Annotated in this window: 53 protein-coding genes (2 of these 53 only partly in view); 25 read left to right on the forward strand and 28 right to left on the reverse strand. The window is 71.7% G+C overall.

The genetic code is table 11. The features are described 5' to 3' along the window. Window positions 1-1,243, forward strand: the 3' portion of a protein-coding gene (locus ACIPSA_RS15655) for a subtype B tannase (RefSeq protein WP_402635404.1). Its footprint begins 278 nt before the window's first position; the window shows 1,243 of its 1,521 coding nt (coding positions 279-1,521); its start codon lies beyond the left edge, outside the window; it ends in the stop codon at window positions 1,241-1,243. Here ACIPSA_RS15655 and ACIPSA_RS15660 read toward each other — a convergent pair. Genes ACIPSA_RS15660 through ACIPSA_RS15670 form a run of 3 tightly spaced genes read right to left on the reverse strand, consistent with a single transcriptional unit; the run spans window position 1,206 to window position 4,543 of the window. Then, on the reverse strand, window positions 1,206-2,609 hold the full coding sequence (locus tag ACIPSA_RS15660; RefSeq protein ID WP_402634248.1) for a PTS transporter subunit EIIC: 1,404 nt from the start codon (window positions 2,607-2,609) through the stop codon (window positions 1,206-1,208). The genes ACIPSA_RS15655 and ACIPSA_RS15660 overlap by 38 nt on opposite strands. 16 nt (window positions 2,610-2,625) lie before the next feature. Further along, the gene (gene murQ / locus ACIPSA_RS15665; protein ID WP_402634251.1) at window positions 2,626-3,561 is read right to left on the reverse strand and encodes an N-acetylmuramic acid 6-phosphate etherase; all 936 of its coding nucleotides are present in this window, start codon (window positions 3,559-3,561) and stop codon (window positions 2,626-2,628) included. Between the two features lie 49 nt (window positions 3,562-3,610). Continuing rightward, a complete protein-coding gene (locus ACIPSA_RS15670) occupies window positions 3,611-4,543 on the reverse strand; it encodes a MurR/RpiR family transcriptional regulator (RefSeq protein ID WP_402634254.1) in 933 nt (310 codons plus the stop codon). Window positions 4,544-4,598: 55 nt separating this feature from the next. On the opposite strand from ACIPSA_RS15670, the gene ACIPSA_RS15675 reads away from it, so the two are divergent. Beyond that, window positions 4,599-4,982, forward strand: coding sequence for a hypothetical protein (locus ACIPSA_RS15675; protein ID WP_402634257.1), 384 nt, complete (start codon window positions 4,599-4,601; stop codon window positions 4,980-4,982). Then, the gene (locus tag ACIPSA_RS15680; RefSeq protein ID WP_402634260.1) at window positions 4,979-5,281 is read left to right on the forward strand and encodes a DUF4031 domain-containing protein; all 303 of its coding nucleotides are present in this window, start codon (window positions 4,979-4,981) and stop codon (window positions 5,279-5,281) included. The genes ACIPSA_RS15675 and ACIPSA_RS15680 overlap by 4 nt, the downstream gene beginning before the upstream one ends. A gap of 6 nt (window positions 5,282-5,287) precedes the next feature. Here ACIPSA_RS15680 and ACIPSA_RS15685 read toward each other — a convergent pair whose 3' ends face one another. Together ACIPSA_RS15685 and ACIPSA_RS15690 are read right to left on the reverse strand one after the other, a co-directional pair. Then, the gene (locus ACIPSA_RS15685) at window positions 5,288-6,358 is read right to left on the reverse strand and encodes a GNAT family N-acetyltransferase (protein ID WP_402634263.1); all 1,071 of its coding nucleotides are present in this window, start codon (window positions 6,356-6,358) and stop codon (window positions 5,288-5,290) included. A gap of 10 nt (window positions 6,359-6,368) precedes the next feature. Beyond that, entirely contained in the window at window positions 6,369-7,031 is a 663-nt protein-coding gene (locus tag ACIPSA_RS15690) for a hypothetical protein (protein WP_402634266.1), read from the reverse strand. A 49-nt stretch (window positions 7,032-7,080) separates the two neighbouring features. Here ACIPSA_RS15690 and ACIPSA_RS15695 point away from each other — a divergent pair, with 49 nt between their 5' ends. The 3 genes from ACIPSA_RS15695 (at window position 7,081) to ACIPSA_RS15705 (ending at window position 8,619) form a co-directional block, all read left to right on the forward strand. Next, complete coding sequence (locus ACIPSA_RS15695; RefSeq protein ID WP_402634269.1) at window positions 7,081-7,491, forward strand: maleylpyruvate isomerase N-terminal domain-containing protein; 411 nt, start codon at window positions 7,081-7,083, stop codon at window positions 7,489-7,491. After that, window positions 7,457-7,780 (forward strand): hypothetical protein, encoded by a 324-nt coding sequence (locus tag ACIPSA_RS15700; RefSeq protein WP_402634272.1) that lies wholly within the window; start codon window positions 7,457-7,459, stop codon window positions 7,778-7,780. Before ACIPSA_RS15695 ends, ACIPSA_RS15700 begins: the two co-directional genes overlap by 35 nt. 134 nt (window positions 7,781-7,914) lie before the next feature. Further along, window positions 7,915-8,619 carry a copper homeostasis protein CutC gene (locus tag ACIPSA_RS15705; RefSeq protein ID WP_402634275.1) on the forward strand — a complete coding sequence of 235 codons (705 nt, stop codon included), beginning with the start codon at window positions 7,915-7,917 and terminating at the stop codon, window positions 8,617-8,619. A 155-nt stretch (window positions 8,620-8,774) separates the two neighbouring features. Here ACIPSA_RS15705 and ACIPSA_RS15710 read toward each other — a convergent pair whose 3' ends face one another. Continuing rightward, the gene (locus tag ACIPSA_RS15710; protein ID WP_402634277.1) at window positions 8,775-10,862 is read right to left on the reverse strand and encodes a HelD family protein; all 2,088 of its coding nucleotides are present in this window, start codon (window positions 10,860-10,862) and stop codon (window positions 8,775-8,777) included. 228 nt (window positions 10,863-11,090) lie between these two features. Here ACIPSA_RS15710 and ACIPSA_RS15715 point away from each other — a divergent pair, with 228 nt between their 5' ends. Beyond that, window positions 11,091-11,270, forward strand: a complete 180-nt coding sequence (locus ACIPSA_RS15715) for a hypothetical protein (RefSeq protein WP_402634280.1) — start codon at window positions 11,091-11,093, stop codon at window positions 11,268-11,270. 18 nt (window positions 11,271-11,288) lie between these two features. After that, window positions 11,289-12,488 carry a glycosyltransferase 87 family protein gene (locus ACIPSA_RS15720; RefSeq protein WP_402634283.1) on the forward strand — a complete coding sequence of 400 codons (1,200 nt, stop codon included), beginning with the start codon at window positions 11,289-11,291 and terminating at the stop codon, window positions 12,486-12,488. A gap of 48 nt (window positions 12,489-12,536) precedes the next feature. Here the strand turns inward: ACIPSA_RS15720 and ACIPSA_RS15725 are convergent, their stop codons facing one another. Further along, entirely contained in the window at window positions 12,537-14,180 is a 1,644-nt protein-coding gene (locus tag ACIPSA_RS15725; RefSeq protein WP_402634286.1) for a DNA repair helicase XPB, read from the reverse strand. Between the two features lie 84 nt (window positions 14,181-14,264). Then, on the reverse strand, window positions 14,265-16,820 hold the full coding sequence (locus ACIPSA_RS15730) for a helicase-associated domain-containing protein (RefSeq protein ID WP_402634289.1): 2,556 nt from the start codon (window positions 16,818-16,820) through the stop codon (window positions 14,265-14,267). A 155-nt stretch (window positions 16,821-16,975) separates the two neighbouring features. On the opposite strand from ACIPSA_RS15730, the gene ACIPSA_RS15735 reads away from it, so the two are divergent. Together ACIPSA_RS15735 and ACIPSA_RS15740 are read left to right on the forward strand one after the other, a co-directional pair. Further along, window positions 16,976-17,992, forward strand: coding sequence for a hypothetical protein (locus tag ACIPSA_RS15735; RefSeq protein WP_402634292.1), 1,017 nt, complete (start codon window positions 16,976-16,978; stop codon window positions 17,990-17,992). A gap of 143 nt (window positions 17,993-18,135) precedes the next feature. Continuing rightward, window positions 18,136-18,771, forward strand: a complete 636-nt coding sequence (locus ACIPSA_RS15740; protein ID WP_402634295.1) for an HAD family hydrolase — start codon at window positions 18,136-18,138, stop codon at window positions 18,769-18,771. On the opposite strand, the gene ACIPSA_RS15745 is transcribed toward ACIPSA_RS15740, so the two are convergent. Further along, window positions 18,747-18,998, reverse strand: a complete 252-nt coding sequence (locus ACIPSA_RS15745; RefSeq protein WP_402634298.1) for a hypothetical protein — start codon at window positions 18,996-18,998, stop codon at window positions 18,747-18,749. The two genes, ACIPSA_RS15740 and ACIPSA_RS15745, sit on opposite strands and share 25 nt — an antisense overlap. Window positions 18,999-19,162: 164 nt before the next feature. Here ACIPSA_RS15745 and ACIPSA_RS15750 point away from each other — a divergent pair, with 164 nt between their 5' ends. Beyond that, window positions 19,163-19,546 carry a cold-shock protein gene (locus ACIPSA_RS15750; RefSeq protein WP_402634301.1) on the forward strand — a complete coding sequence of 128 codons (384 nt, stop codon included), beginning with the start codon at window positions 19,163-19,165 and terminating at the stop codon, window positions 19,544-19,546. 4 nt (window positions 19,547-19,550) lie between these two features. Here ACIPSA_RS15750 and ACIPSA_RS15755 read toward each other — a convergent pair whose 3' ends face one another. From ACIPSA_RS15755 to ACIPSA_RS15770, 4 genes are all read right to left on the reverse strand, one after another. Beyond that, window positions 19,551-20,432, reverse strand: coding sequence for a 1,4-dihydroxy-6-naphthoate synthase (locus ACIPSA_RS15755; protein ID WP_402634304.1), 882 nt, complete (start codon window positions 20,430-20,432; stop codon window positions 19,551-19,553). Further along, window positions 20,395-21,138 carry a futalosine hydrolase gene (locus ACIPSA_RS15760; RefSeq protein WP_402634307.1) on the reverse strand — a complete coding sequence of 248 codons (744 nt, stop codon included), beginning with the start codon at window positions 21,136-21,138 and terminating at the stop codon, window positions 20,395-20,397. Before ACIPSA_RS15760 ends, ACIPSA_RS15755 begins: the two co-directional genes overlap by 38 nt. 11 nt (window positions 21,139-21,149) lie before the next feature. Next, a complete protein-coding gene (locus ACIPSA_RS15765) occupies window positions 21,150-21,626 on the reverse strand; it encodes a DUF2771 domain-containing protein (protein ID WP_402634310.1) in 477 nt (158 codons plus the stop codon). A 71-nt stretch (window positions 21,627-21,697) separates the two neighbouring features. Further along, the gene (locus ACIPSA_RS15770) at window positions 21,698-23,122 is read right to left on the reverse strand and encodes an MFS transporter (protein ID WP_402634313.1); all 1,425 of its coding nucleotides are present in this window, start codon (window positions 23,120-23,122) and stop codon (window positions 21,698-21,700) included. Window positions 23,123-23,478: 356 nt separating this feature from the next. On the opposite strand from ACIPSA_RS15770, the gene ACIPSA_RS15775 reads away from it, so the two are divergent. The 4 genes from ACIPSA_RS15775 (at window position 23,479) to ACIPSA_RS15790 (ending at window position 30,064) form a co-directional block, all read left to right on the forward strand. Then, window positions 23,479-24,405: a DUF3027 domain-containing protein gene (locus ACIPSA_RS15775; protein ID WP_402634316.1), complete on the forward strand. Its 927-nt coding sequence runs from the start codon at window positions 23,479-23,481 to the stop codon at window positions 24,403-24,405. Between the two features lie 484 nt (window positions 24,406-24,889). Next, the gene (locus tag ACIPSA_RS15780) at window positions 24,890-28,033 is read left to right on the forward strand and encodes a sacsin N-terminal ATP-binding-like domain-containing protein (RefSeq protein ID WP_402634319.1); all 3,144 of its coding nucleotides are present in this window, start codon (window positions 24,890-24,892) and stop codon (window positions 28,031-28,033) included. Window positions 28,034-28,222: 189 nt separating this feature from the next. Continuing rightward, on the forward strand, window positions 28,223-29,086 hold the full coding sequence (locus tag ACIPSA_RS15785) for a hypothetical protein (RefSeq protein WP_402634322.1): 864 nt from the start codon (window positions 28,223-28,225) through the stop codon (window positions 29,084-29,086). A 195-nt stretch (window positions 29,087-29,281) separates the two neighbouring features. Continuing rightward, a complete protein-coding gene (locus ACIPSA_RS15790) occupies window positions 29,282-30,064 on the forward strand; it encodes a hypothetical protein (RefSeq protein ID WP_402634325.1) in 783 nt (260 codons plus the stop codon). A gap of 48 nt (window positions 30,065-30,112) precedes the next feature. On the opposite strand, the gene ACIPSA_RS15795 is transcribed toward ACIPSA_RS15790, so the two are convergent. Both ACIPSA_RS15795 and ACIPSA_RS15800 read right to left on the reverse strand, forming a co-directional pair. Beyond that, entirely contained in the window at window positions 30,113-32,512 is a 2,400-nt protein-coding gene (locus ACIPSA_RS15795; protein WP_402634328.1) for an HAD-IC family P-type ATPase, read from the reverse strand. 121 nt (window positions 32,513-32,633) lie between these two features. Further along, a complete protein-coding gene (locus ACIPSA_RS15800; protein WP_402634332.1) occupies window positions 32,634-32,900 on the reverse strand; it encodes a DUF2530 domain-containing protein in 267 nt (88 codons plus the stop codon). A gap of 180 nt (window positions 32,901-33,080) precedes the next feature. On the opposite strand from ACIPSA_RS15800, the gene ACIPSA_RS15805 reads away from it, so the two are divergent. Continuing rightward, window positions 33,081-34,532, forward strand: coding sequence for an NCS2 family permease (locus tag ACIPSA_RS15805; RefSeq protein WP_402634334.1), 1,452 nt, complete (start codon window positions 33,081-33,083; stop codon window positions 34,530-34,532). On the opposite strand, the gene ACIPSA_RS15810 is transcribed toward ACIPSA_RS15805, so the two are convergent. Beyond that, window positions 34,502-35,143, reverse strand: a complete 642-nt coding sequence (locus tag ACIPSA_RS15810; RefSeq protein ID WP_402634336.1) for an RRXRR domain-containing protein — start codon at window positions 35,141-35,143, stop codon at window positions 34,502-34,504. The genes ACIPSA_RS15805 and ACIPSA_RS15810 overlap by 31 nt on opposite strands. A 502-nt stretch (window positions 35,144-35,645) precedes the next feature. Next, window positions 35,646-35,840, reverse strand: a complete 195-nt coding sequence (locus ACIPSA_RS15815; RefSeq protein WP_402634339.1) for a ribbon-helix-helix protein, CopG family — start codon at window positions 35,838-35,840, stop codon at window positions 35,646-35,648. Between the two features lie 166 nt (window positions 35,841-36,006). On the opposite strand from ACIPSA_RS15815, the gene ACIPSA_RS15820 reads away from it, so the two are divergent. Both ACIPSA_RS15820 and ACIPSA_RS15825 read left to right on the forward strand, forming a co-directional pair. Further along, window positions 36,007-36,444 carry a MarR family winged helix-turn-helix transcriptional regulator gene (locus ACIPSA_RS15820; RefSeq protein WP_402634342.1) on the forward strand — a complete coding sequence of 146 codons (438 nt, stop codon included), beginning with the start codon at window positions 36,007-36,009 and terminating at the stop codon, window positions 36,442-36,444. A 27-nt stretch (window positions 36,445-36,471) separates the two neighbouring features. Beyond that, the gene (locus tag ACIPSA_RS15825) at window positions 36,472-37,821 is read left to right on the forward strand and encodes an MFS transporter (protein ID WP_402634344.1); all 1,350 of its coding nucleotides are present in this window, start codon (window positions 36,472-36,474) and stop codon (window positions 37,819-37,821) included. Between the two features lie 34 nt (window positions 37,822-37,855). On the opposite strand, the gene ACIPSA_RS15830 is transcribed toward ACIPSA_RS15825, so the two are convergent. After that, entirely contained in the window at window positions 37,856-38,392 is a 537-nt protein-coding gene (locus tag ACIPSA_RS15830; protein WP_402634347.1) for a GNAT family N-acetyltransferase, read from the reverse strand. A 94-nt stretch (window positions 38,393-38,486) separates the two neighbouring features. Here ACIPSA_RS15830 and thpR point away from each other — a divergent pair, with 94 nt between their 5' ends. Then, complete coding sequence (gene thpR, locus ACIPSA_RS15835; protein WP_402634350.1) at window positions 38,487-39,059, forward strand: RNA 2',3'-cyclic phosphodiesterase; 573 nt, start codon at window positions 38,487-38,489, stop codon at window positions 39,057-39,059. A 133-nt stretch (window positions 39,060-39,192) separates the two neighbouring features. Here thpR and ACIPSA_RS15840 read toward each other — a convergent pair whose 3' ends face one another. Beyond that, on the reverse strand, window positions 39,193-40,185 hold the full coding sequence (locus ACIPSA_RS15840) for an aldo/keto reductase (RefSeq protein WP_402634353.1): 993 nt from the start codon (window positions 40,183-40,185) through the stop codon (window positions 39,193-39,195). 175 nt (window positions 40,186-40,360) lie between these two features. Here ACIPSA_RS15840 and ACIPSA_RS15845 point away from each other — a divergent pair, with 175 nt between their 5' ends. Beyond that, entirely contained in the window at window positions 40,361-40,975 is a 615-nt protein-coding gene (locus ACIPSA_RS15845) for a hypothetical protein (RefSeq protein WP_402634356.1), read from the forward strand. A gap of 41 nt (window positions 40,976-41,016) precedes the next feature. Here the strand turns inward: ACIPSA_RS15845 and ACIPSA_RS15850 are convergent, their stop codons facing one another. Then, window positions 41,017-41,694: a GDSL-type esterase/lipase family protein gene (locus tag ACIPSA_RS15850; protein ID WP_402634359.1), complete on the reverse strand. Its 678-nt coding sequence runs from the start codon at window positions 41,692-41,694 to the stop codon at window positions 41,017-41,019. Window positions 41,695-41,804: 110 nt separating this feature from the next. Between ACIPSA_RS15850 and ACIPSA_RS15855 the strand changes: the two genes are divergently transcribed. Beyond that, window positions 41,805-42,788 (forward strand): WD40 repeat domain-containing protein, encoded by a 984-nt coding sequence (locus ACIPSA_RS15855; protein ID WP_402634362.1) that lies wholly within the window; start codon window positions 41,805-41,807, stop codon window positions 42,786-42,788. Window positions 42,789-42,792: 4 nt separating this feature from the next. Here the strand turns inward: ACIPSA_RS15855 and ACIPSA_RS15860 are convergent, their stop codons facing one another. The 8 genes from ACIPSA_RS15860 to ACIPSA_RS15895 form a co-directional block, all read right to left on the reverse strand. Then, complete coding sequence (locus ACIPSA_RS15860) at window positions 42,793-43,515, reverse strand: hypothetical protein (protein WP_402634365.1); 723 nt, start codon at window positions 43,513-43,515, stop codon at window positions 42,793-42,795. Window positions 43,516-43,745: 230 nt separating this feature from the next. Beyond that, the gene (gene serC / locus ACIPSA_RS15865; RefSeq protein WP_402634367.1) at window positions 43,746-44,864 is read right to left on the reverse strand and encodes a phosphoserine transaminase; all 1,119 of its coding nucleotides are present in this window, start codon (window positions 44,862-44,864) and stop codon (window positions 43,746-43,748) included. A gap of 140 nt (window positions 44,865-45,004) precedes the next feature. Beyond that, window positions 45,005-46,228, reverse strand: coding sequence for a cytochrome P450 (locus ACIPSA_RS15870; RefSeq protein WP_402634370.1), 1,224 nt, complete (start codon window positions 46,226-46,228; stop codon window positions 45,005-45,007). Then, the gene (locus ACIPSA_RS15875; protein ID WP_402634373.1) at window positions 46,225-47,448 is read right to left on the reverse strand and encodes a cytochrome P450; all 1,224 of its coding nucleotides are present in this window, start codon (window positions 47,446-47,448) and stop codon (window positions 46,225-46,227) included. Before ACIPSA_RS15875 ends, ACIPSA_RS15870 begins: the two co-directional genes overlap by 4 nt. Beyond that, window positions 47,445-48,077 (reverse strand): GTP-binding protein, encoded by a 633-nt coding sequence (locus tag ACIPSA_RS15880; protein WP_402634376.1) that lies wholly within the window; start codon window positions 48,075-48,077, stop codon window positions 47,445-47,447. The genes ACIPSA_RS15875 and ACIPSA_RS15880 overlap by 4 nt, the downstream gene beginning before the upstream one ends. Continuing rightward, window positions 48,058-48,405 carry a DUF742 domain-containing protein gene (locus ACIPSA_RS15885; RefSeq protein WP_402634379.1) on the reverse strand — a complete coding sequence of 116 codons (348 nt, stop codon included), beginning with the start codon at window positions 48,403-48,405 and terminating at the stop codon, window positions 48,058-48,060. The genes ACIPSA_RS15880 and ACIPSA_RS15885 overlap by 20 nt, the downstream gene beginning before the upstream one ends. Continuing rightward, window positions 48,402-48,809 carry a roadblock/LC7 domain-containing protein gene (locus ACIPSA_RS15890; protein ID WP_402634382.1) on the reverse strand — a complete coding sequence of 136 codons (408 nt, stop codon included), beginning with the start codon at window positions 48,807-48,809 and terminating at the stop codon, window positions 48,402-48,404. The genes ACIPSA_RS15885 and ACIPSA_RS15890 overlap by 4 nt, the downstream gene beginning before the upstream one ends. Window positions 48,810-48,919: 110 nt before the next feature. Further along, a complete protein-coding gene (locus tag ACIPSA_RS15895; RefSeq protein WP_402634385.1) occupies window positions 48,920-50,704 on the reverse strand; it encodes an ATP-binding protein in 1,785 nt (594 codons plus the stop codon). A gap of 242 nt (window positions 50,705-50,946) precedes the next feature. Between ACIPSA_RS15895 and ACIPSA_RS15900 the strand changes: the two genes are divergently transcribed. From ACIPSA_RS15900 to ACIPSA_RS15915, 4 genes are all read left to right on the forward strand, one after another. Then, window positions 50,947-53,958 (forward strand): FAD-binding and (Fe-S)-binding domain-containing protein, encoded by a 3,012-nt coding sequence (locus ACIPSA_RS15900; RefSeq protein WP_402634387.1) that lies wholly within the window; start codon window positions 50,947-50,949, stop codon window positions 53,956-53,958. A gap of 140 nt (window positions 53,959-54,098) precedes the next feature. Continuing rightward, entirely contained in the window at window positions 54,099-55,220 is a 1,122-nt protein-coding gene (locus tag ACIPSA_RS15905; protein WP_402634390.1) for a lipid II:glycine glycyltransferase FemX, read from the forward strand. 167 nt (window positions 55,221-55,387) lie between these two features. Then, window positions 55,388-55,519, forward strand: coding sequence for a hypothetical protein (locus ACIPSA_RS15910; RefSeq protein WP_402634393.1), 132 nt, complete (start codon window positions 55,388-55,390; stop codon window positions 55,517-55,519). Between the two features lie 101 nt (window positions 55,520-55,620). Further along, window positions 55,621-55,673 carry the start of an ABC transporter ATP-binding protein gene (locus ACIPSA_RS15915; RefSeq protein ID WP_402634396.1) on the forward strand. It continues 2,119 nt past the right edge of the window, so 53 of the gene's 2,172 nt are visible here — the first part of the coding sequence; the start codon lies at window positions 55,621-55,623; the stop codon falls past the right edge of the window.

The following is a 55,673-nucleotide window of genomic DNA, read 5'->3' on the forward strand; positions in this document are numbered from 1 at the left end:
CGCCACCCACGCGCCCATCCTGTTCGCCAACAACGTCGGCGGCTACATGCCCTCCTCGGTGGCCAGCGCGACCGGTATCGGGGGAGGCGGTGGCGCGGGCGGCCCGGGTGGGCCGGGTGGTCCGGGTGGCCCCGGCGGTGGCGGCAACAGCGGGCCGAGCCGTACGCAGCTGGCGCTGCTCGCCGGATACGTGGTTGTCGAGCCGGGCGCCCGCGGCCGTACCCTCGTCGACGCGAACGGCGTCTACTACGGCACCGCCCCCGCGGCGATCGTCGACCTCAAGGCAGCGGTGCGGTACGTGAAGTCCAACCGGGGCCGGATCCCGGGGAACGTGGACCGGATCGTCTCGTCCGGTACGAGTGCGGGTGGCGCGCTCTCCGCGCTGCTCGGCGCCTCCGGCGACAGTCCCCTCTACGCCGAGGCGCTGGCGGCGTTGGGCGCGGCCGACGAGAGCGACGCCGTCTTCGCCAGCGGCGACTGGTGCCCGATCACCGACCTCGAACACGCCGACGCCTCCTACGAGTGGTGCTGGGGCGCCAACCCGCTCGCCGACGGCTCGACCGTCGACCAGGCCGTGTCCGCCGACCTGAAGGCCGAGTTCACCGACTACGTGGCCGAACTGCACCTGACGGCACCGGGCTTCGGCCGCCTCACCGCACGCAACCTGGACGAGTACCTGGTCAGGACCCACCTGGAACCCTCGGCCACCCGCTATCTCACCGCCCTCTCGGACACCGACCGCAAGACCTACCTCGCCGCCAACACGTTCATCGCCTGGGACGGCGAGACGGCCACCTTCTCCTGGGACGAGTTCCTCACCCACGTCGGCGCCCGCAAGAAGGGCGCGCCCTCCTTCGACGCCTTCGACCTGTCGACCCCGGAGTGCAACCTGTACGGCGCCGGGACCACCGCCGCCCGCCACTTCACCCTCTACAGCCTGCGCCACGCCGAGGGCGCGAGCGCGCGCCTCGACAGCGACATCCCCGAGAAACTGCACCAGATGAACCCGATGTTCCACCTGGTGGAGAGGGCCAACCCGCACCGCGCCAAGCACTGGTGGATCCGCCTCGGCACCAAGGACAGCGACACCTCACTGACCGTCGCCGCCAACCTCGCCGCCCGCCTGGAGAACCTGGGTGACGACGTGGACATCAAGTACTACTGGGACGCCGGACACGGAGCGGACAACGACCCCGGCGAGTTCATCAAGTGGATCGGCCGGGTCTCGGGCTGCCGGGCCTGAACACCGCGTACGTCGCCAGGAAGCCGACGGCGTAACCGGTCAGCAGGCCTCCGCCGTAGATCGCCGCCGTCAGGGCCGGGCTCCTGTTCCCCGCGAGCAGCGGGAACAGGGCCCAGCCCGACGGTCCGATCGCCGTCGCCCCCACCTTGTCCCCGAGCATCGCGAAGAACCCGACGAACGCCCCGCCCGCCGCCCCGCCCGCACAGGCCGTCAGAAACGGCCGGCCGAGCGGCAGGGACACCCCGTAGATGAGCGGTTCGCCCACGCCCAGCAGCCCGGCCGGAAGAGCCGACCTGATCGTCGTACGGATGGAGGTGTCGTGGCGCAGGCGGACGTACACCGCCATCGCCGCACCCACCTGTCCCGCGCCCGCCATGGCCAGCAGGGGCAGCAGCACCGTGTAGCCCTGCTGCTGGATGAGGGTGGTGTGGATGGGGATCAGGGCCTGGTGCAGGCCCAGCATGACGAGGGGCAGGAACAGTCCACCCAGGACCAGTCCGGCGAACGCGCCCGTCGTCCGCAGCAGCCAGTCCGCGCCCGTGCCGATCGCGGACGACACGGCTCCGGCCGTGTACATGAGGCCGTACAGCGTCACCAGGCCCGCGACGAGGACCGTGACCGTCGGTGTCAGCAGGACGTCCAGCGCGCCCGGGACCCGGCCCCGGCACCACCGCTCCACGTACGTCGCCAGCAGCGCCGCCGCCAGCGCGCCCAGCACCCCGCCCTGACCGGGTGCCAGATGCACGCCGAACGCCGTGACCTTCTCGACGCCCGGGTAGACGATCACGGCCGCCACCGCCCCGCCCAGCACCGGCGTGCCGCCGAACTCCTTCGCCGTCCGGTACCCGACGAACACCGCGATCAGCGCCATGAAGGCGGAGGCGATCGCGGCGAGGGCGGGGGTCAGGCCCGGCAGCCAACCGGCGTTGACCAGCAGCCCGCCCACGCCCGCCAGGATTCCGCAGCCGATCAGGGCGGGGATCAGCGGGACGAACACGTTCGCGACGCGGCGCAGGGCGGTCTTCAGACCGGTCGCGTTGCGCTGCCGCTGTGCCGCCCTCAACTCGGCACCCCGGGCGGCCAGCCGGTCCGCGGCGGCCGGCGCCACCAGCCCTTCCACCTCCGCCGTGACCTCCGCCACCACCCCTGGCCCCAGCACCACCTGGTACGAGCCCCCGTCCACGACCACCCCGAGCACCCCGGGCAGCGCCCGCAGCGCCTCCTCGTCGACGGCGGCCGGGTCGGCGAGGCCGAGCCGCAGCCGGGTCACGCAGTGGGCGACGGAGATGACGTTCGCGGGGCCGCCGACCAGGGGCAGGATCGCGGCGGCGGTGGAGGCGGGGGTCCGGGCGGGGTCGTTGCGCACCCCCCGAGCGTGCGCGTCAGCGGCCCGCGTCCGCCAGCGCGGCACGCAGATGGCCGCCGGACTCCTCCAGAAGGCGGGCGGCCGTCGGGCCGTCGACGCCGGCCAGGATGGTCAGGATCGCGTTCTTCACCTCGCCGCCGGTCTCACCGAGGGCCTTCTCGACCTCCTCGTCCGTGGCGCCCGTGGCCAGGGCGACGATACGGCGGGAGCGGGCCCGGAGCTTGTCGTTCGAGGCTCGCACGTCGACCATCAGGTTCCCGTACGTCTTGCCCAGGCGGATCATCGTGATCGTCGACAGCATGTTGAGGACCAGCTTCTGGGCCGTACCGGCCTTCAGCCGGGTGGAGCCGGTGATCAGCTCCGGGCCGACGACGATCTCGATGCCGTGCTCCGCGGCCGCCGCGAGCGCGCTGTCCCTGTTGCAGGACAGACCGACGGTCAGGGCGCCCAGGGCGCGGGCGTGCTCGACCGCGCCGATCGCGTACGGGGTGCGGCCGGAGGCCGAGACGCCGACCACCGTGTCGTCGGGCGTCAGCACCAGCGCGTCGAGGTCCTTGCGGGCCAGCTCCCCGGAGTCCTCGGCGCCCTCGACGGAGGTGACCATCGCCTCCGGGCCGCCCGCGATCAGGCCGACGACCCGCGAGGGGTCGGTGTTGAAGGTGGGCGGGCACTCGGACGCGTCCAGCACACCGAGCCGCCCGGCGGTGCCCGCGCCGGCGTAGACCAGGCGGCCGCCCCGGGACATGCGCGAGGCGATGGCGTCGATGGCGGCGGCGATCTCCGGGAGGCACTCGGCGACGGCGGCGGGGACGCCCGAGTCCTCACCGTTCATCAGCCGTGCGATGCCGAGGGTGGGCAGCCGGTCGATGTCGGCGAGTTCGGGGCGGAAGGCTTCGGTGGTGAGGGTTTCCAACTCGGCGCGGAGGTCACGGGGGTTGGACGTGGAGGTCATGCGGGCGGCTCTTTCCGTCGCGGGTCGGTGCAGTCTCCGGTCCTACGGTCTATCGGGAACCACTCCGATGCCGATGAGCCAAAGCCTCGTAGGAAGCGGCCAGCGCCGGCGCGGCCGACTCGTAGGTGCGCTGGGCGACCCCCACGAACAGACAGTCCACGACGAGCAGCTGACTGGTTCGCGAGGACATCGCCGCCGGCCGCAGTTCACTCTCCCTCGCGGTCGACGTGGTCAGCACATGGTCGGCGTACTGCGTCACCGCGCTGTCCGGCCGCCCGGTGATCGCGACGGTGGTCGCCCCGTGCTCGAACGCGACCCGCAACGGCTCGATGACGTCCCCCGTCGACCCGGAGTGCGTGATCGCGATCGCCACGTCCCCCGTCCGCAACTGCACCGCGTTCGTCACGGCGAGGTGCGGATCGCTGTGCGCGTGGGCTATGAGCCCTATTCGCAGCAGCTTCTGCGTGAGGTCCTGGGCGACCAGCCCCGACGCGCCGATGCCGTACACATCGGTCCGCCGCGCGCCGGCCAGCGCGGTGACGGCCGCTCCCAGCTGCGCGGTGTCGAGACCGGCGGCCGTGTCGGCGAGGGTCTGCTGCTCGTCGTAGGCGAGTTTGGCGACGACGTCCGCGATCGGGTCGTCGACCGCGATGTCGGTCGTGATGGCGGGGGCGCGCCCGGACTGCTGCTGCGCGGCGAGCCCAGCGAGGGCCAGGCGCAGGTCGCGGTAGCCGGGGTAGCCCAGCAGGCGGGCGGCGCGGACGACCGTCGCCTCGCTGGTGCCGGTGAGTTCGGCCAGGCCGGTCACCGTGAGGGCGGCGCAGCCGGCCGGGTCGCCCGCGACGGCCTCGGCGACGCGCTGCATGGAGCGGGTCATGGTGGGGCCGAGCGTGCGCACCTTGGCGGCGAGGGCGGCGGGGGCCGGCGGGGTGCTTCCGGGGTTGCCCGGGCTGCCGAAAATTTCCTTCACATCCTGGGTCACGTATGAAAGATATTTTCGGCTCGGTGCAGTGGTCAAGACCGCGCACAATGGGAGCATGGACCCCGTAAGCCCTCTGGAGCAGGCTCTGCATGCCGCCCGCGCCCTGGTGCTCGCCGATCTGGTCGCGGGCGAGGTCGCCGAGGCGGACGTCGTCTCGCTGGTCGAGGACTCCGTCGTACAGCGCCGCTGGTGGATCGAGCAGTGGCCGGACGGGGCCGGCTACCTGGCCGGGCTGGTGGCCCAGGACGTGCAGGACGCGTTGCTCGACCGGTACGGGCGCTGGCCGCTGTGCCCCGTCTGCGGCTCCGGCGACCCGCACGCGCTGGACGTCGAGCCGGAGCTCGGGCCCGATCCGCACTGGGTGTGCCACAAGGCGGGCGTGAAGGTCGCGGCGGTCGGGTCACTGGGGCGGGCGACGGGCGGGATGTCCTCCTCGTGACGGTGTACATCGACCCCCCGACCTGGCCCGGACACGGGCGCCTGTGGTCGCATCTCGTGAGCGATGCGTCGTACGACGAACTGCACCTGTTCGCCGCGGAACTCGGTGTGCCCCGGCGGGCCTTCGAGCGCGACCACTACGACCTTCCGTCGCACCGGTACGCGGACGCGGTGGCCGCCGGGGCGGTGGAGGTGGGCAGCCGCGAGGTGGTGCGGCTGCTGCACGCCTCCGGGCTGCGCAGGCGCAAGGGGCGGGCCGTCGACATCGGGCGGGCCGGTGACATCGGGCGGGCCCGGTAACCGGGCCTAAGCGCGCCGCAGTTCGTAGGCGAACTCCTCCTCGTCCGCGCTCACCTGCGTGAACCCGGCCCGGGTGACGACGGCCTGGGAGGCCGTGTTGTCCCGCTCGACCGTCGCGAACAGCGTGCGTACGTCGTCCCGTGCCAGCGCCCAGTCCGCCAGCGCGCGCAGGGCCTCGGTGGCGTAGCCCTGGCCGCGGGCGCCCTCGACGAGGTCGTAGCCGATCTCGACGCGCCCCTCCTCGTCCGGGGCGCCGTGGAAGCCCATGCCGCCGATCGCGCGGCCGTCCTCCCGCCGGACCAGGACGAACAGCCCGAACTCCGGCCGGTGCACGCCCGCCTCGTACGCCTTGACCGTCATTCCGGCGGCGTCCCGGGTGCCCTCGTACGGGCCGCCCTCGATCCACTCGAAGCCGCCGTCGCCGCCCAGGCGCAGGTCGCGGGCGGCGGCGGGGCGCACGCCGGTCAGGGTGAGGCGCTCGGCCGGGATGACGAGGTTGTTGCGCCAGCGCCACTCGGTGACCGGGGCGCGGCCGGGCAGCTCGCCCCTGCCGGTCGCCCACAGCAGGGTGGGCCAGGCGGCCGGGCCGGGCTGGACGTGCGGGAAGAGCCAGGTCAGGACGGACTCGGCCAGCTCCTCGGACGGCGTGTAGGAGATCCCCAGGCCCTCGGCGATGTCGTGCGTGTGCAGCAGCATCTCGGCGATGCCCATCGCGGCGAAGCCCTCGCGGTCCGCGCTGCGGAAGGGGTACGGGTGCCAGGCGCGGACGTCGGGCGGGGTGGTGCCGACCGTGGTGGCGAGCAGGGTGCCGGTCGTCTCGATCACGTGCAGCAGGCCCGCGTTGTCGGTGCCCTCGTCGAGGCTGATCTCGAAGGGGACGTAGGAGTCCTGTGCGCGTCCGGCCAGTTGCCCGGCGTACGCGATGAGGTCGCTCGCGATGTGCTCGGCCGTCTTGTGGCAACTCCACTCCAGCCGGCCGGCCGTCACTTTTGTCCAGTCCCGGTCCAGCACGGTCCGCAGCGCCGCCACGCAGTCCGCGACGGCCTCTTCCACCTGTTCCCCGCCCAATGCACGCATGGGCCGCACACTAGGTGGTCGGGTCAGCCGGGGTCGACAGCATTTCCAGCTCGGAGCGGAGGTTGTAGCGGGCGGTCGCCTCCCACTTCGTTTCGCCGTACGGCGTCCTGAACAGGCGTGGCAGGTCGAGGAGTTGACGCAGGATCGCGGAGCGGCCCGCGCGGAAGTCGTCGTTCGGGACGAAGTGGTACTCCTCGCGGACGGCGGCGGTGTAGGCGGCGTACGCGGACGGAGGCGCGGCGAGGATCGCCAGGTCGGCGTCGCACAGCACCTGGCCGTCGCGGTCGTCGTCGGCCGGGTCGTGGGTGACGGTGAGCCGGACCAGCCGGGCCACCTCGGCGGTCCGGTCGTCGGGCACCCCGGCCTCGGACAGCGCGCGTTCGGCGAGCCGGGCCGAGCGCTCCTCGTTCTCGGAGCGGTCGGGGAGGTAGACGGCGTCGTGGAACCAGGCGGCCAGGCGTACGACGTCCGGGTCGGCCGCGTGCTCCTCCAGCACGTCGACGTGGTCGAGGACCGCGGTGAGGTGGGTGAGCGTGTGGTAGTGGCGCTGCGGCTCCTGCCAGCGGGCGAGCAGGTTGTCGGCGTACGGGACCGGGTCGGGGCCGCCGCCGGGGCCGCGGGCTCCTTCCAGGGCTCGGGTCCAGCGGGTGCGGAGGGCGTCGAGGTCGGCCATGGGGTCATTCTTGCGCGCGCGTGCGTGCGGGCCGCCTAGCTTGGACGCCATGACTGATGTTCATGGTGCACGCGATCCCGAACTGCCCGGACGGCTGCTGGCCGTCGAGCGCGACGCGCTGATACCCCTGCTGCGGGCCCGGCCCGACGCGGACTTCGCGCTGGCGACCGCCGCGTGTCCGGGGTGGACGGTGCGGGACGTGCTCGCGCACTGTTCGGCCGCGCTGATCCGGGTGGGAGAGCCGCTTCGAGAAGGGCGTGTTCTCGCCCGAGTCGAACGACCGGGACATCGTCGAGCGGGCCGTGGGGGCACCTCCCACGCCTTTAGGGCAGTGGGGGAGGACGAACGCGCGGGTCGTCGACGAACTGGAGCGTGGGTTGACCGAGGCCGGGCCGGTGATCGCCAGGGCGGGCGGGGTGTTGGACATGATCGCGCTGGGGGAATGGGTGCACGCCGGTGATGTGCGCGAGACCTTCGGCGAGCCGGGCGCCTACTCCGGGGCCGGGGTGCCGTACGCGCTCACCCTGCTGGCCCGGGTGACCCGGGAGAGGGGGCATCTGCCGGTGCACGCCGACCTGGACGACCTGGACGAGCCGCTGCGGCTGGGGGAGGCGAGCGGGTCGCGGACCCCGGCGCGGTTCATCGGGGACGCCCCCACGCTCGTACGGCTGTACTCGGGACGGCCGGTCGCGCAGGCGTCGTACGAACTGGTGGGGGCGCGGGCGCGGGAGATGAACATCTTCGGGTGACTCCCGGACGACTGACTCCCGGACGAATCCCGGGCGACCGGGGGGCGATCTCGCGGCCCCGCGCCTTCCCGACGTACCCTGAGATTGGACTAGACCTGTAGCCGCTCCAGGGGAACACCGACGGAAGGGGTCCTATGAGCACGCGTGCAGTCCTGGAGGTGATCGCCCTCGGCCCCGAGGACGCGGTCGCCGCCCAGGCCGGAGGCGCGGACCGCCTCGAACTGGTCACCGACATCGCGGCGGACGGACTGACCCCGCCGGCCCGGACCTTCGCCGCGATCCGGGCCGCCGTCGACATCGACCTGCGCGTGATGCTGCGGCTGGCCGACGGATTCGCGGCCGGGGACGTCGTCGGCCTGGTGCGGGTGGCCGGGGAGATGCGGAGCGCCGGGGCCGACCAGTTCGTGCTCGGCTTCCTCGACGCGGACGGCGGGGTGGACCTGGCGGCGGTGGAGCGGGTCGTCGCCGAGCTGGAAGGCTGCCGGTGGACCTTCCACCGGGCGATCGACCGGACCGCGGACCGGGACGCCCTGCGCAAGCAACTGGCCGACCTGCCCGGCCTCGACACCTACCTCACCGCCGGCTCGGCGTCGGGCGTGGACGACGGACTCCCCACGCTGCACGCCGAGGCGCTGCGGCGCGGGGAGCCGGGGTACGAGCAGATGCTCCTCGTCGGCGGCGGACTCCGCCTCGACCACGTGCCGACCCTCCTGGACGCCGGCATCGACGGTTTCCACATCGGCGGGGCGGCACGGCCGGAGGGCTGGGCGGGGCCGGTGTCGTCGGCGGCGGTGGCCGAGTGGCGGCAGGCGCTGGACCTGAGGGTTCCGCAGCCCTGAGCGCTCCGCTGGAAGTCCGGTGTGTCGTCCGCGGGTCCGTCGTGGCTGGTCGCGCCCACGCGGCGGAGCCGCATATCGATACAGCCCCGCGCCTCTTCAGGGCGCTGCCGAACCGCACCGGACTTCGCCGGACCCGCTCAGGGCCGGGGATCCCGTCAGCCCAACTGCTCCGGCAGTGGGGCCATGTGGGTCACGATCAGGCCCGACACCGCTCGGGTCAGGGAGACGTACAGGCGGCGCAGGCCGGTGCGTTCGTCCGGTTCGCCGTCGACCACGGCCCGGGGCTCGTCCAGGACGACGTAGTCGTACTCCAGGCCCTTGGCGAGCGAGGCCGGGACCAGGGTCAGCCGGGTCTCCCGGGTCGTCTCCTCGCCGGGGGCCAGGTAGCCGATGCCGGCGGCGGTGAGCGCCTCGGCGAGGGCCGGGACGCGGGCGTCGGCGGCGATCAGACCGGTGGAGCCCTCGTTGCGCAGCAACTCCGCGCAGGCGGCGACCACGTCGGCGGTGTCGGAGATCGTACGGACCTCGAAGAAGCCCGGGTTCTCACGGACCGACGCGACCGGCGTGAGACCGGGCGCGATGTGCGGCAGCAGCAGGGAGGCGTAGGTGATGACGTCCGTCGGCACGCGGAAACCCGCGGTCAGCTCCTCGACCACCCCGTCCGACTTCCCCAGGTGGGCCAGGGCCTCGTCCCAACTCCGGGTCGCCCACGGCGTGGTGCCCTGCGCCAGGTCGCCGAGGACGGTCGCGCTGCCGGTGGTGCAGCGGCGGCCGACGGCCCGGTACTGCATGGGTGAGAGGTCCTGCGCCTCGTCCAGCACCACGTGCCCGAGCGAGTGCGTGCGCTGCACGAGGTCGGTGGCCTCGTCGATCAGCACGGCGTCCGCGGCCGACCACTTGGCGGACCTGACGCTGCGCACCGGCTTCGCCCACAGGATCGTCTTCTGCTCGTCCTCGTCGAGGATCCCCTCGGCGTGCGCGGCGAGGAAGTCCGCGTCGGTCAGCAGCCGCAGCACCAGCTTCGCCGGGTCGACGGGCGGCCAGATCTCCTTGACCACGGCCTTCACCGCGCTGTTGCGGGCGACGGAGTCCTGCACCCGGTCGTCGGGCGCCTCTCCCGACCGCTCCATCTGCACCAGCACGGCGTGCGCGATGCGCTGCGGCAGGGCCTCGCGGGCGGCGCCGTAACGGATGTCCCGGGCCAGCAGCTCCCGCACGATCTCCTCCAGCTCGTACGCGGGGACGCGCCACCGCCGCGAGCCACGCACCACCACGACCGGCTCGGTCGGCATGGTCACGTCCGCGTACACGGCCTTCCTCAGGACGTCCGCCATGCGCGCGTCGCCCTTCACGAGCGCGGCGGCCGCGTCGTCCGTGCCGTGCACCTCCACGTGGGCGACCAGGTCGTCCACGGTGGCCTGCCGCACCGCCAGCTCGCCCAGGGCGGGCAGCACCTGCTCGATGTAGTGCAGGAAGGACTTGTTCGGGCCGATGACGAGGGTGCCGGTGCGGGCGAGCCGCTCCCGGTGCGCGTACAGCAAGTAGGCGACCCGGTGCAGGCCGACGGCGGTCTTCCCGGTGCCGGGGCCGCCCTGCACACAGACGGTGCCGGACAGACCGGACCGCACGATCTCGTCCTGCTCGGGCTGGATGGTGGCCACGATGTCGCGCATCGGACCGACGCGGGGGCGCTCGATCTCCTGCTGGAGCAGCTTGCTGGTGGTGGCGGCCCCCGATGGATCAGCGGGGTCGGAGAGGTGCTCGTCCTCGTACGCCGTGATGTCCCCGCGGGTGTATCCGAAGCGGCGGCGCAGCCCGACGTCCATCGGGTCCTTCTTGGACGCCCGGTAGAACGGCTGCGAGACCGGTGCGCGCCAGTCGATGACCATCGGGTCGCCGTCGTGGTCGTGCACATGCCGGCGTCCGATGTAGAACCTCTCGCCCTCCGCGCCCTCCGCCCGGTCGGCGCCCGGAGCGTGCAGATAGTCGAGGCGGCCGAAGAACAGCGGGGTGTCGCTGAGGTCGGCCAGCGCCTTGATGCGCTCGTCGATCTGGCGGGCCAGGACCTCGGCGTTCACCCAGTTCGCGGTGACGTCGCTGATGTCGAGCGACTCGGCGTCCTCCCGCATGACACGCAGGGCGGCACGGGACTCGGCGAGGTGGGAGCGCTCACGGGCGAGGGGGTCGCCGGCGGACGTGGACAAGGGGGTGCCTCCGGTGGGGCTGCTGCGTGTCTGCGACATGGATGCCGTCCGGTTTCCGGCCGGGCGGCGGCACTCCGATGGGGAGGCGGGCAAGAGCGGAGATTCTAGTGAGGTGGGCCGGGCGAGGGCCAATGGATTTTCGTCCCCTAGGGGGCGGGGCCGCCCCGGAGTAGGGGGAGGGGTCCATCCACGGGTGGACGGGGAGGCGGTGCGGGTTGGCTCCGCAGACCGATGCCGATCACATCGCCCCGGAGCCACCATGGAGACATGAGCGCAGCAACCATCCATCCAGTCCCTGCCCGGCCGTCCGGCGCCACCGCCGTCGCCGGCGTCCACCACCACCGCCTGGGCAGCGCCCTCCGCGCCATCAAGGTGTTCGCGGAAGCGGCGTTCAGCGTGGTGGTCCTCGGTGAGTACGGCGAGGAAGCGGGCATACGCCACAAGTAACCCCATAAGGTCACATCCGTGCCGAAACGGATGGTGACGTTCTCACCCCTTCCCCTGCTTCTCCTGGCCGCGTCCCTCTCCTCCTTCGCCGCCCTCTGCTTCCTGCAACGCATCCCGATGGCGGACGTGCTGGTCTACCGGGCCGAGGGCGAGGCCGTCGCCCACGGCGGCGACCTCTACGGCCTCACGGTCACCGAGTGGCGGCTGCCGGCGACGTATCCGCCCTTCGCGGCGGTCCTGTTCGTCCCGACGACCTGGATCGCCCTCCCGGCCCTGAAGGCGGCGTTCCTCGCGGGCAACGCGCTCCTGCTCGCCGGTCTCGTCCACCTCTCCGCCCGCCTCGCGGGCCGGACGGCACCCGTGCCGCTGCTGTGCACCGCCACCGCCCTGGCCCTCTGGCTCGAACCGGTCTTCCAGACGCTCCTGTTCGGCCAGATCAACCTGGCGATCACCTGCCTGGTGCTGTGGGACCTCACCCGCAGGCCGGGCGCCCGGGGCAAGGGCGTCGCCCTGGGCCTGGCGGCCGGCATCAAACTCACCCCGGCCGTCTTCATCGCCTACCTGTTCCTGACCGGACGCCGACGCGAGGCAGCCACGGCGACGGCGGCCTTCGGCGGCACGGTCCTGCTGGGCGCGCTGCTGCTCCCCGCGGCCAGCGTGGACTTCTGGACGAGACGGCTGTACGAGACGGGCCGGGTGGGCAAGGGCTGGATCGTCGACAACCAGTCCCTGCAAGGGCTGGTCGCGCGGGTCTTCGGCGACCCCGCGCCGGGCCTCGCCTGGCTGCTCCCGGCGGCCGCCATCGGGGCGCTGGGACTGTGGCTCGCGGCAGGGGCCGGGGAGGAACGGCACGGCATCCTGCTGACGGCGTTCACCGCCCTGCTCGTCTCACCGATCAGCTGGTCCCACCACTGGGTGTGGTGCGTCCCGCTCACCGCCGTACTCCTCGCGGAGGGCCGCACCCGCCTGGTGGCCCTGACCCTGACGGTCTTCACCGCCCGCACGATGTGGCTGCTGCCGCACCAGGGCGACCTGGACCTACGGCTGCCCTGGTGGGCACAGCCGCTCGCGGCGCCGTATCCGATGCTGGGGCTGGCGCTGCTGGCGGGGTCTGGCGTCCTCGGGCAGCGGTCGCTCCCGGGAGACCGGGCACTCCGCGAGGATCTGCGAGGCGAGCCGGATCCCGGGCTCCTGGTCACCTACGCCGACCGGCCGTGAGACCTCGGCGCAGCAGTGGTCCGCAGCGGCGCGCCGGGTCCCCGTCGCTCAGCCCTCCGCCAGCATCTCGTCCGCGTCCACGATCCGGTACGCGTACCCCTGCTCCGCCAGGAACCGCTGGCGGTGGGCGGCGAAGTCCTGGTCGATGGTGTCGCGGGCGACCACGGAGTAGAAGTGGGCCTGGTGGCCGTCGGCCTTGGGGCGCAGGACACGGCCGAGGCGCTGGGCCTCCTCCTGGCGGGAGCCGAAGGTACCCGACACCTGGATGGCGACCGTCGCCTCCGGCAGGTCGATGGAGAAGTTGGCGACCTTCGACACGACCAGCACACTGATCTCGCCCTCGCGGAACGCGTCGAAGAGCTTCTCGCGCTGCGCGTTGGAGGTCTCGCCCTTGATGACGGGGGCGTTCAGGTGCTCGCCCAGTTCGTCGAGCTGGTCGATGTACTGGCCGATGACGAGGATCTGCTGCCCCGCGAAGCGCTTCACGATCGCCTCCGTGACCTTCCGCTTGGTCGCGGTGGTCGCACAGAAGCGGTACTTCTCCTCGGCCTCGGCGGTGGCGTAGGCGAGCCGCTCCGAGTCCGTGAGGTTCACCCGCACCTCGACACAGTCGGCGGGCGCGATATAGCCCTGCGCCTCGATCTCCTTCCACGGGGCGTCGAAACGCTTGGGCCCGATGAGGGAGAACACGTCCGATTCCCGGCCGTCCTCGCGCACGAGGGTGGCCGTCAGCCCCAGCCGCCGGCGCGCCTGCAGATCGGCGGTGAACTTGAAGACAGGAGCCGGCAGCAGATGGACCTCGTCGTAGACGATCAGACCCCAGTCACGGGAGTCGAAGAGTTCGAGGTGCGGGTAGACGCCCTTCCGCCTGGTCGTCAGCACCTGGTACGTGGCGATCGTGACGGGCCGGATCTCCTTGCGCGTCCCGCTGTACTCACCGATCTCGTCCTCGGTGAGACTCGTCCGCTTCACCAGCTCGTGCTTCCACTGCCGCGCGGAGACGGTGTTGGTGACGAGGATCAGGGTGGTCGACTTGGCCTGCGCCATGGACCCGGCACCGACCAGCGTCTTCCCGGCTCCACAGGGCAGCACCACGACACCGCTGCCGCCGTGCCAGAAGTTCTCCACGGCCTGCTTCTGGTACGGACGCAGCGCCCAGCCGTCCTCGGCGAGCTCGATCGGGTGCGCCTCGCCGTCCACGTACCCGGCGAGGTCCTCGGCCGGCCAGCCCAGCTTCAGCAGCGTCTGCTTGATCTGCCCCCGCTCGGAGGGGTGCACGACGACGGTGTCGGGGTCGATCCGGGCGCCGACCAGCGGGATGATCCGCTTGGAGCGCAGGATCTCCTCAAGGACCGGGCGGTCGGTGGAGGTCAGGATCAGCCCGTGCGCCGGGTGCTTGCTGAGCGTCAGCCGCCCGTACCGGTCCATCGTCTCGGCGATGTCGACCAGCAGCGCGTGCGGCACCGGGTAGCGGCTGTACTCCACCAGCGCGTCCACGACCTGCTCGGCGTCGTGCCCGGCCGCCCGCGCGTTCCACAGCCCCAGCGGCGTCACCCGGTAGGTGTGGATGTGCTCGGGCGCCCGCTCCAGCTCGGCGAACGGAGCGATGGCCCGACGGCAGTCGTCGGCCCGCTCGTGGTCGACCTCCAGGAGCAGGGTCTTGTCGGACTGGACGATCAGCGGACCATTCACGCGCGGCACCCTTTCCCTACGGCCGTTTCATCGGCCAAACGTCCAGTGTGCCCTACCGGCCGACGATCAGGGCCGGCCGCGGGATCACTCGTCCGCCAGCTCCGCCACCCCCGTGATCCGGTGCAGCGGATACGTCCGCACCTCGTCCGCCGTGTGGTCGTACGCCGTCACGAAGCCGCCCTCCACACGGACGGGGGCGATGACGCGCTGGCTCGCGGCGCCCTCGGCGTTCACATAGCCGATCCACAGGGCCTCGCCGGTGAGGACCGCTGCCTGCATGGTGGCGAGGGTCTCGGCGGAGCTGGTCCGGGGCAGGTCGCCGCTCGCGGCCGGGGCGCCAGCGGTCTTGCGCGGGGTCGTGGCGGCGAGGTCGCCCGCCCGGATGGCACGGATCGCGGCCGACAGGAGCGTGCCGTCCGGGGTGGGCGGGCCCTCCGGGACCGGTTCGGGCGCCGTGCGGGGCGGGGTGCGGTGGGCGTGGGCACGGGTGATCAGGACGTCGCCCTCGGCGGACTCGGCGGCGGGGGCGTAGCCCATCGCGCGCAGCCCCTCCAGGAGCGTTGCCGGATCGGCCTGCGCGGCCAGCACCGTCGGGGCCAGGCGGCGCAGGAGCAGGGCGGCCGCACGCCGGTCGGCGAGGATCTCGTTCAGGAGGGCGTCGTCGTCGCAGCGCACATAGGCGGAGGCCGCGCCCACGCGCAGATGGCCGTGCTTCCTGGCCACGTCGTCGATCAGGTACGCCATCGGCTGCGGGACCGGTGTGCGGGAGTGCGCGGCCAGGAAGGCGTGCAGGTCGGAGGCCGTGCGGCCGGCGTCGAGGGCACGGCGTACGGAGGCGGGGGTGAACCGGTAGACCGTCGCGCCACCCTTCGACTCCACGTCCGCGAGCACCCCCAGCATGTCGGCCAGCGGGCGCTCCAGCGGTCCGGGCGCCACCGCCGTCAGGTCCGCCTGGAGCAGCACGTGGTCCAGCGGCTCGGGCAGGAGCGGGGCGAGGAGACGGGCGGCCGCGGTGGAGGCCACCGCCTGTTCGGACGGGGAGAGGGACTCGTGGGGCGCGGGCGCGCGGTGGTGATGGTGGTGGGCGGGGAGCTTGTCGCCGGGACCGACCGGCTCGGCGGCCGCCGGGCCCTGCGCGGGACGGCCCGGCGCCGGTGCTCCGAGGAGCGCCCTGCCCTGGGCGGACAGCGCCCCGCGTCCGGTGACACCCAGCAGTTCCGCCTCCGAGAGGGTCCACTGGGCGAGACGGGAGCGCAGGTCGTCGTCGCGCTGGGGGCCGCGCAGGGGGCGTTCCCAGCGCAGGCGGGCCAGCACGGAGTCGGGGGCGGGGGCCGCGCCCTCCGGGAGAGCGGCCAGCAGGGACAGGACGCGGTGACGCACCTCGGGCGCGGCGGAACGGTCGAGTCCCGGCCCGAGTGTCGACAGCACACGGTCCTTCGTGTCCCGCCCGCCGACCACACCCGGCGTCCGGGTTGCCGTCAGCCACGCCTCGGCGAGCCGGGCCCAGCGCTCGGCCGGGGGCTGCTCCAGCCACTCGTCGTAGGCCGGGGTCGCCGCGTACCGCTCGTCGGCCTCGCCGTCCGAGGCCAGCAGGCCCGCCGCGTAGGCGAGCTCGACCCAGAAGGCGGCGACGGGCTCGGGCACGTCGAGCGCGACGGCGGTCCGCTTCAGGTCCCGGACGCTCAGGCCGCCCGCCCGCAGCACCGCCGGGCCGCCCTCGTCCCAGTCCTTCAGCAGCTCCTCGACGGTCGCGAGGGCGCCGTACGCCTGGCCGGCCGCGGTCGCGTCCACCATCCGCGGAGCGTGCGTCGCGGCCGGTTCGACGGCGGGCGGTACGGCCTCGGGCGCGCGGTGGGCACGGCCCTCGCGCAGGTGCAGGGCGACCTCCCGGGGGAGTACGACCGTGCCGGGCGACGTCGGCAGCAGCAGGCCGCGGTCGAGCAGCCAGCGCAGACGGGGCGCCGGGTCGTGGGTGACCTGGCCGTACGGCGGGCCCCAGACCAGCCGGGTCAGGACGTCGAGGGACTCCTCGGACGCCTCGGCGAGCAGCGCGGCCATCCTCTTCCGGTCCCTGAACAGGGCGGTCAACGAGGCCGCGGCGGAGACCGCGTCGTGCGTCGAGGGCAGGCCCGCGGTCGCCACGATCTCCTGGATCCGGCCCGGCGACATGCCCGCGGTCGCCTCCTGCACGGTCGGGCCCAGGCCCGTCGGGGACGGGTGCTGCGGCGACGGGGCCAGCACCTCACGGGCCGTGCGGACCAGGCGGAGACGGTCGTCGTCGCCCCACACCAGGGCCTGCTCGCGGAGGGTGGACAGGGCGCGGGGAAGGGCGGCGGCCACGGCCGGATCGTCCGCCTCACCGGCGTCCCCGGCCATCAGGCCGAGCAGCTCGGCGTATGTCGCCGGGTCCGCCGCCACCGCCAGCGCCTCCGCCGTCTGCAGCGCGAAGCGGTCCAGGCGCTCCAGGGCGCGCAGGACCGAGGAACGGGTTCCGGCGCGGGTGGCGAGCTGGGTGAGGTCGGTGGGGACGGGGGTGATGAGGTCGGGGCGGCTGCGCAGGAGCGCGGCCAGGGAGGCGTCGTCCCTGGCGCGGAGCGCCTCCGCGAGGGAGCGGGGCGCCGGACGGTCCTCGGTGCTCATCTGACCCACGGTAGCGGGTCGCCCCCGGCGGTTTCGCCGATGAGGTACGGCCCGGTGGGGGTGCCTCGTGCCCGGAGCCGGACGGGCTGGCCGGTGCCGACCTGCGCTACCTTCGTCCCGCCGGGTAACAACATGTCAGCCCCGGAGGGGACTTCGTGGGTATCGAGAGCGACCAGGTCGTCTACGAGTATCTGAGCCGCGTCGGCGATGTGGCGCAGCAGCGGCAGTTGCCGTCGTCCGACCGGATGCGCCTGGTCTCGGAGTTGCGGAACGAGATCGACCGGCACCGCGCCAAGGTCTCCGTCGACAGCCCCGCCGCCGTCCGCCGCATCATCGCCCGCCTGGGCACCCCGGACGAGGTCGTCGCGGCCGCGGGGGGCACCGCCGGTGCGCCGTCGGCGCCGCCCGCCTCCGTGCCCGTACAGCCGGCGCGGCCCGGCCCCGAGCCGAAGCGGCTGCGCCGGGTCGTACCGCGGCCGCGCCCCGCCGAACCGGAGCCGCCCGCCCGCTCGGACGCGCCGTCCCCGCCGCATCTGGCCGGAGAGCACGAGCTCGGCGACAGCGCGTTGCGGCCGGACTGGTGGCGGATGGACAGCAGCCCGTTCGGGGAGGGCGACAGCGTGCCGGGGTTCGTCGGCGGTGTGGAGATCCCGGAGCTGCTCAAGCCGCCGCTGAAGGAGAAGCCACCGGAGCGGGACACGCGGGACACGCGGGACACGCGGGACACGAAGGAGAAGGAAAGGGAAGAGGAGACCGGGCCGGCCGAACCGGACGCCGACGCCGCTGCCGCCGCCCCCGCCCGGCGCCGTCGGCTCGCCCTGCCCCGGCCGGCTGCCGGCTGGACCAACCCCCTCCTCCTGCTCGCCGCCGGGCTGCTCGTCGCGGGTGCCGTCCTCGGCAACTGGTTCGGGCTCATCCTGGGCTGGCTCATCGCGTACGGCTCGCGCCGTCTGACCCCGCTGGAGACCAAGTGGGCGGTCATGGGCATGCCCGGACTGGCGCTGGCGGCGGGAGTGGTCTGGCTTTGGGGGAGGAACGAGGGCCGCTGGGGCACCCCCATCGCCCAGGGACATATGAACGCCGCCGTCGCCGAGACCTGGCCATGGGTCGTGCGCGGCGCCGCCGTGGCCTCGGCCCTCTACCTGGTCTGGCGCTCCCAGCGCCGCGGCTAGTCCGACGGGACCTGAGTCAGGCCTGGGCCAGACCTGGGTCAGACCGGGGTGAGACCTGAGTCAGACCTGGGCCAGACCTGGGCCCGGTGGGGTCGCCCACCTCACAGTCCCGCGCTGCCTGGACGCCGTACCGCCTGGGCACAATGACCCATATGACTTCTTCCGCGCTGACCGTCGGGTTCGACCTCGACATGACCCTGATCGACTCCCGGCCCGGCATCCACGCCTGCTACCTGGCGCTGTCCGAGCGGACGGGGACGTACATCGACGCCGATCTGGCGATCACGCGGCTCGGGCCGCCGCTCGCGGAGGAGCTGGTCAACTGGTTCCCGGCCGAGCAGGTCGGGCCGATGAGCGACCTGTACCGCGCGATGTACCCGGCCATCGCCGTCGCCGCGACGCCCGCGATGCCCGGTGCCCGGGAGGCGATCACGGCGGTCCAGGCGGCCGGCGGGCGGGCCATCGTGGTCACCGCGAAGTACGAGCCCAACGCCAAGCTGCACCTGTCCCACCTCGGCCTGGAGCCGGACGTGGTCGTCGGCGACCTGTGGGCGGAGCAGAAGGCGGATGCCCTGCGCGAGCACGGGGCCCATGTGTACGTCGGGGACCATGTGGGGGACGTGCGCGGCGCCCGTACCGCCGGAGCCCTGTCGGTCGCCGTCGTCACCGGACCGTGCGACGCGGAGGAACTGCGCACGGCGGGCGCGGACGTCGTCCTCGACGACCTGGCCGCGTTCCCGCAGTGGCTGACCGGCTACCGGGAGTCGGCGCGCGCCTGACGGCGGCCCGCCGAGATGGACCGGAGCAGCCCCGCGCCCGCGACGAGGAAGCCGACGCCCATCAGCATGCTCAGGCCGAACATGTACGTCGGAAAAGGCTTCGCCCCGAGGAACAGCGGTGCCACGGTGACGAGAGTGGCCACGGCACCGATGAAGAACACGATGGCACCGGCACGGATCAGTCCGTCGCCGGGCCCGGCGGAATTCGTTTGGGTTTTGTCACGCACCGGACCAGGGTAGTTCCCAGCCCGAAGGAACAACCGGGCGACGTCTTGTCACCCGCCCCAAGACCATTAGCCTGGGTACCGGCGGGTCGTCGACGACCCGCTCTAGTGCTATCAAGAGCCGTTTCCGAAGCAGTTTTCCGACGAGTACGAGGACGAGGACAGACGTGCCTACCGGCAAAGTCAAGTGGTTCAACAGCGAGAAGGGCTTCGGCTTTCTCTCCCGCGACGACGGCGGTGACGTCTTCGTCCATTCCTCTGTTCTCCCCGCCGGAGTCGATGCGCTCAAGCCGGGGCAGCGCGTGGAGTTCGGAGTGGTCGCCGGCCAGCGCGGCGACCAGGCTCTCTCCGTCACGGTCCTCGACCCGACGCCCTCGGTCGCGGCCGCCCAGCGCAAGAAGCCGGACGAACTGGCCTCCATCGTGCAGGACCTGACGACCCTCCTGGAGAACATCACGCCGATGCTGGAACGCGGCCGGTACCCCGAAAAGGCCGCCGGCAAGAAGATCGCCGGTCTGCTCCGGGCCGTCGCCGATCAGCTGGACGTATAGCCGCTCACACGAAATCGAGCGCTTGCGGGCCGAGGGGCGGGACGAGTCCCTCGGCCGCCGCACGCGTCAGCAGACCCCTGACCGCCGCGTATCCGTCCTCGCCGAGATCCGACGTGAACTCGTTGACGTACAGCCCGATGTGCTGGTCGGCGACGGCCGGATCCATTTCCTGGGCATGCTCCATGACGTACTGGCGGGAGGCCTCGGGGTCGTCCCAGGCCGCGTGCACGGACGTGTGGATGGACTCGGCGAGCAGCCGCAGCGTGTCCGCGCCCAGCGACCGCTTGGCGATGATCGCGCCCAGCGGAATCGGCAGCCCGGTCGTGTCCTCCCAGTGCTCGCCCATGTCCGCCAGCTTGTGCAGCCCGTAGTTCTGGTACGTGAAGCGCGCCTCGTGGATCACCAGCCCCGCGTCGACCTTCCCGTCCCGCACGGCCGGCATGATCTCGTGGAACGGCATGACGACGATCTCACCGACCCGGCCGGGCAGCGTGTCCGCCGCCCACAGGCGGAAGAGCAGGTAGGCGGTCGACTTCTCGCTGGGCACGGCGACCGTACGGCCCGTCAGGTCGGTCCCCGCCTCGCGCGTCAGCACCAGCGGCCCGCAGCCCCGGCCCAGCGCGCCCCCGCACGGCAGCAGCGCGTACTCGTCGAGGACGTACGGCAGCACCGCGTACGACACCTTCAGTACGTCGAACTCGCCGCGCTCGGCCATTCCGTTGGTGATGTCGATGTCCGCGAACGTCACGTCGAGCGCGGGCGCGCCGGGGACGCGGCCGTGGGCGAGGGCGTCGAAGACGAACGTGTCGTTGGGGCAGGGGGAGTACGCGATCCGCACCGGACGGCTCTCAGGGCTCAGGGGACTCGTGGGGCTCAGTGGGCTCATTCGGCTCATGTGGGTTCCAACTCTCCAGTACCGGCGAGAGCTTCCCGAAGCCCTCGGTGAGGGCCGCGAGGGCGTCGCCGATACGCCAGGCGGCGCGGTCACGCGGGCCGACGGGATTGGACACCGCGCGCACCTCCAGGACGGGCACGCCGTGCGCGGCGGCCGCCTCGGCCACCCCGAAGCCCTCCATGGCCTCGGCGAGGGCACCGGGGTGACGGGCGCGCAGTTCGGCCGCGCGGGCGGCCGTGCCGGTCACGGTCGAGACGGTGAGTACGGCTCCCGTGCGCGCTCCGGCCGCGGCGGCGACGTCTCGTACGAGTGTTTTCGGCGGACGGTGGCTGACGGTCCCGAAGCCCAGCTCGGTGACCGGAAGGAAGCCGTCGGGCGTGTCGGCGCCCAGATCGGCGGCGGTGATCTCGTCGGCCACGACCAGGGAGCCCACGGGGGCCCCGGGCTGGAAACCGCCGGCGATCCCGGCGGAGACGACCAGGGCGTAGGGGGCGCCTTCCAGGGCGGCGGCGGTGAGCGCCGTGGCGGTGGAGGCGGCGGCGAGGGCCGGGCCGACACCGGCGGCGAGGAGGTCGTACGCTCCGGCGGTCCGTCGGAGCACCACCCCGGGGAGCACCAGCTCACGTACCGGCCCGGTGAACGCCCGAGCCACCGCGTCCCGTTCGGCGGGGACCGCGGTGGCCACGAGCACACGCATGGAAGACGTGGTCAGGAGCTGCTCTTCTTCAGCTTGAAGGACCACAGGCCCTGGACGTCCTTCTCGCCCTGCTTGACGGAAACCAGGGTCGAGTTGCCCTGGGCGCCGTACTGGGCATTGAAGAACACGCTGCCCGGGATGGTGCGGTACGTCTTCTTGCTGGAGTCGGTGAGCGGCTGACCGTTCATCAGGATCGTCCAGCCGCTGTCCGCGATCTTCGGGTCGACGCCGAAGCGGACGGTCTCGTCGGGGTCCACCGTGATGGACTTGATGTCGGTGTCCTTCAGACACTTGGCCAGGGAGGCCGTGTCCAAGGCGTTGCCGTCGTTGTAGCAGGTCGCCTCGGAGTTGACCGAGCTGGTGCCGACGGTGATCGTCGCGATCGGACTCGGCTTCTCGCAGGCCGACAGAACGAGCAGTCCGGCGGAAACGGCGCCGGCGGCGGCGACGGCGCGGCGGCGTCGCACAACGGATTGCATCGTGGTCATGGTCGAAGGCTATCGGGCCCCCCGGGCCGTCCCCCTACGTGGGGTGCGGCGTGCCCGGTTCGTTACGCCAGTTACGCCACTCGCGGTCGTGCCCGGCCGCCCTGGCGTGCCGCGCTCAGCAGCCCGCGCAGGGTGGTCAGCCAGCCGATGGCCACGATCACGGCGGCCACGGCCAGGCCCAGCGTGCCGTTGAGCGGCATCACGATGCCGACCGCGCCGCCGAACACCCACGCCATCTGCAGCATCGTCTCGGAGCGCGCGAACGCCGACGTACGGACCAGTTCCGGCACGTCCCGCTGGATCAGCGCGTCCAGGGACAGCTTGGCGAGAGCCTGCGCGAACCCGGCGACCGCGGCCAGGCAGGCCACCAGGAACGCGCCGAAGAACAACGCCGCGACGACCGCCGTGCCGAGCACCACCGCGACCACGGTCACGATGATGATCTCCGGTGCCCGTGACCGCAGCCAGGCCCCGACCGCCGTGCCGAGCGCGTTGCCCACGCCCGCCGAGACGGCCACTATCCCCATGGACACCGCCGCGCTCTCGCCGGTCAGCGGGTGTTCACGCAGCAGGAACGCGAGGAAGAAGATCAGGAAGCCGGAGAGGCAGCGCAGGGAGGCGTTGGCGCCGAGGGCGTGGGTGACGGCCGGACCGACCGTGCGCAGCCCCGGGCGCTTCACCGGCTTGCGGTGCGGCCCGTGCAGATGCTCCTCGTCGGCCGCGAGCAACGCGAAGTCCTCGCCCTTGGCCGAGTCGACCTTCGGCGGCAGGGAGAAGGAGAGGAACGTACCCGCCACGAAGATCAGGAAGGCGCCGTAGAGCGGCCAGCTCGACCCGATGGCCTGCAGTCCCGCACCGACGGGCGCGGCGATGCCGGTGGCGAGGAGCCCGCCGAGGGTGACCCGGGAGTTCGCCTTCACGAGGGACATCGGGGGCGGGAGCAGCCGGGGCACGACCGCGCTCCGCACGACCCCGTACGCCTTCGAGGCCACGAGCACCCCCAGCGCGGCCGGGTACAGCTGCAGGCTGCCGCTGGCGGCGGCCCCCGAGATGATCAGCGCGAGCAGGGCGCGGGCGAACATCGCGCCGGCCATCGCGGCGCGGCGGCCGTGCGGCAGACGGTCGAGGAGCGGGCCGATCACGGGCGCGAGGACCGTGAAGGGGGCCATGGTGATGGCGAGGTAGAGGGCGACGCGGCCGCGGGCCTCGTCGGTCGGCACCGAGAAGAAGACGGTGGAGGCGAGGGCGACGGTGACCATGACGTCGCCGGCGCCGTTCACGGCGTGCAGTTCGATCAGCTTGCCGAGTCCGGACTCCCCCGCGCCGTGCGCGTGGGTCGCCTTCCGGATGCCGCGGGCGGTGCCGGTGACCGGGAAGTGCAGGGCACGGCCGACGGAGCGGACGGCACCGCGCATCCGGCCCGCACCGCCACCTCGACTGCTCCCCTTGACCCCACCGACCCCGGTGGCGTCCTGGGACGACCTTGCGGCTGCCACGACGTTCATAGTGCACTGAGAACGTTGTCCGTAGGGCACTTTGCAGCCGAGCGAGTCGGGCGGCCGGGCGGCAATCAGGCGCCGCGCGAGCGGTTACGAGGCGTTGCGGGGGCGGGTCCGAGGGGCCGCGGAACCGGGAATCGACACCGGGAAGCGGCGAATGAGTCCCGTCGGTGTAGGCCGAGCGCACTCGAACAGGTAGCGTGCGTATCTCAGCCATCCCGCAGAATGGATGGCAGAGGTGCGCCCGAGAGCGATCGGACGCGGACGTCGATGCGGCCCACAGGTCCGCTCCGTCCGCCCCACCGCCGGAGGCAGGCGCACCCGTGAGACGGCGTAGGAGAGAAGCGATACCTGTGAGCGCAGCGACAACGCGAAGCCGCACCCCCGACCGCCTGTGCGCCGAGGCGGTCGACCTCGCCCGTGCCGCGGCCGAGGAGGCCGCCGCCCCCGGTGTGGTCGGCGAGCACGTGGGCCTGGTGTCCGAGGGGGACCGCGTTGTCACGCACTTCTTCGAGTGCAAGGAACTCGGATACCGGGGCTGGCGCTGGGCGGCGACCGTTGCCCGGGCGTCCCGCGCGAAGGTGGTGACGCTGGACGAGGTCGTCCTGCTGCCGGGCTCCGACGCGCTCCTCGCCCCGGAATGGGTGCCGTGGAGCGAGCGGCTGCGCCCCGGCGACATGGGCCCCGGCGACCTCCTCCCGACGGACGCGGAGGACCTCCGCCTGGAGCCGGGCTACTCCGGCGAGGACGAGCCCCTGCCGAGCTCCCCCGTGTCGCACGAGATGGCGGAACTGGCGGAGGCGGAGGACGCGGAGGTCACTCCCGTAGCCCCGGCCACGCTGCCCACGACACCTTCCCGGGGCTCGATCGCCTCGGTGGCCGAGGAACTCGGCATGCGCCGCGCCCGAGTCCTCTCCCGCTACGGCCTGCACACCGCCGCAGACCGCTGGGACGACGCGTTCGGCGCCAAGACCCCCATGGCCCAGGCGGCCCCCGCGTCCTGCGTCACCTGCGGCTTCCTGGTCCCCCTCGGCGGCTCCCTCGGCCAGGCCTTCGGCCTGTGCGCGAACGAGTTCTCCCCGGCCGACGGGCGTGTCGTGTCGCTCACGTACGGCTGCGGCGGCCACTCGGAGGCCGCGGTCATGCCCAAGCCGCCCCAGCCGGCGGCCCCGGTCATCGACGAAACGAGGGTGGACCCCTTCCCCCTCCGCCCGGCCCCCGACTCCGGCTCGGTACCGGCCGCCTCCGACGAGGACGCGGCGGAGCTGGGTCACTCGTAGCGGGCGGCTGTACGACCGGCCTGCGACAACGGTCCCGGGGGCCGGCGCCCCCGGCCCCCCGCTTCGGCCTGAACGGCCTCGTCCTCAAACGCCGGACAGGCTGGACGGTGCGGACCGGCGAGTGAGCGGGACGCGTCTGTGGGGGTGCGCGGGTGAAGGCCCGCGAGGGGTGCAGGGGACGCAGTCCTCGCCGGGGTCCGGGGCGGAGCCCCGTGGCGGTCACTTCTTGGCCTACCGAGTCGGGCGGGCGGGTGGGCAAAAGCCGGGACGCAGTCCTCGCCGGGGTCCGGGGCGGAGCCCTGTGGCGGTCACTTCTTGGCCTACCGAGTCGGGTGGGCGGGTGGGCAAAAGCCGGGGGCGGAGCCCCGTGGCGGGGCCTCTCGGCCCACCGAGTCGGGCGGGTGGGGGGGGCGAGCACGTCACCCCCAAGCCCCAGCAGCAGCGACACGGTACCTTCACAGTCACGCCGATGAGGAGAGTCAACGTGAGCAAGTTCGTGCGGCCGGCCGCAGAAGGCGCCGACCCGTTCGGGACCGCCCGCCTGCGTCGCGGTGTCCTCGACGCCTGGGCCACCAGCCCCGCCCGCTTCCGCGAGGACGCCAACGCCGAGGAGGACCTGGTCCTCGGCGGCTACCGGGACCGACTCGTGGTCGAGCTCGCCCAGAACGCCGCCGACGCCGCCGCCCGGGCGAAGACACCCGGCCGCCTCCGCCTCACCCTCCGCGACGGCGTCCTGGCCGCCGCCAACACCGGCGCCCCCCTGGACGCGGCCGGCGTCGAGTCGCTCTCCACCCTCCGCGCCTCCGCGAAACGAGAGGCCCACGAGACCCACGAAGCCCACGGGGCCGTCGGCCGCTTCGGCGTCGGCTTCGCCGCCGTACTCGCCGTCACCGACGAGCCCGCGGTAGTGGGCCGGCACGGCGGCGTCCGCTGGTCCCTCGCCGAGGCCCGCGAGCTCGCCTCCGACACCGCCCGCCACAGCCCGGGGCTGGGGGACGAGATCCGCCGGCGTGACGGACACGTCCCCCTCCTGCGCCTCCCGTTCGCCGCCGAGGGCACCGCCCCGGACCCGTACGACACGGTCGTCATCCTCCCGCTGCGCGACACGGCCGCCACCGACCTCGCGGAGCGCCTCCTGCAGGGGATCGACGACGCCCTCCTCCTCGCCCTGCCCGGCCTGGAGGAAGTGGTCGTCGAGATCAACGGCGAGACCCCCCGCACGCTCAGCCGCCGCACCGACGGCCCCTTCACGATCGTGGAGGACTCCCGCGACGGCGTCACCCACTGGCGTACCTCCGTCGCGCACGGCGCGCTCACCCCGGACCTCCTCACCGACCGCCCGGTGGAGGAGCGGCTGCGCCCTCACTGGTCGGTCACCTGGGCCGTACCCGTCGACGCCTACGGCAGCCCCGTCCACCCCCGCACCACCCCCGTCGTCCACGCCCCGACCCCCAGCGACGAGCCCCTCGGCGTGCCCGCCCTGCTCATCGCCTCCTTCCCGCTGGACACCACCCGCCGCCATGCCGCCCCCGGCCCGCTGACCGACTTCCTGGTGCAGCGCGCGGCGGACGCGTACGCCCAACTCCTCGCGGAATGGCGCCCGGTGAGCGACGGCATCGTCGACCTCGTGCCCGGCCCCCTGGGCAAGGGCGAGCTCGACGGCGCGCTCCGCCAGGCGGTCCTCGACCGGCTCCCGCGCACCGCCTTCCTCCCGCCGGCCGTCGAGCCCGCGGGCGAGGGCGCCGAGGACCTCCCCGACGTCCTGCGCCCCCGTGACGCCGAGGTCGTCGAGGGCGCGGGCGCCGACACCGTCCGCGTCCTGGCCGAAGTCCTGCCCACCCTGCTGCCCGCCGGCCTCGAACGCCGGGTCGAGCTGCGCACGCTGGGCGTCGCCCGCCTCCCGCTCGCCGACGTGATCGACCGGCTGGCCGGCCTGGAGAAGGACCCGGACTGGTGGCACCGGCTCTACGACAGCCTTGCCGGGGTCGACCCGGACCGGCTGTCCGGCCTGCCCGTGCCGCTCGCCGACGGGCGGACCACCATCGGGCCCCGCCAGGTCCTGCTGCCCACCGCGGACGAGACCCGTATCGACCCGGAGATCCTCGCCCGGCTCGGCCTGAAGGTCGCCCATCCGGACGCCGCCCATCCGCTCCTGGAGAAGCTCGGTGCCCTGCCCGCGACCCCCCGCGCCGTCCTCACCACGCCCCAGGTGCGCGCCGCCGTCGCCGCCTCCCTGGACGACGAGGGCGGGGTGAGCTGGGAGGAGGACGCCCCGGACGCCGAGGAGCTGGCCGACACCGTCCTCGCCCTCGTCCGTGACGCGGGCCTGGAACCCGGCGACGAGCCCTGGCTGGGCGCCCTCGCCCTTCCCGACGAGGACGGCGAACTCGCCCCCGCCGGCGAACTGGTCTTCCCCCGAAGCCCCTTCGCACAGGTCATCCGTGAGGGTGAACTGGCCGCCGTCGACGCCGACTTGGCGGAGAAGTGGGGCGAGCGGCCGCTGGCCGCGTGCGGTGTCCTCGCCGACTTCGCCCTCGTCCGGGCCACGGACGTCGTCCTCGACCCGGACGAGCTGGAGCCCCGCGAGGGGGACTTCGCGGAGCCCGACGACGCCGGACTCCTCGACGCCGTGGACGTGTGGTGCGAGGACATCCTCGACCGCTTCCCGGACAGCCCGGTGCCGCCGGTGGCCACCGAACTGGTCGCCGTGCGCGACCTGGACCTGGTCGACGACGACCACTGGCCGCAGGCCCTCGCCCTGCTCGCCCGACCGCCGCTGCGCGACGCGCTCACCCAGTCGCTGCGGATCCTGCTGCCGGACGGCACGCACGAGGTCGTACGGCCGTACACGGCGTGGTGGCTGCGCGGGCACCCGGTGCTGGACGGGCGCCGGCCCGCCGGTCTGCTGGCGGCCGGTGGCGACCCGCTGCTGCGCGGGCTGTACGACGAGGCCGACGCCACCGGGTTCGAGGACGAGCAGGTGCTGCGGGCCCTCGGGGTGCGCACCTCCGTCGCCGCGCTGCTCGACGAGCCCGGTGGCGCCGCCGAGCTGCTCGACCGGCTCGCCGACCCGGAGCGCCGGGTCTCGTCCGCGCAGCTGCACGGTCTGTACAGCGCGTTGGCGGAGCTAGACCCCGAGCAGGTGACCCTGCCGGACGAGCTGCGGGCCATGGTGGACGGGCGGGTGACGGTCGTGGACGCGGCCGACGCCGTGGTCGTCGACTCGCCCGACCTGCTGCCGTTCACCGAGGGTGTGCCGCTGCTGCCCGTACGGCCGTCCCGGGCCGCCGAGCTCGCCGAGCTGTTCCAGGTCCGGCGGCTGAGTGAGTCCGTCACCGGTTCCGTCGACTCCGAGGGCGCCGAGCACGACGTGCCGGAGCCGGTGCGGGTGCTGCTCGGCCCGCGCACCCCGGAGACGTACGTCGAGCACGAGGAGCTCGTCGTCGACGGCGTGGAGATCGACTGGCGGCTGACGAACGACGGCGTCCTGCACGCCGCCACCCTGGAGGGCGTGGCCGCCGGTCTGGCCTGGGCGGCCGGTCAGTGGCCGCGCCGCTTCGAGGTCGCGGCACTTCTGGAGGACCCGTCCCGGACGGAGGAACTGGCGCGGGACCGCTGGTTCGACTGAGGACCGTTCGGCCCGTTGTCCGGTCGTTCGAAATTAACTGGCTCAATCTTCAACTTCCGTACAACCATTTCCAGTCACCGTGGATCTGATCATTCGAGTCAACAGACTCCATGATCACCTGGGCCCCGCGGCGTCGACGAGTCGTGTGGTACGACCGCCGTCGGGGCCCCTCTCCATGCAGGGGAACGCATGCGCATTCGTGCCACTGTGGCCGCCGCTTCCGGCGCCCTGGCCCTCTCCGCCTTTGTCGTGCCGGCCGCGCACGCCGCCGACGCCCCGTCCTACAAGACGGAGGCCGTGAAGGCGCTCTCCGCCTCCGGTAAGTCCGCGTTCACCGCCTCCACGGCGGCCGACCTGGGTGTCAGCTTCTCGGACTTCAAGATCGCCAGCGCGATCAAGGTGGGTACGACCAACCACGTCTCCACCACGGTCACCTACACGCTGACCCACGGGGCCAACTACGACATCAGCTCCGACGACTTCGCCAACGGCCCCTTCATCTACAAGGGCTCCTCGCCCGAGACGGCGGACAACGTTCTGTTCGGCGACGCCCCGGCCGACTGCACCGCCACCTCGTCGACGACCGCCACCTGCACGGGCCTCATCGACATCTACCCCGGTGACGACGAGCTGATCAACTCCGACGCCGGCACCTGGTCGGGCGGCGCGCTGGCCATCCAGTACAGCACCAACGACAGCACCGTGCAGAGCGGCCTGGGGGCCACCAATGTCCAGCGCTACTCCAAGCTGACGGTCAACGCCTCGCCGGAGCCGGTGAAGAAGGGCAAGACCATCACGGTCACGGGCAAGCTGTCCCGTGCCAACTGGGAGGACCACGAGTACCACGGCTACACCAACCAGTCGGTCGCGCTCCAGTTCCGCAAGGCGGGCTCCAGCACCTACACCACGCTGAAGACCATCAAGTCGGACTCGACGGGCTACCTGAAGACCACGACCACCGCGTCGGTCGACGGCTACTACCGCTACTCCTTCGCGGGCACCTCGACCACCCCGGCGGTCAACGCCACGGGTGACTTCGTCGACGTGCAGTAAGCGCTGAGTTCCGGCTCCGGACACCTGCCGTTTCCGGAGCCGGAACGCTTCCTCTTACTTGCGTCATGGCCTGGCAATACGAGGCCAAAATCTGGCCGGAAAGCGCTCTTGCCGTACAACCAGTCACACCCCTCATGGATCTGATCGCCTGAGTCAACCGACTCCTCGATCACTTCTCCCCCAGGGGAAACGCACATGCGCATACGTGCCACCGTGGCCGCCGTCTCCGGCGCCCTGGCTCTCTCCGCCTTCGCCGTCCCCGCCGCGCACGCGGCCACCACGGCGCCGAACGTCACCTTCTCCAACATGAAGGTCAACAGCGGCAAGGCCATCACCATCGGCGCGACGTCCATCGTCAAGGTCAAGGCGACCTACACCGTGACGCACCCCTCCACCGTCTCCCTCAGCAACATCGACACCGGCCCGGTGCTCTACCGCGGTACCTCGGCGGAGAGCGCCGACACGCAGGTCGTCAGCGACACTCCGGGCACCTGCACCACGGCGAACTCCACCACCGTGAACTGCTCGGCCACGATCACCATCCCCGCCGACGAGCTGTGGAACTCGGACGCCGGCACCTGGAAGACCGGCGGGCTCGCCGTCAACCGGACGACCCACGCCATGAAGTGGCAGAACGACCTGGGCACCATCCCGGTCCGCCGCGCCGCGAAGCTCACCGCCGACGCCACCCCCGAGCCGGTCAAGAAGGGCGCGACCCTCACCGTTACCGGCAAGCTGACCCGCGCCAACTGGGAGAAGGGCACCTACGGCGGCTTCGGCGGCCAGTCGGTGAAGCTCCAGTTCCGCAAGGCGGGCACCACCACCTACACCACCGTCAAGACGATCACGTCGTCCTCCACGGGCGCCCTGAAGACCACGGTCACGGCCGGCTCCGACGGCTACTACCGCTACAGCTTCGCGGGCACCTCCACCACGTCGTCCGTGAGCTCCGCGGCCGACTACGTCGACGTGCAGTAGGACAGCGCCCCGAAAGGGGCGCGGGGCGCTCCCTTCTCGAACCGGGCGCTAAGCGGGAAAGCGGCGGTCGACCCACTTCCACAGGAACTCCAGGGCGACCGCCGCCACCGCGGCGACGGCCACCGCCGTCCACGGCATCGCGACCCCGACGAGCTTCAGCGCGAAGAAGCTCTGCAGCGCGGGTACGACGAGCACGAACAGGAACGCCACGCCCATCGAGGCGACCAGGGCCACCCGCCACACGGTGTAGGGGCGGGCGATGATCGCCAGAACCCACATCGAGATCAGGAAGAGCGTCAGCGTGGCCGCGCTGGTCTCCGCGTCCAGCGAGCCCGCCCCCGTGTAGTAGTGGCGGGCGAGCAGATACGTCACGAAGGTCGCCACTCCGGCCACCAGCCCGCCCGGGACCGAGTACTTCATCACCTGCCGCACGAAGTGGGGCCGTGCGCGTTCCCCGTTCGGCGCGAGGGCGAGGAAGAAGGCGGGGATGCCGATGGTGAGGGTGGAGAGCAGGGTCAGGTGCCGCGGCAGGAACGGGTACTCGACCTGCCAGCACACCACCAGGACGGCCAGCAGTACCGAGTAGACGGTCTTCACCAGGAACAGCGTGGCCACCCGGGTGATGTTGCCGATGACCCGCCGGCCCTCCGCGACCACCGAGGGCAGGGTGGCGAAGCTGTTGTCGAGGAGCACGATCTGGGCGACCGCCCGGGTGGCCTCGGATCCGGACCCCATCGACACGCCGATGTCGGCGTCCTTCAGCGCCAGCACGTCGTTCACACCGTCGCCGGTCATGGCGACCGTGTGCCCGCGTGACTGGAGCGCGCCGACCATGTCCCGCTTCTGCTGCGGGGTGACGCGGCCGAACACCGTGCCCTCGTCGAGCGCGGTCGCCATGTCGTCCTTGCGCTCCGGCAGGCGGCGCGCGTCCACCGTCGTACCGCTGAGGCCGAGCTTGGCCGCGACGGCGCCCACCGACACCGCGTTGTCGCCGGAGATGACCTTGGCGCGGACGTTCTGGTCGGCGAAGTAGCGCAGGGTGTCCGCGGCGTCGGGGCGCAGCCGCTGCTCCAGTACGACGAGGGCGGTGGGCGTGGCGTCCTTGGCGACGTCGTAGTCGTCGAGGTCGCGGGTGGCACGGGCGAGCAGCAGGACGCGCAGGCCCTCCTCGTTGAGCCGTTCGGTCTCGGCCAGGGCCGGGGCGCCGTCGGTGAGGAGGACGTCGGGTGCGCCGAGGAGCCATGTGCTGGTCTCGCCGTCGCCCTCGCTGAAGGTGGCGCCGCTGTACTTGCGGGCGGAGGAGAAGGGCAGCGACTCGACGCAGCGCCACTCCTCGCTGTCCGGATAGGCGTCGATGATGGCCTGGAGGGAGGGGTTGGGCCGGGGGTCCGATTCCCCGAGCGCCCCGAGGACCTTGCGTACGTACGTCTCGTCGAGGCCGTCCAGCGGCCGGAGCTCGCTGACGTCCATGCCGCCCTCGGTGAGCGTGCCCGTCTTGTCGAGGCAGACGGTGTCCACCCGGGCGAGCCCCTCGATGGCCGGGAGTTCCTGGACGAGGCACTGCCGGCGGCCGAGGCGTATGACCCCTATCGCGAAGGCGACGGAGGTGAGGAGGACCAGGCCCTCCGGGACCATGGGGACGATGCCGCCGATGGTGCGGGCGATCGCGGCCTTCAGGTCGTCGTTCTTCACGACCAGTTGGGTGACGATCAGGCCGATGGCGGCCGGGACCATCATCCAGGTGACGTACTTCAGGATCGTCGAGATGCCGGTGCGCAGCTCGGAGTGGACGAGCGTGAAGCGGGAGGCCTCCTCGGCGAGCTGGGCCGCGTAGGCCTCGCGGCCGACCTTGGTGGCTTTGAAGGCGCCGGCGCCGGCGACGACGAAGCTGCCGGACATGACCTCGGCGCCGGGGTGTTTGACGACGGGGTCCGCCTCGCCGGTGAGGAGGGACTCGTCGATCTCCAGCCCCTCGGCCTCGACGCACACCCCGTCGACGACGATCTTGTCGCCGGGGCCTATCTCCATGAGGTCGTCGAGCACGAGCTCGGAGGTGCCGACCTCGACGGCGACCCCGTCCCGGCGGACGGTGGGGCGGGCCTCACCGATCACGGCCAGTGAGTCGAGGGTCTGTTTCGCCCGCCACTCCTGGACGATGCCGATGGCGGTGTTGGCGACGATCACGAAGCCGAAGAGGCTGTCCTGGATCGGGGCGACGAACAGCGTGATCAGCCAGAGGACGCCGATGATCGCGTTGAAGCGGGTGAAGACGTTGGCGCGGGCGATCTCGGTGAGCGTGCGGCTGCTGCGGACCGGGACGTCGTTGACCTGACCACGGGCGACGCGTTCCGCGACCTCGGCGGAGGACAGGCCGGTCGACGGGGGCGCTGACGGGACGGGCACCGGGTGCACGGGGTCGAGCTCCGCGCCCGCGTCGATGTGCGTCATGCATTCGACGGTACGTGTGGATTTACGGCTTCACATGCCGAGTGGCCGGAAGACCCGCCCTGGGGATGAGGGATGTCGTGCGGTGGTTGTACGGCCCGCTCGGTACGGCCCTCCGTACGGCCTACTCGGCCGTCGCCGCCTTCGGGGCCGCCGCCCGCTTGATCGCCGCGTCGCGCTTGCGGACGTACCAGATGCCGATCAGGCCGAGCCCGCCGCCGGCCAGACAGGTCCACAGCCACCAGGTGTGGCCGTGCTCGTCGAACCAGCCGTAGAAGGGGAGCTGAACCAGGAAGAGGACGAACCAGAGGATCGTGCCGCCGGTGATGGTGGCGACCACGGGGCCCTCCAGGGGCTCCGGCGCCTCGTGCTTGGGGGTCCACTTCGCCATGCGCACAGCTTACGAGGCGACCGGAAGCGAGCGGAGCCCTCAGGGGGCTACGGGGTCTACGCGCGGAGATAGCGATCTGGCACTCATACGTTCATACTGAAACCGTTTGTCTCTGGCCACTTCTGCTCGTAGGAAAGTCCAAAGGTTCTCGGGGGAGCTCCTTTGGTGATGAGGTCCCGCATGTCCACCTCGGCACCTGCCAAGGTCCCCGCCCCCGAACAGCCGGGCGCTGAGCCCGCGTACGGCGCGCTCGACCGTTTCTTCAAGATCTCGGAGCGGGGCAGCACGCTGTCGCGTGAGATCCGTGGCGGTTTCGCCACGTTCTTCGCGATGGCCTACATCATCGTGCTGAATCCGATCATCCTCGGCAGCGCGAAGGACATGTACGGGCATCAGCTCGACAACGGGCAGCTGGTCACGGCCACCGCCGTCACCGCCGCCTTCACGACGCTCCTGATGGGCGTCGTCGGCAACGTCCCCATCGCGCTCGCCGCCGGACTCGGGGTGAACTCGGTCGTCGCGCTCCAGCTCGCGCCGCGCATGTCGTGGCCCGACGCGATGGGCATGGTCGTGCTTGCCGGCTTCGTCGTCATGCTGCTCGTCGCCACCGGGCTGCGCGAGCGCGTCATGAACGCCGTGCCCTACGGCCTGCGCAAGGCCATCTCCATCGGTATCGGCCTGTTCATCATGCTGATCGGCCTCGTCGACTCCGGCTTCATCAGCCGCATCCCGGACGCCGCGCACACCACCGTCCCGCTCCAGCTGGGCGCGGACGGTCACCTCAACGGCTGGCCGGTCCTCGTCTTCATCCTCGGCGCGCTGCTCACCCTCGCGCTCATCGTGCGGAAGGTCTCCGGGGCGATCCTCATCTCGATCGTCTCGATGACCGTGCTCGCGCTGATCATCGAGGCCGTCGCCAAGGTGCCCTCCTGGGGTCTCACCACCCCGAAGTGGCCGGGCAACCCCTTCGCCAACCCCGATTTCGGGCTCATCGGCCAGGTCAGCCTGTTCGGCGGGTTCGGCAAGGTCGGCCTCCTGACGGGCATCCTCTTCGTCTTCACCGTCCTGCTGTCCTGCTTCTTCGACGCCATGGGCACGATCATGGGCGTCAGCGACGAGGCCAAGCTCACCAACGCCAAGGGCGAGATGCCCGGCATCAACAAGGTGCTCTTCGTCGACGGTCTCGCGGTCGCGGCGGGCGGCGCCAGCTCCTCCTCGGCCACCACCGCCTTCGTGGAGTCCACGGCCGGCGTCGGCGAGGGCGCGCGCACCGGCTTCGCCAACGTCGTCACCGGCTCGCTGTTCGCCGTGGCCCTGTTCCTCACCCCCGTCGCCACGATGGTCCCGTCCCAGGCCGCCACCCCGGCGCTGCTCGCGGTCGGCTTCCTGATCCTGGCCGGCTCGGTCAAGGAGATCGACTGGGCCGACTACACCATCGCGGTCCCGGCCTTCATCACGATGGTGATGATGCCGTTCACCTACTCGATCACGAACGGCATCGGCATGGGCTTCATCGCCTTTGTGGTGATGCGGCTCGCGGTCGGCCGCGCCCGCGAGATCCCGGTGCCGATGTACGTCGTCGCCGCCGTGTTCACCTTCTACTACCTGATGCCGGCCCTCGGCCTCACGTAATCTCGGGCTTCACTTTGTAGGCGTATCCGTCTGCTCTTTGAAGCAGGCGGATACGCTTGTGCCGAATTCCCTGAATGGTTGCGTGCGCAGTAGTGACGTTGAAGCTCCCGCTGGATCGGACGGCGACCCGGCCTGTGTATACTCCGGCTCTTTTGCCAGACGGAACTGTCGCCCGCACGAGGTCGCCAGTTTGGTAGCCGTAGTGCCGTTTGGTACGGGTGAGGAGCAAGCGCGGGAAGCCGTATTTGTCGGGCCGCGTGCGAGCGTACGAGCCACGTCCAGTTGCTGTGACAACGAGTACCTGCTTGGGGATGCGCACAATGGCGTCCCCCTGTTCGTGGTCGAGAGAACCAACTGCAAGGGCGTCGAGGGTGTGGGTCTTTGCAAGGCCCATGGCGGTACGGTTCCACTTCGTCCGACCGCCTGACCAGCAGTACACGGGAGTCTCGTGGGCCTTGAGTGCTTCGGCGAGTTGCCTTCTTCTCGTCTGTGACGGCGATGCCCGTGGCCCTTGAGCCCGGATCGATCCTCACCTGTACACCCTCGACCTCCGACTGCTCCTGGGTACGGTCCTTGAGACGGATCGTGAACGGACTGTGGCGGGCCACCACCGCTCTGCTTCGGCAAGCAGTGCACGTGCCCGAGCGGGATGGCAGGGCATCAGAGGTGAGCCGTCCTTAGCGAGGACGAAGACTCGTCCTGCCCCTGCACTTCCGCGGTCAGTGCTGCTCTTGACGGGAACGTCACCGTTCCTGGTCTCTCCTGAGGCCTCGGCCGCAGCCGGAGCAACAGGGTGACGCCTCTGGCGTCGGGTGCCACTGCCAGAGATCTCCCCTCGCTCATGTTCCATGTCGGTGCCCTGCGCGACGGCGGGGTGTCCGTGAGCCGTTTCGTCCCTGCTCCCAGGGGTGTCTGGTCTCACTGATTCCAGAGCCCGCCGCTGAGGAAGCACGGCGGGGTGGGTCTTCTCACCTGCGTGAAACGTAGCCATCCATGGCACCTCCATTCGCGGATGACTTGAGCTGGTCAACCTGGTCTCGCCCTCAAGCCGGGCGGGCACCGGCTACTGGGCCGGGGAGCGGTCGACTCGGGACGACTTCGACGAGCCGGAGCTCATGGGTGGCCCTGTCCCACGTCGTAGAACTTCTTGGTCTCTTCGACAGCTGTCTTGAAGCGTTCGTCGAAGTCGTCCCGGACAAGAGTCCGGACCACGTAGTCCTGAACGCTCATTCCTCTTTTTGCCGCATGATGCCGGAGCCGTTCGAGCAGCTCCCCGTCTATCCGCAGGCTGAGCACTGTGGTCCCCATGCACACGAGGGTCGCCACATCCGGCTGCCCGGCGCGTCACTTTCCGGAACCGGCTCACTCGTATGAGTGATGAATGGGCCCTGAAAGCGTTCAGTGGCAAGGGTCACGGGCATCCGGGCGTGTCGCCGGTGGTCTTTAGAGAGAGTAATGAGTTACTCTAAAGAACATGCCGGACCTTACCCATGGCGACGACGCTGCCGCCGTGAACTCCCTGCGCTCCGCCGTGATGCGGTTGTCCCGTCGGCTCAAGCACCAGCGGGTCGACGAGTCGCTGAGCCCCACCGAGATGTCGGTGCTCGGCACCCTGTCCAACTGCGGCAAGGCCACGCCGGGCGAACTCGCCCGCAAGGAGCATGTCCAGCCGCCGTCGATGACCCGCATCGTGGCGCTGCTGGAGGCCAAGGGCCTGGTCCGGCTGGAGCCGCACCCCGAGGACAGACGCCAGAAGGTCGTCACCAGGACCGAGCAGGCCGAAGCGATGCTCGAAGAGAGCCGCCGCAAGCGGAACGCGTTCCTGGCCGGCCTGGTCGACGGCCTCGACGAGGACGAGTGGGCGAAACTCCGCGCCGCCGCCCCCGTACTGGAGAAGCTCGCACATCTGTAAGCACGTGACGCAAGGAGGCGAACCCTTTTGAGTACGGGATCCGGAGCACCTTCCGCCCCCGCACCGACCACCCTCACCACCCCTGGCCGCACCCGCGGATCCTCGATGTTCAGCTCGCTGAGGATCCGGAACTACCGACTCTTCTTCATCGGCCAGGTCGTCTCCAACACCGGCACCTGGATGGCGCGCATCGCCCAGGACTGGCTGGTGCTCAGCCTCACCGGCTCCTCAGCGGCCGTCGGCATCACGACGGCCCTGCAGTTCCTGCCGATGCTGCTCTTCGGCCTCTACGGCGGTGTCCTGGTCGACCGACTCCCCAAACGCCCCACACTGCTCGTCACACAGACGTCCATGGCCGTCACGGTCCTCGCGCTCGCCGCGCTGACCCTCACCGGCCACGTCCAGGTGTGGCACGTCTACGTCGCCGCCTTCGCCGTCGGCCTCGCCACGGTCGTCGACAACCCGGCCCGGCAGTCCTTCGTCTCCGAGATGGTCGGCCCCGAGCAGCTGCAGAACGCGGTCAGCCTGAACTCCGCGAACTTCCAGTCCGCCCGTCTGGTCGGCCCCGCCGTCGCCGGCCTGCTGATCACCGGTGTGGGCACGGGCTGGGCCTTCCTCTTCAACGGTCTGTCCTTCGTCGCCCCCATCGCCGGCCTGCTGCTGATGCGCGCACGTGAGCTGCACGTGGTCGAGCGCGCCCCGCGCGGCAAGGGCCAGCTCCGGGAGGGCCTGCGCTACGTCGCCGGCCGGCCCGAGCTGATCTGGCCGATCGTCCTGGTCGGCTTCATCGGCACCTTCGGCTTCAACTTCCCGGTGTGGCTGTCGGCCTACGCCGACGACGTCTTCCACGCGGGCGCCGGCGCCTACAGCCTCTTCAACACCCTGATGGCCGTCGGCTCGCTCGGCGGCGCTCTGCTGGCCGCCCGCCGCGGCACGGCCCGCCTGCGCGTCCTGATCGCCGCCGCGGTGGCCTTCGGCACGCTGGAGGTCGTCGCCGCGCTGGCGCCGTCGTACTGGCTGTTCGCCCTGCTCATGGTCCCGATCGGGATCTTCGGCCTGACGGTCAACGTCACCGCGAACACCGCCGTGCAGATGGCCACCGACCCGGCCATGCGCGGCCGGGTGATGGCCCTGTTCATGATGGTGTTCATGGGCGGTACGCCGCTCGGCGCGCCGGTCGTCGGCTGGATCACCGACGCCTACGGCCCCCGCGTCGGCTTCGTCCTCGGCGGCGTCATCTCCGCCGGCGCGGCAGCCGCGATCGGACTGGCCCTCGCCCGCATCGGCGGCCTGCGCCTGACGGTGGGCTGGCACCACGGCCACCCGCGGCTGCGGTTCGTCCCGAGAGAGCGGGAGCAGCTGGCCACGGCGGCCTGAGCGGCCCCAGGGCCCGCCCTGGCCCGGGGGACTCCTACCGGACCCTCCGGGCCAGCACCTGACCCGGCCAGGCCTCCGCGTCGGGCGTGTCGACGGTGAAGGACTCGGTCGGGACGAAGCCGTTGCGCTCGTAGAAGGCCACCAGCTTGCGGTCGTCGCCCGCGTAGCAGTCCACGCGCAGGAGCGAGATCCCGGCGCGGCGGGTCTCCTCGGCCGCGTGGGCGAGCAGCGCGGCTCCGACGCCATGGCCCTTGAAGCGGCGGTCGGAGGCGAGGGTGTGGATGAAGCGCTCGGGCTCGTCGGCGGGCCTCAGATAGTCACCCGGCGCGTCCGTGAGGGTCAGCGTGGCCGCCGGGACACCGTCGTACTCGGCGATGTACGGGGCGCCCTCGGTGACGTACCGGGTGATCATCGCCACCGCCCTGGGGTTCTCCGACCAGGGTGTGGTGCCCCACTGCCGGGGGCGCCCCTGCGCCACGAGCCACTCGACGGCACTGTCGAACATGCCGAGGATCACGGGGATGTCGTCCGGCCCGCCGTCCCTGATGCTGATCTTCCCGTTCTGCTCCATGCCGTCGATCATCCCCGGCCGGGCGGGCCGGGGCAGCCGCTTTCCGCGCCGCGGGCGGCTGGCCGGGCGATCCGTTCCCTGGAAAGGTGAGGCCATGAGACTCTTCGCCGCCGTCGTCCCCCCGGAGGACGTCACGGACGAGGTCGCCGCCGAGGTCGCCCGGCTGCGGGAACTGCCCCGCGCGGAGAGGCTGCGCTGGACCGGCCGTCCCGGCTGGCACTTCACGCTCGCCTTCTACGGCGAGGTCGACGACGAACTCGTGCCGGATTTGTCCGACCGGCTGGCGCGCGCGGCCCACCACACGCCCCCCTTCCCCCTGGCCGTCTCGGGCGGCGGCCAGTTCGGGCACGGGCGGGCCCTGTGGGCCGGGGCCGAGGGCGACCTGGAGACGCTCCGCCTGCTGGCCGACCGGACGGAGTCGGCGGCGCGGAAGGCGGGGGTGCCGATGGGCGAGCACCGGCGGTACAAGGCCCACCTGACGGTGGCGCGCGGCCGGGACGCGGTGGACGTACGGCCGTACGTCAAGAGCCTCCGCGACTTCACGAGCCGCACCTGGACGGTGGCCGACCTCGCCCTGGTGCGCAGCAACCTGCCCAGGTCCGGGGTGCCCGGGGAGCAGCCCCGGTACGAGACGGTCGCCCGCTGGGCGCTCGGCGGGGCCGGTTAGGCTCGGGACCGTGGACCCGAAAACCCGGAACCGGATCATGGCCGGTGCGCTTGTGCTGATGTTCGTGGTGGTGGCGGTGGCTGCGATGGTCGGCAAGTAGACCGCCGCAGCCCCGCCGTACGCCGGTCTCCGGCTACCAGGCGAAGGCCTCGGGGGACGGCCCCGGACCCGGGAAGATCTCGTCCAGCCCCGCCAGCAGCTCCTCCGGCAGCTCCAGCTCCACGGCCCTGAGGGCCGACGCCAGCTGTTCGGCGGTGCGCGGGCCGACGATCGGGCCGGTCACCCCGGGGCGCGTCAGCAGCCAGGCCAGGGCCGCCTCACCCGGCTCCACGCCATGCTTCTCCAGCAGGTCCTCGTAGGCCTGGATCTGCGCGCGTGCGGCGGGGTTGGCGAGGGTGTCGGCGGCCCGTCCGGACGCCCGGCGCCCGCCCTCGACCTCCTTCTTGATCACGCCGCCCAGCAGCCCGCCCTGCAGCGGCGACCAGGGAATCACCCCCAGCCCGTACTCCTGCGCCGCCGGGATCACCTCCATCTCGGCGCGGCGTTCGGCGAGGTTGTACAGGCACTGCTCGCTGACGAGCCCGATGGTGCCGCCCCGCCGCGCGGCGATCTCGTTGGCCTGGGCGATCTTGTAGCCGGGGAAGTTGCTGGACCCGACGTAGAGGATCTTGCCCTGCTGCACGAGCACGTCGATGGCCTGCCAGATCTCCTCGAACGGCGTCCGGCGGTCGACGTGATGGAACTGGTAGAGATCGATGTAGTCGGTTTGGAGCCGCTTGAGGCTGGCGTCCACGGCCCGTCGGATGTTGAGGGCGGACAGCTTGTCCTGGTTGGGCCAGGCGTCGCCGTCGGCAGCCATGTTGCCGTACACCTTGGTGGCCAGCACGACCTTGTCGCGCCGCTCGCCGCCCTTGGCGAACCAGTTTCCGATGATGGATTCCGTACGGCCCTTGTTCTCGCCCCAGCCGTACACGTTGGCGGTGTCGAAGAAGTTGATGCCCGCGTCCAGCGCCGCGTCCATGATCGCGTGACTGTCGGCTTCGTCGGTCTGCGGGCCGAAGTTCATGGTGCCGAGGACGAGTCGGCTGACCTTGAGTCCCGTGCGTCCGAGCTGCGTGTACTTCATGGTCCACAAGCCAACGGCTTGGAGTGCGCTCTATGCAAGGGCCTCGCTGTCAAGTCCCGAGTTCTCCTGCCACGCGATGCAGTGGCATGACCCGATTCGGGGGTCCGGGCCTAATGGACATATGCCGTTCGGCAACTTTTCCGAAATCCCCCACTACCGCAGGATGTGCATTTCCATGTCTTTCCGCAGTCAAATCCAGCGCCGTCTGCTGCTCTCCGCCTCGACCGTCGTGGCCGCCGGAGCCGTGCTGCTGCCCAGTGGCGCGTTCGCCGCCCCGCAGGTGCCGCCGCCGTTCCCCAGATCCGTCAGCGCGCCCGCACCGGCGCGATGGGTGGAGACCACCGACGCTCCGAGCGGCATAAAGGTCCGGCTTCCCGGAAATCCCGAGGTCCAGAAGCTCACCAAGGCCAAGGACGGCGTCGACGGCCGTATTTACATGGCGGCCACCGATACCGGGGTCGCCGGCTTCGCGGTCGCGGACGCGGCCGGCGTGAAGGACCTCAAGCAGAATCTCCGGGGCTTCCTGGACGGCTACAACGAGGAATCCCGGTCCCCGCGCAGTGAGCTCACCGGTACAGCCGTCAAGGTGACGACGTCAGGCGGCCAACGGGTCCTCGACACGCGGCTTTCGGCAAAGGACGGAACCGTCGGCTTCCTGCGCCTCATCGACGACGGCCACCACCTCGTCGAGCTGGTGAGCCTTGGTCCCGAGCAGCAGAAGGCGTCGGTGGCCGAGGCGCATCAGCAGCTCCTCGACAGCCTCCGGATACCGGCCCCCGGCGACATCTAGGGCAACAGGCCCTGGGGCGGCCCCGGCCCCGCCGGCGCCCCTCAGCCGCCCTCGTACGCCTCGCCCAGCCCCCACCCCTGGTACATCGCCTCCGCGAAGGCCGCCGCGATCCTGTGCTCCCCGCTCGCGTTGGGATGCGTGCCGTCGTAGGTGTCCTGATGGATGTCGTACGACGGCGGGGGCGAGGCGAGGAGCAGGGCCGAGCGGGGTTCGTCCAGGTCGGCCACGGCCTTCGCCAGCAGGACGTTGAACCGGTCCACCTGCTCGGCGAAGGGCGTGTCCGACTGCGCCCGGACGTTCGGGATCACCGGCAGCAGGACCATGCGTATGCGCGGGTTGGCCGTCCTGGCCGCGCTGACGAAGGCCTGTACGTTCTCCGCCGTCTGCTCCGCGTTCGTGTAGAAGCCCAGGTCGATCAGGCCCAGCGACACCAGCAGGACGTCGGCCCGGCACTCGCGTACCGCGCCGCCGATCAGCGGGGCCATGTGCATCCAGCCCTCGCCCCAGCCTGCCAGGTGGGCGCGCGGGAAGCCGGGGTCGGCGTAGTCGTACGACGTCGGACTGTCCGTCGCCTTCTCGTACAGCGTCTCGCGCGGGCCCACCAGCGTGAAGGGGCCGCCGTACGTCGCGCACAGGTGCTGCCACATCCGGTAGCGCCATGTGTGTTCGCCCGCGCTTCCGATCGTCATGGAGTCACCGACGGGCATGAACCTGAGCATCCGCTCATGATGGACGATCACGGTCGCGGGTGGGGTGTGAGGCCCACCACGTGCCCACCACGTCGCCGCCGCGCACCTGAACCCCCCGGCGGGATGGCAGGCTTGGGGGCATGCGTCGATCCTTCGCCCTCCTCGCCGGGGTCCTGCTCACGGGCGCCCTCACCGTGCCCGCCTCCGCCGCAGGCGGTGACGAGGGGTTCACCATCAAGGATCCGCGGATCACCGAGTCCAGCGGCCTCGCCGCCTCCCACCTCCACCGCGGCATCTACTGGACCCACAACGACAGCGACGACGGGCCGTACATCTACGCCGTGGACAGCGCGACCGGGAAGACCGTCGCCACGGTGACGCTCAGCGGCATCGGCTCCCCGCGCGATGTGGAGGCCATCTCCATCGGGCCGGACAACCAGATCTATGTCGGCGACATCGGCGACAACCTCGACGGCAGCTGGTCGTACGTGTGGATCTACCGGCTGTCCGAGCCCAAGGTCCTCAAGGACCAGACGATCAAGGCCACGCAGTACGTGGTGAAGTACTCGGACGGCGCACGGAACGCGGAGTCGCTCGTCGTCCACCCGAAGACCGGCCGCGTCTACATCATCGACAAGAAGGAGGACGGCGGGCACCTCTTCGAGGGCCCGGCCCGGCTCTCCACCTCCGGCGCGAACATCTTCAAGCCGGTCGCCGCCGTCGACCTGTGGGCCACCGACGCCGCGTTCTCGCCCGACGGCGAACAGCTCGCCGTACGCGGCTACTTCGGCGGCATCTACTACGACTGGAACGGCGGGAGGATCAAGCGGAAGGGCCGTCTCGACGTGCCCCTCCAGGGGCAGGGGGAGTCGGTCAGCTACTCAGCCGACGGCACCAAGCTCATGTACGGCAGCGAGGGCGCGGACAGCGCGGTGCAGGCGCAGGACGCGCCGGGCGGGGGCGGGTCCGGCAAGTCCTCCTCGGACAGCGGAAGTCCGGCGGCGGCCGGGAGCGGGGGCGGCGCTGCCGGCGACGGTCTCAAGGCCGGCGGGGTGGCGGTGGCCGTGGTCGTGGCCGCCTTGTTCGGTCTGCGGCGGCTGCGGCGTCGCGGCTCCCGTTCCTAGTACGTCACTTCACACACCCGGGGGCCGGGAAGGGCGTCGTGCCCGCGGGGTGGCCGCCGCCCTCCAGGTTGGTGAGGAGCTTGGGGGCCGACCCGTTGGGGTCGATGATGCTGGCGAGGAAGCCGGCGCTCTTCGGCAGTTCGGGGTGCGCTCGGTCGACGACGCCGCCGACGCGCGTGCCGTCACCCTCGTTCTTGAAGAAGGCCGAGGGTCCCTTGGGGCCGTTGCTCAGCACGGCGACGGTCCCGGCCCCGATGGAGGTCTCGTCGATGATGGTGCAGCCCCGTGCGTCGGGGGTGCCGGCCTTCGGGAGCGGGAAGGTGTGCGTTCCGTTCTTGGCGCTGGTCACCCTGAGCGCGGGGGCGGAGCCCTTGGCGCCCACCAGGCTCAGGGAGAGACCGCGCTCCTTGCCCGTCCCATGGGAGCCGTCGAGCATGTCCAGGACGCGGTACATGTAGGCGTCGCCCTGCCGCCAGTGCGGTGACACGGCGCGGATCCATGCTTCGGGGCCGCCGGCGCCGGGGTCGTTGCGCAGGACGGCCACCATGTCCTGGCCGATGGCGACGGACTTGCCCGCGTAGCGGGCGGCCGGGTTGGTGGCGGCCGGGTTGGTGGCGGGGGCGGCCGAGGCGGCCGCCGCCGGCAGAAGGGCGGTGGCGCCCAGGGCGCCCACGAGTGCCGAGGCGGTCAGGAGAGAGCGGCGGTGACCTGCGTGCACGGCTTGCATGGAAGAGCTCCTCGAAATGGTGGCCGTGAAACCGGAAGAAAGGAGTCGCATGCCGCTCCTTGCCGTTGCGGCGCTCGTACACGTTATGCAAGCGCGTTCTACAGTTCCATCCCGTACTTGTCACAGAATATCGACAGAAAACAGAACAATTCTCACCGAAATGTTGATCTCCGGACATGCGAAGGGCGCCCGGTACATACCGGGCGCCCTTCGCGTCGTACGGGGAACGACTACAGCTTCTCGATCACGTAGTCGACGCACTTCGTCAGCGCCTCGACGTCGGCCGGGTCGATGGCCGGGAACATCGCGATGCGCAGCTGGTTGCGGCCGAGCTTGCGGTAGGGCTCGGTGTCGACGATGCCGTTGGCGCGCAGCACCTTGGCGATGGCGGCCGCGTCGATCTCCTCGGCGAAGTCGATGGTGCCGATGACCTGGGAGCGCTTGGCCGCGTCGGAGACGAACGGGGCGGCGTACTTGGACTCCTCCGCCCAGGAGTACAGGCGGGTCGAGGAGTCCTTGGTGCGGCCGGTGGAGAAGGCCAGGCCACCCTGGCCGTTGAGCCACTCCAGCTGCTCGTTGAGCAGGAAGAGCGTGGCGAGGGCCGGGGTGTTGTACGTCTGGTTCTTGCGGGAGTTGTCGATCGCCGTCGGGAGGGAGAAGAACTCCGGGACGTGACGGCCGGAGGCGTGGATCCGCTCGGCGCGCTCGATCGCGGCGGGGGAGAAGACACCGATCCACAGGCCGCCGTCGGAGGCGAAGGACTTCTGCGGGGCGAAGTAGTAGACGTCGGTCTCGGCGATGTCGACCGGGAGACCGCCGGCGCCGCTCGTCGCGTCCACGAGCACCAGCGCGCCCTCGTCGGCGCCCGCGACCCGCTTGATCGGGGCGGCGACACCGGTGGAGGTCTCGTTGTGGGTGAAGGCGTAGACGTCGACGCCCGCCTCGGCCTGCGGGTCCGGGTGCGTGCCCGGGTCCGAGGAGATGACGGTGGGCTCGGCGAGCCACGGGGCGAGCTTGGCGGCCTTGGCGAACTTGGAGGAGAACTCGCCGAAGGTGAGGTGCTGCGACTTGTTCTCGATCAGGCCGTGCGTCGCGACGTCCCAGAACGCGGTGGAGCCGCCGTTGCCGAGGACGACCTCGTAGCCCTCGGGCAGGGAGAACAGCTCGGAGATCCCCTCACGGACCTTGCCGACCAGGTTCTTGACCGGGGCCTGGCGGTGGGAGGTGCCCAGGAGGGACGTACCGGTGGCGGCCAGCGCGTCCAGCGCCTCCACCCGCACCTTGGAGGGACCCGCGCCGAATCGACCGTCCGCGGGCTTCATGTCAGCAGGAATCTGGATCTCAGCCACGAGCCGGAGGGTATCCCTTCGGTGAAACCGGACGGAAACGTGTCCGTTCGATGAGACGACTCCCTCCGGCCCGTGGACTTGTGCGGACCTACCAGTCCGCGACGGCCTCTCTCCGCGGGCCGGCCGGGGTCCGCCACGTCCTACGAGGTCAGCCGTACCGGCAGCTCGAAGAGGTCGTTCTGGGTCACCACCGGCTTGTTGCGCAGTTCCGCCGCGGGGACCGCCAGGTCGAGGGACGGGAAGCGGGCGTACAGCGCGGGCAGCGCGACCCCGGCCTCCAGGCGGGACAGGGCGGCTCCGGGGCACACGTGCGGGCCGTGGCCGAAGGAGATGTGCCGGTTCTCTGTTTCCCGGGTGATGTCGAAGGCGCCCGCGGTCGGGCCGTGCGCCTTCTCGTCGCGGCCGATCGCGCCGTACGACACGATCAGCGCGTCCCCCGCCGGGATCACCTTGTCGCCCACCGGCACGTCCTCCGTCGCGAAGCGGATCAGGACGTGGGAGGTGGGGGTGGAGTGGCGCAGGGTCTCCTCGACCACCGCGGACCAGTCCGCCTCACCGGAAAGGACCAGGTTCCGCTGCTCCGGATGGGTCGACAGGTTGACCACGGCGTTGACGATCAGCGAGATCGTCGTCTCGTGGCCCGCCGCCACCATCAGCTGCAGGGTGGAGACGATCTCCTCGTCGGTGAGGTGGTCGCCGTTCTCGGAGGCCTGGAGCAGGGCGGAGGTGAGGTCGTCGCCGGGGGCGGCGCGCTTGGCCGCCACCGTGTCCGCCATGATCCCCGCCAGCTCGGTGAGCGTCGCGATGACCTCGTTCGGCGGGGTCTGCGTCGAGAAGAACTTCTCGAACAGCTCCTTCAGGCGAGGCAGCCGGGACTCCTCGATGCCCATCAGGTCCGCGATGACGTACATCGGCAGCGGATACGCGAACTCCGTCTTGAGGTCGACCACGCCGCCGTCCGCGGGCAGCCGGTCCAGCAGACCCTCCGTCAGCTTCGTGATCCGCTCGCGCATCTCCTCCACCCGCCGCGGCGTCAGCGCCTGCGCGACCAGCGTGCGCATCCGCCGGTGGTCGGCGCCGTCCACGGTGAGCATGGAGCGGCCGGGGTTGGCGAGCCCGATCAGCGGCCAGTCGGGGGCGATCTCGCCCCGCTGCCAGGCGCCCCAGACGTTGATGTCCTTCACCAGCCGGGGATCCGTCAGCAACTGCCTGGCCTCGGCGTGGTGGGTGACCGCCCACACGGGAACACCGCCGGGCAGTACCACGGCGGCGAGCGGTCCCGCTTCTCTCAACCGGGCGCTTTCCGCGTCCAGGTCGGAGACGAAGGGGTCCAGGGCTATGGGGGATCCGTCGCTAGAGATCATGAGGTAGGGCTTCCAAGGGTAGGGGTGGGCGTAAACCTCACGGGCAGTGCCGTCAGTCCCCGCAGCCACGGCGACGGACGACGCGTCAACGTCTCGGCGGGTACGGCGAGATCGATGTCCGGCAGCCGGTCCAGCACGACCTCGATGGCCGTCCGCGCCACCGTCTCCGCCACCTCCTGCGCCGGGAACGGGCAGCGGTGCTCGCCGTGCCCGAAGGAGAAGTGCGCGTTGTTGCCGCCGGTCAACGCGGCGCCGTCGACGCGCACCTGGGGGTCGCTGTTGGCGCCCTGGAGGCCGAGCAGCAGCAGGTCGCCGGCGCGGACGTGATGGCCGCCGAGGCGGGTGTCGCGGGAGGCCCAGCGGCCCGCCACGTTCTGCGTGGGCGTGTCCTCCCACAGAACCTCGTTCATGGCCTCGGCGACACTGTGGCGCCCGCCGAAGAGGGAGGCGGCGAAGCGTTCGTCGGTCAGCATCAGCCGCAGCGAGTTGCCGATCCAGTCCGCGGTCGGCTGGTGGCCGGCGGCCATCATCACCATGAGGTCCTGGGTGACCTCCTCGTCGGTGAAGCCGCTGTCGTTGGCGAGCATGCGCGAGACGACGTCGTTCGCGGGGTTCGCCTTGCGGTCGGCCAGCAGCGCGGTCATGGACGTGACCAGATGCATCTGGCCCGCGAGCGCCCCTTCCCGGCCGTCGATCATGTCGTTGAGGGCGCTGACCAGACCAGGGCCCTGCTCGTCCGCGAAGCCGTACAGGACCGCCAGGACGCGCACGGGCAGCAGCATCGCGTAGTCCGCGACGAGGTCCGCCTCGCCCTTGCCGCACACCGTGTCGAGCAGCTCGTCCGCGAACCGCTCGACGTGGCCGCGCAGTTCGAACGGGTCGGTGGCCTCCAGGGCGTCACTGATCATCGTGGCGCGCTCGCGGTGGCGTTCGCCGACGGTGTAGAGGATCGAGGGCTGCTTGCGGCCGATCATGGGCAGCAGCGGCCAGTCGTCGGGGATGTTGTCCCACTGGTTCCACAGGTCGGAGTCCCGGCTGAACAGCACGGGATCGCCGGTCACCTGGTGCAGCTCGCGGTAGCCGAGCACGAGCCACGCCGGTACGTCGCCGTCGAGGACGACCGGTGCGACGGCACCGTGGTCGCGCCGCATCTCCCGGTACAGCTCTGCGGGTTCGGTCTGGAACCGGGGCCCGCTCAGGGGCACGGGGGCGGTGGTCACACCAGCTCCTGTTCGGGTTTGGGGGCGTGGGCGGCGTAGAGGTGCTGCAGATGCTCGACCAGTGTGATCAGGACCTGCTTGCCGGACTCGCGGGAACGCGCGTCGCAGTCGATCAGCGGGATCTGCGGGTCGAGGTCGAGGGCCGCGCGGATCTCGTCGTGCGTGTGGCGGGGTCCGCCGAAGTCGTTGCAGGCCACGATGAACGGCATGCCGTGGCGCTCCAGGCGGTCGATGGCGTACCACGAGTCGTCGATACGCCGGGTGTCGAGGAGGACGACCGCGCCGAGCGTGCCGGAGAAGAGCCGGTCCCACAGGAACCAGAACCGCTCCTGGCCCGGAGCGCCGAACAGATACAGCACGTTGCGGGCGTCCAGCGAGATGCGGCCGAAGTCGAAGGCGACGGTCGTCGCGGACTTCTCCCGCACCCCGGTCACGTCGTCGACCGACTCGCCGGCCTGGGTCATCGTCTCCTCGGTGCTGAGCGGACGGATCTCGCTCACCGAACGGACGAGGGTCGTCTTGCCGACGCCGAAGCCGCCGACGACCACGATCTTCAGACCGTTCTCGGCCTGGGCACCCAGCGGAGTGCGGGTGTCCGAGGGCTTTTCGTCAGAGGTTGCGGAGTCCAACGAGCACCTGCTCCAGGATGTCGGGATCGGGAAGTGTGGCGACACGGGGGTGGCGGGCGCTGACGCGGCCCGCCACGAGGAGATCGGACAACAGGATGCGTGTGATGCTCACCGGCAGCCGCAGCTCGGCGGCGATCTCCACGACCGCCGTCGGCCGTTCGCACATCCGCAGGATCGCGCTGTGCTCCGACTGCATGCCCGGCGTCGGGTCGCATTCGGCGACCATCAGTGTCACCAGGTCGAGCCGGTCCGCCGAGTCGGACCGGCTGCGCCCTCCCGTGAGGGTGTAGAGCCGGTCGGGCGCGTCGTCCCTGCCGGGGCGGCTCATGACGTACGGGGCTGCGCGGTCAGATATTCGCCGAGCTGTTCCACGAGTTCGCTCATGTTGTGGCCGACGAGCCCCGCGTCCGCGTCCTCGGTGGTGACCAGGGCGAGGTGCGCGCCCTCGCCCGCCTCGACGATGAACAGGACCCCGCCGTAGAACTCGGCCATCGCCGAGCGCACGCCTCCGCTGCCGTCACCGAACTCGATGGACGCGCCGTGGGACAGCGACTGGATGCCGGCGGCTATGGCGGCGAGCTGGTCCGCCTGGTCGACCGAGAGCTCCGGGGTGCGGCACAGTTTCAGCCCGTCCCGGGACAGCACGAGCGCGTGCCGGGCCCCCGGGGTGCGCTCCAGCAGGCCCTGGATGAGCCAGGTCAGCTTCTCGTCGGCGGTGGTGGTGCCGGTCATGGGTTGGTGTTGCCTTCCGGGTACGAGGGGGTGGCCGCTGTTTCGAGTGCGGCGGGGTCGGGGAGCGGTTCCGGTGCGGTGGGATCCGATGCGGGCTCGGGCGTCGGACCTCAGAGCGGCCCGCTCGTCGTGTCGGGTGTCTGTGCGTCCCGTCGGGGGCCGTCGGGCTCCGGCTTCGGTGCCGCCTCCCGTGCGGCTTCCGGTTCCGTCGTGCCCTGGACGGCGTCCTGGTCCGGCAGCGCGTTGCGGACCGCCTGGCGGAAGCTGCCGAAGCGGGCGGCCCGCGCCTTGGCGGTGTCGTCCGCGGCGCGCGGCTCCCGCTCGGCGCGGTCGGCGGAGTGAGTACGCTCGGCCGCGGCGAGCGTGTGCCCGCGGCGGCGCCGGGGCAGTCCGCCGGCGTCGGCGGTGTCCGGCCGGGGGGACTTGTCGGTGGGCGACTCGTGCGTGGGCACCGGGTCCGGGTCGAGGTCCAGCGGGGCACGGGTGGCGGCGTACGACGGCCGGTGCTCGTCGGCGGTCCGCGCGGGGGCGGCGTCGGCGACCTGGTCCGGGGCGGGAACCGAGGGGGCCGTGAGTTCCGGCTGGGACAGGATGTCCTGCGGAATCAGCACCAGTACGCCCGTACCGCCGCGCGCGGAGGGCCGGAAGGACACCTTCAGGCCGTGCTTGCGGGCGAGCCGGCCGACGACCGGGAGGCCGAGCCGGGTGCCGGTGAGCCCGTCCAGTTCGCCGATGTCGCCGGACACGGCGCGTTCGGCGCGGCGCAGCTGTACGTCGCCCATGACCAGGCCGGAGTCCTCCACGGAGACGATGACCCCGGAGGGCACCTCCTCGACGTAGACATGGACCTCGGCGGTCGGCGGGGAGAAGTTGGCAGCGTTGTCAAGGAGTTCGGCGAGCGCGTGCATCACGCCCTCGGCGGCGTGCCCGGCCACCGCGACGTCGCTGGAGGAGTGGACGCGGACGCGCTGGTAGCCGCTGATGCGGCCCATCGCGCCGCGCAGGATCGACTCCATGACGATGGGGCGCGCCCAGCGGCGGCCGGAGCGGGCGCCCGCGAGGACGGCGACGGAGTCGGCGAGGCGGCCCGCCTGCGCGGTGCGGTGGTCGAGGTGGAGCAGGTCGGCGAGGACGTCCTCGTCCGCGTGCTTGTCCTCCATCGTGCGCAGGTCGGCGAGCATGCCGGTGGCCAGGGCCTGCATGCGGCCGGCGACGTTGGCGGTGATGGAGATGGCCGCGTCCCGCGTGTTCGTGGCCTGGCGCAGCCGGTGGGTGAGACGGGTCCGCTCCGCGGTGAGCCGGGCGATGTCGTCGGTGAGGGCGGTCCGCTCCTCGGTGAACTCCTCGGTGAGGGCGGTCCGCTCCTGGGTGAACTCGTCGGTGAGCGTGGCCCGCTCCCGGTCGAACTCGTCGGTGAGGGCGGTCCGCTCCCGGGCGAACTCGTCGGTGAGGGCGGTCCGCTCCCGGTCGAACTCGTCGGTGAGCCGGGCCTGCTCCCCCGCGAACGACTCGGCGAGCCGGCCCCGCTCCCGCTCGAACTCGTCGCGCTGCCTTACGCGCTCCTCGATGGAATCGTTCGTCAGCCGGCCCCGCTCCCGGCTGAACTCCTCGGCGAGCCGGGCGCGCTCCTGGATCGCTCGGCTCGCCTCCAGCGTGGCGGCGTCCAGTTGACGGCGCGCCAGCCGCGCCGATCCGGTGCCGTGCACGGCGAAGGCGACGGCCGCGGCCAGCAACAGGGTTGCGGCGGCGCCGCACCAGGCGAGGGGGGCGCCGGCCGTCGGCGCCACCAGGACCGCGGCGACGACGGCGAGACCCGCCAGAACGGCGGTGCCCAGCGCGGCTGTTGCGGCGGTGCGGACGGCGGGGCGCTCGCCCGACGGTATGGGGGCGGTCATGGATGGATTCCTCGGTCGGCCTCGGTCGTGTCCAGGGACTGTGGCGCGTGGGGCCGGCGGACGAGAAGTGACCCCTGATGCTCAATCGGCGTAACTATAGGAGAGTCCGTGATCACAATGGACCACTCCTGCTTGAAATTTCATCATCCGCCCGTCGCCTGTGAGGTTTCGGCACGCTCCGCACCGGTCACTGTCAGTGGTCGGAGGATTCCTGGGAAACGGTCGGAGGCATCCTGGGAAACATGACGGATCGTGGGGAGCGACAGCCCGGCGCCGCGGACGCGGACGCCGCCGCGCTGCGGGCTGAGCTGCGGGCCGAGCTGCGCGCGGCGGTGCGCGGCACGGTCGACTTCGGTACGACGGCGCGGGCGCTGCACACCATGGACGCGTCCAACTACCGCAGAGTGCCGCTCGGCGTGGTGGCTCCCCGGGACACGGACGACGTGGCGGCGGCGCTGGGTGTGTGCCGTGCGCACGGCGTACCGGTCGTCGCGCGAGGTGGCGGCACGTCAATCGCCGGGCAGGCGACAGGCACCGGAGTGGTGCTGGACTTCACCCGGCACATGAACCGGGTGCTGTCGGTGGACCCCGAGGCGCGCACGGCCGTCGTGCAGCCGGGCCTGGTCCTCGACCGCCTCCAGGAGGCCGCCGCCCCGCACGGCCTGCGCTTCGGTCCCGACCCCGCGACGCACAGCCGCTGCACGCTCGGCGGGATGATCGGCAACAACTCGTGCGGCTCGCACTCGGTGGCCTGGGGGACGACGGCGGACAGCGTGCGGGAGCTGGCCGTGGTCACCGCGCGCGGCGAGCGGCTGCGGCTCGGGCAGGGATGGGCCGGGGCGCCGGAAGGCCTGCGGGAGCTGGCGGAGGGCGAACAGGCCCGGCTGCGCACGGGCTTCCCCGAACTGCCCCGCCGCATCTCCGGGTACGCGCTGGACGCCCTGCTCCCCGAGAAGGGCGCCGACGTCGCCCGTTCCTTCTGCGGCTCCGAGGGCACCCTGGGCATCCTGACGGAGGCGGTCGTACGGCTCGTCGAGGCGCCCCGCGCGCGTGCCCTGGCCGTCCTCGGGTACGGCGACGAGAGCGCGGCCGCCGAAGCCGCCGCCGGGCTGCTGCCGTACCACCCGCTGACGGTCGAGGGCATGGCGGCCGACCTGGTGCCGTCCGCGGCCGGGCTGCCCAGGGGCGGCGCCTGGCTGTTCGTGGAGACGGGCGGGGAGACGGCGCAGGAGGCACGCGCGCGTGCGGAGGCGGTCGTCCGCGCGGCCGACGTCCTCGACGCGTCGGTCGTCACCGATCCCGCCGCCCAGCGGGCCCTGTGGCGCATCCGGGAGGACGCGAGCGGCACGGCGACCAGGATGCCGGACGGCAGCGAAGCCTGGCCCGGCTGGGAGGACTGCGCCGTGCCGCCGCCCCGGCTGGGCGCGTACCTGCGGGACTTCAGAGGGCTGCTGACCGCCCACGGCCTGCGCGGGACGCCGTACGGCCACTTCGGGGACGGCTGCATCCATGTCCGCATCGACTTCGACCTCATGACCGAGGCGGGAATCGGCCGCTTCCGGCGCTTCTCGGAGGAACTCGCCGAACTGGTCGTGACGCACGGCGGCTCGCTGTCGGGGGAGCACGGCGACGGGCAGGCCCGGGCGGAGCTGCTGCCGAAGATGTACGGCGACGAGACGGTGGCCCTCTTCGAGCGGGCGAAGGGGATCTGGGACCCGGACGACCTGCTCAACCCGGGGATGCTGGTGCGGCCCGCCCCGCTGGACTCCAACCTCCGCTTCTCGGTCCTGCCGCCCGAGCCCGTGGACGTGGCCTTCGGCTACCCGGCCGACGGCGGCGACTTCTCGGCGGCGGTGCGCCGGTGTGTCGGGGTCGCCAAGTGCCGTACGACGACGGTGGCGGGCTCCGCCGTCATGTGCCCGTCGTTCCGCGCGACCGGCGAGGAGCAGCACTCCACTCGCGGGCGGGCCCGGCTGCTGCACGAGATGCTCGCGGGCGAGCTGGTGACGGACGGCTGGCGCTCGACCGAGGTCCGGGACGCGCTGGACCTGTGTCTGTCCTGCAAGGGCTGCCGCTCCGACTGCCCGGTCGAGGTCGACATGGCCACGTACAAGGCGGAGTTCCTGCACCACCACTACCGGGGGCGGCGGCGGCCGGCCGCGCACTACGCGATGGGGTGGCTGCCGCTCTGGCTGCGCTGGGTGGCCCGCACGCGCACGGCCCGGCTCGTCAACGTGCTCGCCTCGGTACGGCCGTTGGCGTGGGCGGGGAAGCGGCTGGCCGGGATCGCGCCGGAGCGGGAGATCCCGCGGCTGGCGCCGGAGACGTTCAGCCGGTGGTGGCGGCGCAGGTTCCGGGCGCAGATGCGGCGCGCGAGGGCCGAATGGAAGGCGGGCGGCGCACCGACGGGCCCGCGCCACGCCGTGCTCCTGTGGCCGGACACCTTCACCGAGCACCTCTCGCCGTCCGTGGGCAAGGCCGCCGTGCGCGTCCTGGAGGCGGCGGGGGTGGGGGTGCTGCTGACGCCGACGGTCGTCCCGACGGTGAAGCGGACGACGGAGGGCGATCTCGCGGGCATCGCCGTCAACCCGTGGTCGCCGCGCCGCGCCCGCGTCTGCTGCGGGCTGACGTACATCTCCACGGGCCAGCTGGACCGTGCCCGCGCGGTGCTGCGGCGCACGCTCGACCTGCTGGAGCCGTTTCTGCTGCCCGAACTGGCCGCCGAGGACCTGACGCCGGTCGTCGTCCTGGAGCCCAGCTGCGCGGCCGCCCTCCGCACCGACCTGCCCGAGCTGCTGCACGACGATCCGCGTGCGAAGCGGCTGGCATCGGCGGTCGTGACCTTCGCGGAGGCGCTGGAGCGGTACGCGCCCGACTGGACCCCGCCGTCGGTGGCCCGCCCGGTGGCCGGCCAGACCCACTGCCACCAGCACGCGGTGCTGGGCGACGCCCCCGACCGCCGGCTGCGTGAGGCGGCGGGCCTCACCGGTGAGCTGAGCGGTGGCTGCTGCGGCCTCGCGGGCAACTTCGGCTTCGAGAAGGGGCATGACGAGGTGTCGGCGGCCTGCGCGGAGGAACAACTGCTACCGGCGATACGGGAGGCGGCCGAGGGGACGGTGATCTTGGCGGACGGGTTCTCCTGCCGTACACAGCTGGAACAGCTGGCCGGGGTACGCGGGCGGCACCTGGCGGAGGTGCTGGCGGACGCGCTGGAGGACGCGCCGGAGGACGCGCCGGAGAAGAAGGGGAGCTGACCGACTCGCCGGGCGGGGGCGAGGCCGACTCGTCCGGTGGGGACGAGGCCGACTCACCCCGCGGGGACGAGGTCATGCCACGCGGATGCCGGATCCTTGAGGCTCGGACAACTGATCCATCCTCGTAGGGAGTTCCGCGTATGACCCTCCGCCTTCAGCCGATCAGCCGGGCCGAGCATCTGGCGTTCGTGGCGAGCCGGGCCTCGGTGAGCCACATGCAGGTGCCGTCCTGGGGGGACGTGAAGCCGGACTGGCGGGCGGAGAGTCTGGGCTGGTTCGACGCGCAGGGGCGGATCGTCGGGGCGGGGCTCGTGCTGCTGCGCCCGCTGCCGAAGGTGAAGCGGTACCTGGCGTACCTGCCGGAGGGCCCCGTCATCGACTGGCACGACCCCGACCTGCGGCGCTGGCTGGATCCCCTGCTCGCCCACCTGAAGGGGCAGGGCGCCTTCTCGGTGAAGATGGGGCCGCCCGTGGCCATACGGCGGTGGAGCGCGGAGGCGGTCAAGGCGGCGATCGCCGATCCCGGCGCCAGGCGGCTGCGGGACGCGGAGGCGACCTCGTACGAACCGCACGCCTTCGACATCGCCGACCGGCTGCGCCGCATGGGGTGGCGGCAGACCGAGCCCGGCACCGAGGAGGGCTTCGCCGCCGGGCAGCCCCGGTACGTCTTCCAGGTGCCGTTCGCCGGCCGGTCGCTGGACGACATCCACCGCGGGCTCAACCAGCAGTGGCGGCGCAACATCAAGAAGGCGGAGAAGGCGGGGGTCGAGGTCGTCCGCGGCGGATACGAGGACCTGCCGGTCTTCTACGGCCTGTACGCCGAGACGGCCGAGCGCGACCGGTTCATCCCCCGCCCCCTGTCCTACTTCCAGCGCATGTGGACCGCCCTCGCCGCCGAGCACCCCGACCGCATGCGGCTCTACCTCGCCCATCACGAGGGCGACGTCCTCGCCGCGGCCACCATGCTCGTCGTCGGCAGCCACGTCTGGTACTCCTACGGCGCCTCCACCAGCCGCAAGCGCGAGGTCCAGCCCAACAACGCCATGCAGTGGCGCATGATGACCGACGCCCACCGGCTGGGCGCCGCCGTCTACGACTTCCGGGGCATCACCGACACCCTGGAGGAGTCCAACCACCTCCTGGGCCTGCTCCGCTTCAAGGCGGGCGCGGGCGGCGAGGCCGTCGAGTACCTGGGGGAGTGGGACTTCCCGCTGAACCGGCTGCTGCACAGGGCACTTGACGTCTACATGGCCCGACGCTGAGGGCACTCTCAGGTTCTCAAACAAACTCCAAGGATTTCCAAGGGGATTCACAGCGGCCCTTTGCCATTTTTGCCGTCCAGCCCCATGCGAGCCGTGTAGTTTCTTGTTCATCGGGATCCGGAAGCGGAATTCCCGAAGCACAGAACCGCGAAACGCTAGGAGTCGGAATGAGCTTCAAGAAGCTGGCCCCGCTGCCCCCCAAGCCCAAGTCGAAGCAGCTTCCCCCGCCGCCTCAGCCGAAGCCGAAGAAGCGCGCGCCCAAGCCGGCGCCCAAGCCGCTGCCCGGCCGGGACCAGTGATCCGGGGCTGAGCAAAAGGGGGTCGATGGTGCACCGTCGACCCCCTTTGCGCATTCCTGAATTCAAATAGGCCGGGCGACGGAAAGCGGAGGAGATGTGAAATGGACGTCGATGAGGAAGAAGAACTCGGATACGAGGGCGAAACTCCCACCAT

It is taken from the genome of Streptomyces sp. NPDC086549 (assembly GCF_044746205.1).
Taxonomy (GTDB): Bacteria; Actinomycetota; Actinomycetes; order Streptomycetales; family Streptomycetaceae; genus Streptomyces.

Bases quoted from the DNA above. Each gene is read 5' to 3' on its own strand.
- ACIPSA_RS15760 (WP_402634307.1), bottom strand. From the start codon at position 21,138: ATGCGTGTGCTCGTGGCCACCGCGGTCCCCGCCGAACGGGACGCGGTG.
- ACIPSA_RS15890 (WP_402634382.1), bottom strand. From the start codon at position 48,809: ATGACCGGCACCACCACCGCCGACGAGAAGCTGACCTGGCTCATCCAG.
- ACIPSA_RS15850 (WP_402634359.1), bottom strand. From the start codon at position 41,694: ATGCTCAGGTTCATGCCCGTCGGTGACTCCATGACGATCGGAAGCGCG.
- thpR (WP_402634350.1), top strand. From the start codon at position 38,487: ATGAGACTCTTCGCCGCCGTCGTCCCCCCGGAGGACGTCACGGACGAG.
- ACIPSA_RS15730 (WP_402634289.1), bottom strand. From the start codon at position 16,820: ATGAGCACCGAGGACCGTCCGGCGCCCCGCTCCCTCGCGGAGGCGCTC.
- ACIPSA_RS15845 (WP_402634356.1), top strand. From the start codon at position 40,361: ATGTCTTTCCGCAGTCAAATCCAGCGCCGTCTGCTGCTCTCCGCCTCG.
- ACIPSA_RS15710 (WP_402634277.1), bottom strand. From the start codon at position 10,862: ATGTCGCAGACACGCAGCAGCCCCACCGGAGGCACCCCCTTGTCCACG.
- ACIPSA_RS15790 (WP_402634325.1), top strand. From the start codon at position 29,282: ATGCGCATACGTGCCACCGTGGCCGCCGTCTCCGGCGCCCTGGCTCTC.
- ACIPSA_RS15870 (WP_402634370.1), bottom strand. From the start codon at position 46,228: ATGATCTCTAGCGACGGATCCCCCATAGCCCTGGACCCCTTCGTCTCC.
- ACIPSA_RS15815 (WP_402634339.1), bottom strand. From the start codon at position 35,840: ATGGGGACCACAGTGCTCAGCCTGCGGATAGACGGGGAGCTGCTCGAA.
- ACIPSA_RS15755 (WP_402634304.1), bottom strand. From the start codon at position 20,432: ATGAGCCCACTGAGCCCCACGAGTCCCCTGAGCCCTGAGAGCCGTCCG.
- ACIPSA_RS15905 (WP_402634390.1), top strand. From the start codon at position 54,099: ATGACCCTCCGCCTTCAGCCGATCAGCCGGGCCGAGCATCTGGCGTTC.
- ACIPSA_RS15860 (WP_402634365.1), bottom strand. From the start codon at position 43,515: ATGCAAGCCGTGCACGCAGGTCACCGCCGCTCTCTCCTGACCGCCTCG.
- ACIPSA_RS15740 (WP_402634295.1), top strand. From the start codon at position 18,136: ATGACCCATATGACTTCTTCCGCGCTGACCGTCGGGTTCGACCTCGAC.
- ACIPSA_RS15705 (WP_402634275.1), top strand. From the start codon at position 7,915: ATGAGCACGCGTGCAGTCCTGGAGGTGATCGCCCTCGGCCCCGAGGAC.
- ACIPSA_RS15805 (WP_402634334.1), top strand. From the start codon at position 33,081: ATGTCCACCTCGGCACCTGCCAAGGTCCCCGCCCCCGAACAGCCGGGC.
- ACIPSA_RS15715 (WP_402634280.1), top strand. From the start codon at position 11,091: ATGAGCGCAGCAACCATCCATCCAGTCCCTGCCCGGCCGTCCGGCGCC.
- ACIPSA_RS15885 (WP_402634379.1), bottom strand. From the start codon at position 48,405: ATGAGCCGCCCCGGCAGGGACGACGCGCCCGACCGGCTCTACACCCTC.
- ACIPSA_RS15795 (WP_402634328.1), bottom strand. From the start codon at position 32,512: ATGACGCACATCGACGCGGGCGCGGAGCTCGACCCCGTGCACCCGGTG.
- ACIPSA_RS15765 (WP_402634310.1), bottom strand. From the start codon at position 21,626: ATGACCACGATGCAATCCGTTGTGCGACGCCGCCGCGCCGTCGCCGCC.
- ACIPSA_RS15685 (WP_402634263.1), bottom strand. From the start codon at position 6,358: ATGCGTGCATTGGGCGGGGAACAGGTGGAAGAGGCCGTCGCGGACTGC.
- ACIPSA_RS15695 (WP_402634269.1), top strand. From the start codon at position 7,081: ATGACTGATGTTCATGGTGCACGCGATCCCGAACTGCCCGGACGGCTG.
- ACIPSA_RS15855 (WP_402634362.1), top strand. From the start codon at position 41,805: ATGCGTCGATCCTTCGCCCTCCTCGCCGGGGTCCTGCTCACGGGCGCC.
- ACIPSA_RS15820 (WP_402634342.1), top strand. From the start codon at position 36,007: ATGCCGGACCTTACCCATGGCGACGACGCTGCCGCCGTGAACTCCCTG.
- ACIPSA_RS15830 (WP_402634347.1), bottom strand. From the start codon at position 38,392: ATGGAGCAGAACGGGAAGATCAGCATCAGGGACGGCGGGCCGGACGAC.
- ACIPSA_RS15840 (WP_402634353.1), bottom strand. From the start codon at position 40,185: ATGAAGTACACGCAGCTCGGACGCACGGGACTCAAGGTCAGCCGACTC.
- ACIPSA_RS15800 (WP_402634332.1), bottom strand. From the start codon at position 32,900: ATGGCGAAGTGGACCCCCAAGCACGAGGCGCCGGAGCCCCTGGAGGGC.
- murQ (WP_402634251.1), bottom strand. From the start codon at position 3,561: ATGACCTCCACGTCCAACCCCCGTGACCTCCGCGCCGAGTTGGAAACC.
- ACIPSA_RS15700 (WP_402634272.1), top strand. From the start codon at position 7,457: ATGATCGCGCTGGGGGAATGGGTGCACGCCGGTGATGTGCGCGAGACC.
- ACIPSA_RS15895 (WP_402634385.1), bottom strand. From the start codon at position 50,704: ATGACCGCCCCCATACCGTCGGGCGAGCGCCCCGCCGTCCGCACCGCC.
- ACIPSA_RS15900 (WP_402634387.1), top strand. From the start codon at position 50,947: ATGACGGATCGTGGGGAGCGACAGCCCGGCGCCGCGGACGCGGACGCC.
- ACIPSA_RS15910 (WP_402634393.1), top strand. From the start codon at position 55,388: ATGAGCTTCAAGAAGCTGGCCCCGCTGCCCCCCAAGCCCAAGTCGAAG.
- ACIPSA_RS15690 (WP_402634266.1), bottom strand. From the start codon at position 7,031: ATGGCCGACCTCGACGCCCTCCGCACCCGCTGGACCCGAGCCCTGGAA.
- ACIPSA_RS15785 (WP_402634322.1), top strand. From the start codon at position 28,223: ATGCGCATTCGTGCCACTGTGGCCGCCGCTTCCGGCGCCCTGGCCCTC.
- ACIPSA_RS15675 (WP_402634257.1), top strand. From the start codon at position 4,599: ATGGACCCCGTAAGCCCTCTGGAGCAGGCTCTGCATGCCGCCCGCGCC.